A 43,160-nucleotide genomic window follows, 5' to 3' on the forward strand; every position below is an offset into this window, starting at 1 on the left:
GATATCCTGTTAATCACAAGGCAGCTCCGCTTAAGTGAACTACGTTGCGGCATCGAGCCGGGCATTTTGTTGTCAATCTTAAACCCCTCCCATGGAGGTGGTGATGTCTGGTGGCTGTTTGGGTGCCCAATTTCAGGGCTGTCAAACTCAGGTGCTTTAATCGTTAATCCTTGACCGCCAGCAGCTCTCTTACTTGGGCGCCGACATCGCGCTGGAATTCATCGGCCTGATCGAATACTCCCAACATCTTGATAAAGCCGTGAATCGTGCCCGGGTAGCGCTGATAGTGTACGGCTACGCCGGAAGTCGCCAACTTGTCGGCGTACAGACGGCTGTCGTCGCACAGGGGATCGCATTCGGCGCAGTAGAGCAAGGTTGCAGGCAGCTTGCTGTGGTCGGTTGCCAGCAAAGGTGAGCAATAGGGATGAATGGCATCGGCCGGGCTGCGCAGATAGTGGTTCCAGTAGTACTTCATGCTGTCCTTGTGCAGCAAAAAACCTGTGGCGTATTTCTCGGCCGAGGCCGTGTGCCAGCCGTACTGCACCGGCGGATAAACCAGCACCTGGCAGGCGAGATCTGCCGAGTCTTCATCACGGCACCTCAATGCCACCGCTGCGGCGAGATTGGCACCGGCGCTGTCGCCAAAGATACCGATTCGCTTGGGATCCAGCCCCAGTCTCTCGGCGTGTTTGAACACCCACAGGGTTGCCGCGTAGCTGTCATCCATGGGGATGGGGAACTTGTGCTCCGGCGCCTTTTGATAGTTGACGGCAATCACCACCACGCCGCAATTCTTGGCCAGTGCCCGGCTGAAGGGGTCATTGATCTCAATGTTGGACACCATCCAGCCGCTGCCGTGAAAGTAGATCAGCGCCGGCTGGGGTTGTTCGCTGTGTTTCGGGCGGTAAATCCTAACCGGCAGGTCGGCGGTAGGGCCGGGAATAAATCTGTGTTCAACGGCGGCCATCTCTTCCGGTGGCCTGGCCGGGGGAATATCGCTGTGTTCCTGATGACGACCGGCCTCGGGCGCCAGATCTTCATAGGGGGTAAAGCCTGCGGCATAGGTTTGCTGCAGGAAGGTTTCAACCTGGGGATTGAGTGGCATACGGGTACTCCATTCAGCAAGGGGATCAGGCCTTGTAGGTCACCTCTGTGACCCCTTTGAGCCTGGGACGGTTGGCTTCGGCTTGTGTCAGCGGCCTCACTTCCCGAAGGGAGTTGTGGCAGCGCGGCACCAGCGCCTGATATTCCCGGGTATTGAGGCGTTTCCAGTGTAGATCCTGCTCTGTGACATCGCGGATATATCGGGCGGGAGAGCCTGCCAGTAACTGCCGCGGTTGGCCCTGAAAGCCGGCTTTGATAAAGCTCATGGCGCCGACTATGCTGTCTGGCCCTATCTCGGCGCTATCCATGATCACGCTGTTCATGCCTATCAGGGCATTGCGGCCTATGATGCAGCCGTGCAGCACGGCGCCATGGCCGATATGACCATCTTCGGCGACTATGGTGTCCTGATCGCAATAGCCGTGCATGATGCAGCCATCCTGCAGGTTGCTGCCGGCCTTGAGGATCAGCCGACCATAATCACCGCGAAGGGAAGCGTGAGGGCCAACGTAGACATTGGCGCCGACAATCACATCGCCTATCAGTACGGCACTGGGGTGAACAAAGGCGCTGGGGTCGACAACAGGGATCAGACCTTCAAATGCATAACAGGTCATGGTATTTATCCTGGTGGGTTGCAGGGGTGGGACATCCTTGTCCCGGTTGGCGTGCTTTCCTTAAATTATTTGCCTTTCCAGACAGGATCGCGTTTTTCGGCAAAGGCCTGTGGCCCTTCCAGCGCGTCTTCTGAGTGCAATACGGAAGGATAGTGTTTCAACTGGCCGCTGCGGATAAAGCGATAGGCTTCTTCCACCGGCATTTCGCTGGTGGTGCGATAAACTTCTTTCAGAGCGGCGATGGCCAGAGGAGCACTCTGGGTGATCTCCTGCGCCAACTCTCGGGCGGTTTCCATCAGTTGGCTGTTGTCCACTACCCGGTTGACTATGCCCCAGCGCAGCGCTTCCTGGGCATCCATGCGGCGGCCGGTCATCATCATTTCATTGACAATCGCAGGTGGGATCAGCTTAGGTAGACGCAGCATGCCGCCGCTATCCGGTACTATGCCCAGTTTGGCTTCAGGCAGGGCGAAGCTGGCGTTGTCGCTGCAGACTATCATGTCGGCGGCCAGGGCCAGTTCGAAACCACCACCGAAGGCATAACCGTTGACGGCGGCGATAACAGGCTTGTCCAGATCGAACAGCTCAGTCAGACCGGCAAAACCACCAGGACCAAAGTCGGCATCCGGGGCTTCGCCCTCGGCGGCGGCTTTCAGATCCCAGCCGGCAGAGAAGAAGCGCTCACCGGCCCCGGTGATAATTGCCACCCGCAGTTCCGGATCATCACGAAAAGCGATAAAGGCTTCACCCATGGCAAAACTGGTCTTGGCATCTATGGCGTTGGCCTTGGGGCGATCCAGGGTGATTTCCAGAATATGGCCATTGCGGCGTATGTGTAACGATTCGTTCATGCTAATACTCCATCTGGATTAAAATATCACTGAGTATGTGCGAAATACAGTTAACGCTTATCGCCAGCCTAAGGCCACAATCATCTATGGCTTAAGCAGATATTACCCAGCTATTACATTTATTGGTAATAAGCAACTTACCAAATACTTTTTGGTTTTTACGGTTTGCTTTTAAGCCTTCGATATATTGAAGGCTTAAAATTTTAATTCGGTTTATTTGTTTGGCTGATTGTTAGCAAAGACTCTTCTTTTTTATTTTCCCCGAACAAGTTCTCGGTAGACTCTTTCTGATTTCAAGGAAAGAAGGCACTTTAAATTTAGCCATGTGTTCTTCGCAATATTCGAAGAACTCCTCTTCGGTAATTGTCTGGTTTTCATGCAAGACAATAAAAGCCTTGATGGCTTGATCTCGAATTGAGTCTTTCACCCCAATAATGGCGACATCGGCAATTTTGGGGTGCTCGGAAATAATGTTTTCCAGTTCGACACAGGAGATATTTTCGCCGCAGCGTTTGATCATGTTGCAGCTGCGATCGATAAAATAGAAAAAACCTTCCTCATCGACGTAGCCTGAGTCGCCTGTGTGCAGCCAACCGTCGGCCGAGAGTGTCTTGGCGGTCTCTTCCGGCAATTTGTAGTATTCACGAAACAGTGTCTTACCCGGTTCGCCCTTGATGCAGATCTCCCCGGTCTCGCCGGGAGGTAGTGGGCGCCCTTGTTGATCGCGGATCTCTACCTGATAGCCCATGCCGACCCGGCCGATGGAGGGCCAGCGCCGCTTGTCACCTGGGCGGTCGCCTATGACGCCGACTATGGTTTCTGTCATGCCGTATGAGGTAAACAGGCGCACGTTAAAGCGTTCGACAAAGGCGTCTTTTTCTTGATCCGACAGGTTGAGGTAGAACAATACTTCACGCAGGCAATGCTGTTTCTCCCAGGGCATTTGCGGCTGCATCATCAGGGTGCGGATCATCAGCGGGATACATTCTGTGACCGTGGCACGATACTTACAGATTTGCCCCCAGAAGGCGCGGGCGCTGAATTTTTCCAGCATCACAAAGGTGGCTCCCGCCGAAAAGGCCGCCATGGCTGCGGTGCACTGGCAGTCGATATGATAGGCGGGCATGGGGGTCAGGTAGATATCATCGTCCCTAAGGGCACATTGCCAGGCGGTATAGTAACCGGCGAATCTGAGATTGTAGTGGGTAATTACCACCCCCTTGGGGCGGGAAGTGGTACCCGAGGTAAACAGGATTTCGGCAACATCGCTGCTGCTTAATGGCGCTCTGTGTTGCAGCTCGTCGGGTTGTGCCAGCCTTAGGCGGTGAAAATTGAGAATATTGGCCGGCTCGGTGGCAGGATCATCGGCAATCAGCAGTATCTGCTGTAGTGGAGAGCCGGGATCTTGCTGCAAACAGCTATAGAGTGATTGAAAATCGCTGCTGGTAACCACCAGCGAGATAGCACATTTGTCCAGAATGTAGGCGGTTTCTTCCAGCAGCAGATGAGTATTTATCGGCACCATGATGGCACCTATCTTGGCCAGACCGAACCAGCAGAAGATGAACTCGGCACAGTTGTTGATATGCAGAGCCACCTTTTCACCTTTGGTGACGCCCAGCGAATGAAACAGGTTGGCGGTGCGGTTGATCTCTTTATTGAGTCCGGCATAACTGTATTCCTGGGCCAGCCCTTGAAGGTTTTCGACGATAAGCGCCGTTTTCTCTCCATAGTTGAGGGCCAGATCATCCCAAGTTTGACGTAAATCTTGTCCAGCTATTATATCCATTTGACACCTTGCTCAATAAAACGTTTTCAGCGGGGTATACTGCGAAGGCTTGAACACAAGCCTTCGCGCGACTTCAGGAGTTATTTGTCTCCTTTGATTTTGGCCAGCCCTTTATTCACCAACTCCTGGATAGCGGCTTCGTCGTAGCCGATATCTTTGAGAATGGCATCGGTATCCATGCCGTGGCTTGGCATGCCGCGCCAGATCTGGCCTGGGTTGTTCTTGAATTTGGGCATCACATTGGGGCCCTTGCAGGTGCGGCCGTCCATAGTTTGCCACTCGGTGATCGACTCACGCGCAATGTACTGAGGGTTGGACTCCAGGTCTTCGGCGCTGAGTACCTTGGCACAGGCAATTTTCAGTTCAGCGAAGCGTTCGCGCACCTGTTCAATGGTGCGTTGGCCTATGTAACGTTCCAGCGCATCTTCAATTTCCTGTCCATGTGGGCATTCGATACGGTGGATAAGCTGAGTGCCTTCCGGTATGGCTTCTGTGTGCAGCAGGTGGCCAAGACCTATGTCTTTGAACAGCTCTTCAATCTGGGTGACGCCGACCATTTCCATCACTATGTAGCCGTCTTCACACTTGTACAGGCCACAACCGGCATAGTAAGGGTCACGGCCTTTGTACTGGCGTGGTGCCATCTTGCCGCCGTTGAAGTAGTCCATCATGAAATATTGGCCCATGCGTAACATAACTTCATACATGGCCACATCGATGCTTTCGCCAACACCTGTTTGCTGCGCCTTATACAGGGCTGCCAGTGCAGATGTGGTTACTGTCATACCTGAAAAATAATCAGCTGTATAAGGGAAGGATGCCATGGGTTGGTCGACATCGCCGTTTTGCATCAGATAGCCGCTGAAGGCCTGGGCAATGGTGTTATAGGCGGCCAGGTGAGTGTATTCCTCGGTGCCGTATTGACCAAACCCAGATAAGTGAGCGATAACTAACTTTTTGTTGCGTTCCCATAAGACTTCATCAGTGATACCGCGACGGGCAAAGGCCGGGCCCTTACTGGCTTCGATAAAGATGTCTGTGGTTTCCATCAGCTTGAGGAAGGCTTCGCGTCCTTCATCCTTGAAGATATTCAGCGACAAGGCGTGCAGGTTGCGGCGAGACAGTTCTGGATAGTTGGGTTGTACTCGGATAGTGTCTGTGTAAGCCACGTTTTCAATCCAGATGACCTCGGCACCCCATTCCGCAAACAGTTGCCCGGCAAATGGGCCGGCAATCTCGATACCGGAAAACACCACTTTGAGACCGGAGAGCGGACCGAATGTAGGCATAGATAAGTGTTGTGACATGATCTGTTCCTTCTAGCAATTCTTGGCATAGATGGCGCTGTGTGCAGCGTCATATCGACCAGCCGGTTTCACCGGGAGCAGGGAGATTGGCAAGCCCGGCCGGTACTCAAGGGCAACTATTTGTTGCGGTACTCTTTCAGCACTGCGCGACCCAGTGTCAGGATCTGCATTTCGTCTGAACCACCAGAGACTCTGTCTACCCGCAGATCGCGCCAGAAGCGGCTGATGCGGTGTTCACCGGCGATGGCGTAGCCACCGAAGACCTGCATGGCATGGTCGACTACCCGGAAGGCGGCGTTGGCGCAGTAGTACTTACACATGGCCGCGTCACCAGAGGTCATCATGCCGTTGTCGGCTTTCCAGGCAGTGTGATAGATCATGTTGCGCATGTTGTTCAGCTCGATGGCCATATGGGCAAACTTCTCCTGGATCAGCTGAGTGCGGCCAATGGTTTCACCGAACTGTACCCTTTGGTTGGCATACTTGGCGGCGTCTTCGAAGGCGCAGTAAGCCGTACCATAGTTGGTGCAGGCCACCAGGAAGCGTTCGTCATCGAACTCTTCTTTTACCCGCAGGAAGCCGTTACCTTCAGTGCCGAAGAAGTCTTTCTCTTCCAGCTCCACATCGATGAACTGCACTTCACAGCAGCTGTCCATCTTCAGACCGAGTTTGGGGAGCTTGCTGACTTTGATACCTGGTTTGGTCATGTCGACGAAGAACTCGGAGAACACAGGTTTCTCAGAGGCTGAGTCTTTGGCCATCACAACCAGGAATGGGCAACCGGCGGCACTGGTGATAAAGCACTTGGTGCCATTGAGGTAAATCTTGCCATCGCGGCGAGTATAGGTAGTCAGCAGACTACCAACATCGGAACCGGCAGACGGCTCGGTGATGGCGGAGTTCCACATCTGTTTACCTGTACCCAGGAAGGCCATGATCTTGTCGATCTGTTCTTGGGTGCCGTGTTTCAGTACCGTGGTAAAGCCGGCCAACTGGAACAGGACATAGGTGGGGGCACCGAGGCGGCCCAACTCTTCCCAGATAACCGCCAAGGTCATCAGTCCGGCTTCCATGCCGCCGAAATCTTCCGGCAGTAACAGGCTATCTATGCCCATATCAGCCAGTTCTTTTACAAATCTTTCTGGATATTGACTATTTTCATCGCACTCAGAGAAATATTGTTCCCAATTTTCTCTTTCCATTAAGTCACGAACACCTTTAACGAATAGTTCCTGCTCATCTGTTAAACGATAATCCATGAAAACTCCCCTATATAAATATATTTAATCAAGTTAAGGTGTGAGGTGAATCTATAATTAGATTAACTCTTCCAATTATTTTTTCGTGAATCTTTCAAGAATGAGATAATGATCATTATGTTCACGAAAATGAGAGGCGCACCGCCGGCAATAATCGCTGTTTGCAATGGTTTTAATCCACCAAGTGCCAACAAAACAATACCGATAACACCGACCAATACAGACCAACCTACACGAACCCAAACCGGTGGTTCATTATCCGCATCGACGCCTTTACAGGTTGACATGGCCAAGGTGTAAGAACAGGCGTTAATTAATGTCACTGTTGCCAAGAAACACAGAATAAAGAACATCCACATGGTGATGGTGCTCATTGGCAAAGCGGCCCAGGTTTCAATAATGGCCCTGGCGGCACCATATTGTTCAATCAAGGCAGGCATATTGACGATATTTTCATTCATCAGATTAAGTGTATTACTGCCTAGAATGGTCCACAGCAACCAGGTAGAAGCTGTCAGGCCGCCCACCATCGCCAGACACAGCTGACGCACGGTTCTGCCGCGGGAGATCTTGGCCAGGAAGATACACATCTGGATGCCGTAAACTACCCACCAGGCCCAGTAGAACACTGTCCAGTCTTGAGGGAAGCTGCTGTCGCTGACGGAAGCTGTGTAGAACAGCATGCGGCCCATGTTCATCAGCAATACCCCGATGGAATCGGTAAAGTAGTTTACTGTGAAGGTGGTGGCGCCAATGATGAGTACCCAGGCGAGGATGATGATGCTCAGGTAGCTGCGCAGGTCACTGGCAATCTTGATCCCTTTTTGTAGACCAAAGGCCACACAAATAGCATTGAAGATGATCCAGGCTGAGATGATGGTGGCATCCACTTCAATGGTGCGCGGAATACCGAACAGATATTGAATACACTCGGTAACCAGAGGCGTTGCCAGACCCAGGCTGGTACCCATGGCCAGGATTAGCGCTACGACATAGATGTTATCTATGATGGTGCCTATGATGCCTTCACACTTCTTGCCCATGATGGGATAAAGCGTACCGCTGGGGCGTACCACGTCCATTTTCTTTACGAACAGGAAGTAACCCAGAGCGACAGAGAAGAAGGCATAACCGGCCCATGGCAGTGGTCCCCAGTGGAACAAACTATAGGCCAGACCAAATTCTTTGGCTTGGACTGTCAGAGGTTCCATTTCAAATGGGGGATAACTGACATAGTAGTAGATCTCCAATGAACCCCAGAACAGCACGGCGGCTGAGGTACAGGAGGCAAACATCAGGAAGATCCAGCTTCCGGTACTGAATTCAGGTTCTTCATTACCGAGACGGTTATTGGCATAAGGACCGAATAGTAACCAGAGCCAGCCGGCCAGCATGACTATCATGTACCATTCAAATGCCCAGCCCCAGCTATGGGTTAAGTAATGGAAGACTGCACTGATAACTTCATTGGCTGCATCAAGGTCTCTCACGGTAAAGTAGGAGAGAAGGATCACCACCAATAATGAAGGGAAAAATATTTTCGCTTCAATACCGGCCTTTTTGATCTTTTTATTTTCACTCATCAAAATTCTCCATGCCCAAAAAGTCTTTAACTGATTTTCAGGAAAGGTGAGCCCGTAAGGTTTAATAAAAAACCTCAGATTAATATAAAATGATTTGGGTTTGAGCTACTGGTTAAATAGCTCAGTTATTAAAACCAATATTGCAGGTGAATGTTGAATCGACCATTCCACTCCTTATCGCTGTCCTCTAGACCCAGACTATTGTCACCTAGCCAGAGAACATTTTTGGCATGATAATAGTCGACATATACAAAGAATTGTTTGTATGAAAGAGATACCCCAGTACTGTTAAGTACAGAGTCATCAAAGTGTGATTCGTCAGGGGTTAAAATACTGAAGTCGTTATAGAAGGTGAATTGACCACCCCATTGGGTATCAAAAACTTTTGACAGGTTGAAGGTCATGATGTCGCCTTTGGCGGCTACTTCATAGAAACCATTTACTGCACCAACACCAATTTTTGAAGTATCTATTTGACCATCATCATATTGATCAAAGTCATATTTCAAATACTGGAGCTGTACACCCCAGCCACGATATTTTGCATCCAGGTGTACGGCATAGTTCAGGTTATCTCCTGATTCATCGGCAACCGGATTATAAAGTTGGCCGTATTCAACAGAGGCTCCCAAGAGCACTTGCCAGTTATCGTTTTCCCATCTGTAGGTCTCGCGCAGACTGGCGGTATTGTATTCCTTGTTATTGTAGGTAGTGCCATTGACTGTGCCTGAACCTATAGTACCGGCGAAATTACGATAGTCGCTGCCCTTATAAAGAGAACTCTGGATGAAAGAGAAGTCTGTTTCTAAGTTATTGAATTTGTGGTTGATATTGAATCCAACACCATAATCATCTTCGAAACCAAGGTAGTAGTTGAGGCTATACCACCAGTTGTGGGAAGCAAAGTTCTTATTACCAAATGCCTTGTTGACCACCCCTAGCTGTAGAGTTAAATCTTCATTGGCATTCCAATAGGCATAACCATTTTTCAGGTAGTCATAGCCATCGGCAAAGCGGTATTCAGCGACAAATCCATAGTCTTCAAAATCCTGGGAGAGTTTTATTCCCAAGGTGTTGAAATCAAAGTCGCCACCCGTAGCTTTTGAAGCATCACTAAAATCTTTAATACTGTAGTTAGCTCTTATTGAACCACTGATGTCTACTGCCAAACTTGGCATGCTAAGCGTTAGTCCTAATAACATTAAGCTTATGTTTTTTAGCTTAAACTTATTCATTCATCACTCTCCGTTTTTAATTTGAACCGATTATGGTTTCGGTAATAAATAAAAAAACATTCCCGCATCACACTTTTGGTCAATGGATTGTTATCTTGCTCGAAAATGTGTGATGTAAATCAATAAAAACGGTGAAAATGAACCATTGAAGGTCGTTATGTAATCAGGTTTTGTTTAATTTGGTTGAAAAGTTGGATATTGCTCACAAAAAGTGGCTCAACAAACGAATTTGTTTGGTCTTAATTGAAAATAGCTTGTATTAATAAAATGACGCTGATGGATTGTGAGAGGTTTATTTAATTAATCTGATAATCAATTAAGCAACTCTAAATTTGGTTAAGGTGAACTAATCTATTATCCATATTGATATCTAAATGGGTGTGGACTTTTATTCCCTTTCGTTACCCAGGAGGGTGCGACTTTGTGTGATGCAAGCCTGAAATTTTATTGATTATGGGTTTCCGATCACCAATGTTGAGGAATGTAAACCAGTAGAGACGAATGTTTATAGTGATACTTAGACTGGAGATAAGATGAAGATCATTGCATGTTATAAGCTTGTCCCGGAAGAGCAGGATATCAAAGTCATTCCCAACCTTCCTGTAGATACAAGTAATGTAAACAAAAAGATAGGCCAATTCGATCTGTGTGCCGTTGAAGCTGCGGTACAAATCAAGGCAACCCAGAGCGATTGCAGCATTACGGCGTTGAGTATAGGCGCAGATGCACTGGCCGCCCCCAAAGCCTGCAAAGATATCCTCTCAAGAGGCCCGGACGCGCTGACCCTGGTTTGCGATCCCAAGCTGGAGCAGGCGCTGCCCCATCAAACTGCCCGAGTCTTGGCTGCTGCTGCCAAGCAGGAAGGGTTTGAGCTGATCCTCTGCGGTGACGGTTCGGGTGACATCTACGCCCAGCAGGTAGGTTTGCTGCTTGGTGAATTGCTGCAAGTACCTTGCATCAATGGTGTCAGCAAGATTTTGGAAGTCGCCAATGGTGTGGTCCGGGTCGAGCGCGAGCTGGACGATGAAGTTGAAGAACTGGAGTTGTCGCTTCCTGCCGTGTTGGCGGTTTCTGCCGATATCAACGAACCTCAAATCCCTTCAATGAAAGCCATTCTGGCCGCAGGTAAAAAGCCGGTCAACAAGTTGGCTTATGCCGATCTGGCGCTGGAAGAGATCCCACAACTGGTTGAGCTGGTGTCTATTACTGCGCCTGAGCAGAAGGCTCGCAAACAGATCATCATCGAGGGTGATGACGATGGCCAGGTTGCCGAGTTTGTCGGTCATATTGGCAACGTATTGAATTGAGGGGGATGAAATGAGCAAGCTAGCAAATGTTTGGGTTTTCAGCAGTGAGGCCGCTCGTCTGCCCGAAGTAATGGCCGCCGGTCTGCAACTGGGTAACAGTGTTTCTGTATTTGTCTTGGGGGGTGCCGATGAAGTCGCCAGGGCTGCGGCACTGGGCGCAAACAAGGTGTATCACCTGGGTGAGAAGGATTCTAGCCGCATAGTTGAAGATTATGCTCTGACCATGGCCAAGGCGATTGAAGCCCAAGCGCAGCAATCTTTGGTCTTGCTGCCTGCCAGCCGTCGTGGCAAGGCGTTGGCTGCCAAGCTGGGTGTGCGCCTGAGTGCCGGGGTTTTCAATGATGCCGCCGAACTCACAGTCGATGGTGAAGGCCATGTGGGTGCCAAGCACCTGGTCTACGGTGGCCTGGCCATAGGTGAAGAGAAGATCAGCTCTCAAATTGCCGTAGTGACTCTGGCTGCCGGTGCCTTCAAGGAATTGCCTGCCGAAGAAGCGGGTCGCAGCGCCGAAACTATCGCTCTGGAATTTGTTGCCCCCGCCAATGGGATTCGTTGCCTGGCTCGTCGGCCAAAAGAAAAGTCCAATGTGGATTTGGGTAAGGCTAAGCGCGTTATCGGTGTAGGTAACGGTATCGGTTCTCTCGACAACCTGAAGTTGCTTGAACAGCTGGCCGACAATGTGGGAGCCGAACTGGGTTGTAGTCGCCCGATCGCCGAAACCGAAAAATGGATGGAGCGTGAGCGCTACATTGGGGTTTCAGGTGTGATGATCAAGCCAGATGTCTATGTGGCTGTCGGTATTTCAGGTCAGATCCAGCACATGGTCGGTGTTAATGATTCCCAAACCATTATCGCCGTCAACAAAGATAAGAATGCCCCCATTTTCCAGTATGCGGACTACGGCATTGTCGGTGATATCAACAAGATAGTTCCAGCCTTACTGAACAGTTTCAAAGGTTAACTGTCTGGCCCGACTACCGGCTCAAGGGGCCGGTAGTCTCGAATTCAAGAGAGGATCAGCATGTCAGAAGATGCATTTGACGCAATCATAGTGGGAGGCGGACTCGCCGGCTGCGTTGCTGCCTATGTCCTGGCCAGTCAGGGCGCCGATGTTCTGGTGATTGAACGCGGCAACTATGCCGGGGCCAAGAATATGACTGGCGGTAGACTCTATGCTCACAGCCTGGAAAAGATCATGCCTGACTTTGCCAAGCGGGCACCGCTGGAGCGTAAGGTCACCAAAGAAAAAGTATCGTTTCTCACTGATGATACGGCAGTAACTCTGGACTATCACAACGGCCGTGGTCAGGAGCCGGTAGAGGAATCTTATACTCTGCTCAGGGGCACTTTCGACCAGTGGTTGGCCGAGCAAGCCGAGGAAGCCGGGGCTCAGTTTATTACCGGTATTCGGGTCGAAAAAATTCTCAAGGAAGACGGTAAGGTTGTTGGTGTAGAAGCCGATGGCGATTCACTGCTGGCCAAGACAGTGATTCTGGCTGAAGGAGTCAATCCACTTCTGGGTGAGCAGATCGGCATGGTGAAGCCCAAGGTGCAAGCCAGTGCCATGGCGGTCGGTGCCAAGGAGCTGATTGCCCTGTCCGAGCAGCAGATTAAGGATCGTTTTAATGTCAGTGGTGACGAAGGGGTTGCCTGGTTGTTTGCCGGTTCACCTTCCAATGGTCTCTTGGGTGGGGGCTTCCTCTACACCAATAAAGACACAGTCTCTCTGGGCGTAGTGTGTGGTTTGCACCATATCGAAACCTCCACCAAGACAGTGCCGCAGATGCTGGAAGACTTCAAGAATCATCCGGCGATCAAGCCTTTGATTGAAGGCGGCAAGCTACTCGAGTACTCAGGCCACGTGGTTCCCGAAGCCGGACTGAACATGGTGCCCAAGCTGGTGGATGATGGTGTCTTGATTGCCGGTGATGCCGCAGGTTTCTGTATCAACGTGGGCTATACGGTCCGCGGAATGGACTTGGCTATCGCATCTGGTGAGGCTGCAGCCAGAGCCGTGCTCGCAGCCAAGGCCAAGAATGATTTCAGTGCCGCTGGACTCAGTGCCTATCAAACACTGTTGGACAACAGCTTTATCATGAAAGATCTCAAGCTGTACCAGAAATTACCCGCCTTTATGGAGAACCCAAGGATCTTCAATCAGTATCCCAAGCTGGTCGCCGATCTCATGCAGGAGATGTTCACCATAGATGGCAGCGCCTCGCAGCCTCTGCGCAAGACCCTGATGAAGCATGCCAAAGAAGTGGGTTATATGAATCTGATCAAAGATGGTATTAAGGGGATGACAGCGATATGAGCGAGCCAGTTAATGTTGATGTGAAATTGGGGGTGAATAAGTTCTATGTTGATGAAGGGCATCCACATATTGAGCTTGTTGAAAACCCGGATATTAATGAATTTCGTAAATTGGTCAATGCTTGCCCTGCAGGACTTTATAAAATTCAGGACGACGGCAGCTTAAAATTTGACTCTGCCGGTTGCTTGGAATGTGGCACTTGTAAAATGCTTTGCGGCGAGACCATTATCAAGAAGTGGGAATACCCCAGAGGTACATTCGGTATTGAATATCGTTATGGTTAGTGCCGCTCGAAAACCTTAAATCTGAATTTAAGTTAGTTTTCTAACGAGCTCGATTGTGCAAAGTGAGAGCATACACTTTCAAGGTTGTCCACTCTTTTTAGTCAACAGGGTGAAATAACTATTTGTTTTAAGCGCTATGCTCTTATCCATTATTCAGCCTATTTAAGTTTTACATGCTATTTATGTAGTTTGCTAATTGTAACCGTTTTCTCACTTTTGAGCTTCAGATTTGTTTTAATTCCATTTTTTATTCAGTATTTCTCGGTTGAGAAATCAGACTGAAGATTAATGGCACATTTTTGTGAACGAATAAATCAAATGAATTTATTGGTTTAAAATAAGAGATTAGCATATGAAAGCTAAAAAGTTCGATGAAATGGAGTTTACGCCATTACATAAGAAAATCATGTTTTGGGGCAGTGGTGGTCCCTTCCTCGACGGTTATATTCTGGTCATTATTGGCCTGGCGCTTGAGCAGCTGATCCCTGAAATGCAGTTGGATGCCAACTGGATTGGTTTGGTTGGGGCGTCTACCCTGGTTGGCCTGTTTGTCGGTACTGCACTCTTTGGTTACATCGCCGACCTGTTCGGTCGTAAGTTAATGTTTCTAATAGATATCATAGCGATAGCCGTGCTTTCTGTCGCCACTATGTTTGTCTCCTCCCCAATAGAATTAGTGGTGATGCGCTTCCTTATCGGGGTGGTGATCGGCGCCGATTACCCCATAGCCACCTCCATGGTGGCCGAGTTTTCCCCAACCAAGAAGCGGGCCTTTACCATGGGCTTCATTGCCTTGATGTGGTATGTGGGTGCTACTGCGGCCAATGCGGTCGGTTACCTGCTTTATGATCTCGAGGGTGGCTGGCGTTGGATGCTTGGCAGCGGCCTGATCCCTTGTCTGGTAATCCTGTTTGGGCGTTTCCATCTACCCGAGTCGCCACGTTGGCTGCTGCGCAAGGGCCGTATCGCCGAGTACAAACAAGTTATGCAACAGTATTTTGGCGGCAATATTCATATTGAAGCGGAAGAGAAGATCGATACCCAGTATTGTAAGCTGTTCGAAAAACGCAACTTCACCATGATCATCTTTATCGGCACTATCTGGACCTGCCAAATTATCCCCATGTTTGCCATCTACACCTTTGGGCCGCAGATAGTCGGGGCTTTGGGCTTCTACGATGGCAAAGACTCGGCACTTGGTAACATCATCATTAGCGCCTTCTTTATCATAGGCTGTATCCCGGCCATGTATTGGCTGGATTCCATGGGCCGCCGGCCACTGCTTATCATCAGCTTTGCCATGATGACCTTGTCACTGGCGATGCTGGGGCTGGTGTCCTCGCCCGGTATCTGGGTGGTGATTGCGGCCTTTGGTATGTACGCCTTCTGCTCAGGTGGTCCGGGGATCTTGCAGTGGCTCTATCCCAATGAGTTGTTCCCTACCGATATCCGGGCTTCGGCCGTGGGGGCCGTGATGTCTTTCAGTCGCATAGGCACCATACTCTCGACCTATGCCTTGCCTGTATTTATGAACGCTTATGGGGTTTCCTGGACCATGATGGCCGGCGCCGGTATTTCACTGCTGGGCCTGGTGGTCTCCATTTTGCTGGCACCGGAAACCCGTGGTATGACCTTGGCGGATACCAGTGTCGCTGGATTTGTAAAACACTGATTATCAGATACTAACTATACAAACGCTGCTTATCAAAAATATCGAAAATCGCCGCCTCCAAGGAGGCGGCAACGGCTTCAACGGACGGCGACATAAGGATTGTGGTGCCGCTCTTCAGCAAAAGTTGACATGGGGCCATGGCCGGGAATAAAACTCACATCTTCACCCAGCGGCCAGAGTTTGTGCTTGATGGAATCCAGCAGCGCCGCATGATTACCGCCGGGGAAATCGCAGCGGCCTATGGAGTGTTTGAACAGCACATCGCCAACCCAGGCCAGCTTGGCTGCCGGGGCAAAGAATACCAGGTGGCCTGGTGTATGGCCCGGACAATGAATCACCTGAAGTTGTAACTCGCCGACCCAAATAGTGTCATCCTGCTCAAGAAAGCGGTCTGGATAAAAAACATCACAGTGGGGAAATTGATACAGACGACATTCCTCCGGCAACATATCAAACAGAAAAGTATCGTCCTTATGAGGACCAAGTACTTCGGCCGATGAACTCTCGGCCAATAATCTGGCTGCGCCGATATGATCTATATGACCATGGGTCAGGAGTATCTTATCCAGCTCCAGTTCATTGTCTTTAATAAAACTTGTTATCTTCTCTACTTCACCACCTGGATCTATTATAGCAGCCTTGTTGCAGCCATCTTGCCAAACAATACAGGTATTTTGTTTATAATGAGTTACGGGAATAATTTTGAAGTTTACATTTTTAGTCATTTATATCTCCACGATTATATAATTATAAATTGATTTTACTGGCGGGTGGATTCTATTGGTTGATATTGCTCAATAAATCATAAGTTACTTTCTGTGATTTTATTTTTTAATTAATTAAATGGATTGTTTCAGGATTTAAATTTATACCCTATTGTTCAATAATCTATTTCACTTGGATTATTGTGAAATAGCTCAAAGGGATGGCGGGCTAATTTCTATAGTATTGACCATGTTCCAGCATTTCTATCTGGATTGACTCGAATATGCCTGGAGTTATACTGCCGTAGGTGCCTGTCGCAGAGTTTAGGCAGGCATCCTGCTTACTGATGAAAACTTGCTGAGGTATCGATGAACTATCGACTGACAAACGAACAAGAAGCATTTATTGCAGGAGTAAGAGACCTGATGTCACAGGAGGACTGGGAATGCTATTTCTCCGCCTGCGACGACAACAATGAATATCCTGAGCGTTTTGTCAGAGAGCTGGCCAAGCTGGGGTTGGATAGTTTGCTGCTTCCGGAAGAATACGGCGGCAGCGATGCCGGTCTGGTGACATTGGCCTTGATCTGGGAAGAACTGGGTCGCCTCGGTGCGCCAACTTATGTGCTTTATCAGATGGCGGGATACCCTACTATTTTGCAGGAAGGTACCCAGGAGCAGATCGATAAGATCATGGCCTATATAGGTACCGGCAAACAGGTGTGGAACTCGGCGGTCACCGAACCGGATGCCGGCTCGGATGTGCGCAGCCTGCAGACCACTTATACCCGAAAAAAGGGCAAGGTCTACCTCAATGGCACCAAATGTTATATCACCAGTGCCGCCGAGACCCCTTATCTGGTGGTGATGGCCAAAGATTCCGCCAGCTTCGAACCGATTTTCTCCGAGTTTTTTGTTGACATGAGTAAACCGGGGATCTCTGTCAGTCACTTGCCCAAGTTGGGACTGAAGATGGACAGTTGCTGTGTGGTGGAGTTCGACAACGTAGAGCTGGAGGAAAAGGACTTCTTCGGCACCGAAGGCAACGGGTTTGCCAGGGTGAAGAAGGAGTTTGATCTGGAGCGTTTCCTTATTGCCTGCAGTAACTATGGTTGTGCCTATTGCGCCTTCGAAGATGCCGCCCGTTACGCCAACAAGCGGGTACAGTTTGACTTGCCGATCGCCAAGACGCAGCTGATCCAGGAAAAGTTTGCCTATATGTCGGTGCAGCTCACCAACATGAAGAACATGATTTATCACACCGCCTGGAAGGCCGACAACGGCCAGATGACCCCGGGCGATGCCGCCAAGTGTAAGCTCTACTGCTCCAAGGCGGCCTTTAATGTGGTCGACAATGCCATGCAGGTGTTTGGCGGTCAGGGGATCACTGGCGAGCATCGCATTAGCCGCTTCTGGCGCGATCTGCGGGTCGACAGAGTTTCCGGCGGCTCGGAAGAGATGCAGGTGCTGACGCTGGGCCGGGAAGTGCTCAGGGAGTATGTGTAACAGGCGCTGCTTCGTAGCGTTATTTCATTGAAAAGGCCCGCGAATGCGGGCCTTTGACTGCAATGGTTTTAGAAGTCGTATCTTAAACCTATGCTGGTGATAGTGTCGTCAAAGTCACTGTAACCCTTGGCATCGAACTGGCCGATTTCGGTGTGGACTCTGGTGGACTTGGACAGCTGATACTCGGCGCCTATGCCCCATTGGCTGACCTCAGGCACTGTCTGGGCTGCTTGTCCCAGGGCTTCGTAAATTCGCGTGGCTATGAGTCCGGTTCCCGAATCATCTCGGCCGTACTGGGCCTTGAGCATTAACTTGTCCAGTTGATAGGAGGCACTGACAAAAAATCCTGTGCCCTCCCGCGCCTGCCATTGCGGCTTGGCCGGATTGACCAATTCCGAGTGTTGGATCAGGGTTCCCAGCTTGAGCTGCTGCAGCTTCCAGTGCCCCACCAGGCGCCAGGCCTTGATATCTTCCACTCCGTCTGAGTAGGCGGCGGCCAGATACAGATCGCCTTGCTTGAGACGCTTATCACCCCAGCTCAATGCCAACTGGAAGTTGCCGTTGTCACGACGGGCATCGTCCGTGTCAAAGTGGTTGTCTTCCAGCAGGTAGCTGACCCCCAGTTGCCAGCCGCGCCAGTTTGGCGTGCGATATTCCAGTGAGTCGCCCCAACGTTTATCCCCGGCCATCAAGCGATCGTGTTTCATGCTGTAGTTATCGAACACATCGACAAAGCCTTTGGTCATCTTGAACACAGGCTCCATGCGTCCGGCCGCCAGCGAGCCCCATTCTTGATGCCGTAGTCCGAGAAAGGTCGATCTCGCCGATACGGGTTTATCGCCAGCGTCCTGTGCAGCGGCGTTGACTCCAAGCTCAATCTGGTAGAATACTTGCCAGTCGCTGCCAAGATCGTTCTGCCCCCGGACGCCCAGGCGAGTGAAGTTGTTTTCCAGCACTGTGCCTGACTTGGCTTTATGGGTGGCGCTGCCCGAGTCTGAGTGGGTGACCGAATAATCCAAGCGGCCATAGAGAGTCGGGGCGGCGCTGACGGCTCCGGAAAAGGCAGCGAGGGCTGTGATAGCCAGTGGTAATTTTTTCATCTTGACCTCTGAATTCAGTGGCTGAAATTGGAGAATGTGAACTGGTGGCAGTCGTTACATAACACCTTTGCCGGCTTATGCTCGCTGTGGCACACGGTGCAGGGCACATCGGCTCCCCAGTGGGGGGCATCGTGTGGGTTGGGCTTACTGTCACGGGTTTGCTCGGCAATTTGCTGGTAATCGCCATGGCATTCGAGACAGGCGATTTCTGTTGCCGGGCCTTTGGGGGCGCCTAAGTGGCAGGTCTTACAGTCCTTTTCTTGATACATGAAGGCGTGGTTGCTGCGGCCTTCGCGGGAGCCGGATATCTTGGTCAGTTCGCCGGCCCAGGCTTGGCTCGCCAGCAAGGTGCCCATCAACAGGGCTGAGATCAGTGAAGTTTTCATGGGCGACTCCTTAAGCTTTGGCAACTTGTTCACCGGCAATCACCCCAAAGGCGAAGGCATCCGGGCAGGAACAGGCGGTAAGACGAATACGGCCGAACAAGCCACCCGTGGCTTCGCCGCAGGCATACAGCCCCTTGATGGCTCGCCCTGTGGTTAGCGAGATGACCTGGGCTTGTTCATTGATTAGCACGCCACCTTGGGTGTAATTGAACTTGGGACGGGCCTTGATGGCATAGAAGGGGGCGCGTTTGACACTGACCTGCTTCAGGGCCTTGAAGTCTTTACCGAACTGGCTGTCGGTGCCGATTTGGGCATCGGCGTTGTACTGCTTGAGTGTCGCCTTCAGGCCAGGTAGATCTATGCCTTCGCCCTGGGCCAGGGCTTCGAGCGTGTCGTAGCGCTGCATCATGCCTTCTTCCAATGCCAGCTGCAGGCGCTGCTTGTCGTGGAAGTTGTCTATGCCGTCCTGGTCATAGATGTTCAGCGGGAAGCGACCATTGTTGCGATCCATTATGTTGCAGATGGCTTCAGCCACTACTTGGCGGTTATTTCGCTCGCTGATAAAACGTTTGCCGCTGGCCGGGTCGACCAAGGCGCCCCACTGCAGATCTTCGGTGGGAATATCGAAGGCAAAACGCATCAGCGACAGGTGCACGGTTTGCGCGCCGGCGGCCACCAGAGCCTTGAGTGCACCGGCCGTGGCGCCTCTGTGGGTGGTGGTGGGAATGTATTCGCGGATATTGGGAAACTCGGCCGAGCGGAATTCCACATCGCGGCTGTAGCCTCCCACGGCCATGACCACACCTTTACGCACTCGATAATGCTTGATAACACCACTGCGGTTGTCGCGATCATCGTTGGCCAGGGTGGGATCGAAGTGGTATTGCTCCCGGACCTGCAACCCCAGCACATCGCCGTTTTCGTTCTGGATCAGTCGCTCGAACTTGACCCGGCGGCGGATCTCACCCTGCAGCTCCTGGGTGTAAAAGGCTCGCAGTGGTCTTAGGATCCCCTTGCCGCCGCCATTGACCGGATACAGGGTTCTGGGCACTGAATGGCCACCCAGGCTCTTGAGCTTGTCGTGGAAGCGGCAACCGCGCTCTATTGCCCAAGGCAGCACCCGGGTCGTGGTTTCGGCCATGGTCAGCGTAAGATTTCTGTGGTTCTGGAAACCACCGGCGCGACTGATATCTTCGGCAAACAGTTCGGCCGAGTCCTGGATACCGTCTCGCTGTTGCAGATGACTGTTGACCACGGAGAAGTTGAGTCCGGAAATCGCAGATGTTCCGCCGAGCACCGGCATTTTCTCGATGATGATGGTGTCGGCGGCACCTTGCTCTTTGGCGCGAATGGCGGCGCAGGTACCGGCCAGGCCGCTGCCGACCACCACGACATCGAAAGTTTCATCCCATTGGATTTGGGGTTTGCTGCTCTTGCCGGCAGCCAGAGCCACAGGTGCCAGTCCCAGGGCGGAAACGGCCAGCCCTCCCTTGAGAAAAGCCCGCCGGCTTTGCGTCACTTTAGCGTTCATATCAGCCTCACTTTTTGTTTGCATGGCACCATGGAATCAAAATCATCGGTGCCGCTATATAGCGGTTTTCCGAAAGCGAATCTCAGATGTGAAGCCGATCAATTCCCGCGCTTAAAGCCGCTTGTCGCGGCATGAAATAACGCATAATGGCGAGGTGTTTAATGCTTAACTAATTTGCCATGTGCCGTTATTTGCCAAGCGTGTTGTTGCTGTTTTGCCTGTGTCTGCCTCAGGCCTGGGCCGATATCCGTATCGGTATCCTCACTTTTGGTGAGCCGGCCGATACGCTCTTGGCCTGGCAGGACACGGCGACAGCAATAAGCGAGCATACCGGCCAGAGGGTGACTCTGTTGCCTCTGACTCCGGCTGAGCTGGATCAACAGGTGAGCCAAGGCGCTCTGGATTTTATTCTCGCCAATCAATACGCCACTGTGGGTTATAAGAAAGACTATGGTGTCAGCCAGTTACTGACGCTTATACCCAGAGATGGCCGGGATCCGGAACTGGCGATGGGGTCGACGCTGGTGGCCCGCCCCGAGGTGCAACTGACCAGTTGGCAGCAGTTGTCACAACTGAGGATCATCTCTACCGATCCCAAGGCTTTCGGCGGTTTTCTGATCTTCAGCGGTGAACTGGCACTGCGGGGGATCAACCCTGCCACCGAGCTCAAGGCGTTGCAGTTTGTCGGCTTTCCGCAGACCGCTTTGTTGGATAGGCTGCTGAGTGGCGAGGCCGAACTGGCGGTATTACCGGCCTGTGTGCTGGAGCAGGCCATTGCCTCCGGGCGTTACCCCAAAGAGGCGTTTAAGGTGTTGCTGGCGGAAAAGCACCCTGGGTTTCAGTGCCAGGTATCGAGCCGGTTATATCCCTATACCGCCCTGTCCAAGCCGGGTCACACAGATAATGCCCTGGCAACCGAAGTGGCCAGAGCACTGCTGGCGCTGACTGAAGATTCAACCGCGGCCAAGGCGGGCGGGTATGCGGGTTGGTCTGTGCCGGTGAACGACAGCAGCGTGTTTGCGCTGCGGCGCACTTTGCAGCAATGGCCGTTTCAAACCAACTGGCACAGGGTGGTTTCAGGTGTGGCTCCCTGGGTGGGGGCCATCTTGCTGTGCCTGCTGTTGGGGTATCTGCATCACTTACGGATAAAACGTCTGGTGGTGCAGCGCACCGGGGCACTGCGCAGCGAAATGGAACAGCACAGCCGAACCCAAAAGGCTTTGCTTGAGCAGCGGAATCAGTTTTATCGGGCGCAAAGGGTACTGCTGACTGGCGAAATGGCCTCAGGTATCTCTCACGAACTCAAGCAGCCTCTGGCCGGGATCCGCTATCTGGCCCAGGGGTGTCTGTATCGTCTGGGAGACGAGCAGCAGGAGATCAAAGACGCCCTCGGCAAGCTTATTAGCCAGGTGGACAGGGCCCAGGATACGATTCGCCGATTACGGGAGTTTTGTCAGCAGCCCTGTGAGCATCGCTGTTTTCGTCTGGACGAGCTCATTCGCGATACTCTGGCGCTGACGGCGCCCGAGCTCAAGCGTCTGGGGGTTGTCCCTGTGTGTGAGTTGCAAGCCGTGACCATAGATGGGGATGCCAACTTGTTGCAACAGGTGTTGGTCAATCTGTTGCTCAATGCCTTGGATGCCATGGAGCAGAGTGAGGAACCTTGGTTAAGACTCAGCCTTGAGTGCAGCGCCAAGCAATGTCGATTTACCTTGTCTGATGCGGGCACAGGCTTGAGTGAGGCTCAGCTTGAACGGCTGTTTTTCCCGTTTGAAACCAATAAGAGCAACGGCCTGGGGCTCGGGATGATTATTTGCAAACGTATTGTGGAAGAACATGGTGGCAGCATCAGTGCCCACAACAGCGAGCGCGGCTTGGACATGGTGGTGGTACTGCCGAGGAGAATCGATGATGACCCCTGTATATCTGGTTGATGATGATCAGGATGTGCTTGAATCACTGCAGTGGATGCTCAAGGGCCAAGGCATAGATGCAGTTGGTTTTGACTGTGCGGCAAGCTTCCTGGATGGTGCGGCCTGGCAACAGCCCGGGGTACTGGTACTCGATGTGCAGATGCCCGGCATGGATGGGATCAGCCTACATCAACAATTGCTGCAAGCGTCCAGTCCATTGGCGGTCATCATACTGACAGGTCATGGCAATATCGCCATGGCAGTAAAGGCGATGCAGCAAGGGGCGATGGATTTTCTTGAGAAGCCAGTCGATGGTGATCGGCTGCTTGAACTGCTAAGCAAGGGCGCAGCCCTGACGGCGCAGCGTTTTGCTGCCGGCAGTGAACAGGCGGAGATCCGCTCCCGTCTGGCAACCTTGACGCCGCGAGAGCAAGAGGTGATGCAAAGAGTGTTGGCGGGCAAGCTCAACAAGGTGATTGCCGCCGAGCTCTATGTCACCCAGAGAACGGTGGAGCTGCATCGAAAGAAAGTACTGGAGAAGATGGCCGTCCACAATGTGGCCGAGTTGGCCTTTCTGTTGGCCAAGCTGCAACCGTTACCTAGCTGAAGCCTCACTGTAGTTGGTACTGGATAACTCCGTCCTGGGTCAGGCGGAAGATCCACAGGGAGTCGCCTTCGCGGTAATACCAGCTGTTGGCCAGACCTTCTTCGGCTTTTAACTGAGAAGTGAACTCGCTCATTGCCGCGGCGGGTAGACGGAAACTGCCGCTGGAGCTGTTGTTGTCCAGATCATTGTTGACCTTTATCTCCGTGGCCGAGGGCGGCAATATCGGTGGCAGCCAGCCTCGCTCGAATACTCCTTCAGCCCGTGCTTCGGCCTCGGTGGGGTATTGTTCGCTGATGACATCGCTGCAACCCCAGAGTAAGGCGGTTAATGTCAGCATGGAGCTGATGGAAAGGGAACGCATCAGTGGTTTCATCTTGGGCTCCTTGTCAGTGAAATGGCGTTTTACTGTAACAAAGGCGGCCTGTACCTAGTCTGAAGCCAAGGTGCTTTCAGCTGTTTTGCTTTTTCTGGACGCTTGGCCTATGGCCATAGGCCCCTTTGTTGACTCGCCTAACATGCTGGCATCAATCTAGATGGGTCATTAAAGCTGTTGCAGGCTGGCCAGCAAACGGTCCATCGCCCGATAACCCAGGGCCTGGGCCAGATGGCGCCGCTCGACCATGGGGCTGAGCTGCAGATCGGCTATGGTGCGTGCCACTCGTTGCAGCCGATGAAAGCTGCGCACCGATAATCCCAGCTGATTGACACTCTGTTCGAGAAACGCCAGATCGCCGGGTTTGAAACCTGCCTGCTTCAATGCCTTACCGCCCAACTGACTATTGAGTACGCCGGCGCGGCTGAGTTGCAGCTCCCGCGCTGCCGCTACTCTGGCGGCTATCTGCTCACTGGTTTCACCTTGCGCCGTATCTGAGGTCAAGGCGCCTGGCGGGAGTTTGGGCACCTCAATGGTGAGGTCGAATCTGTCAATGAAAGGGCCTGACAGCCGGGCCAGATAACGGCGGATCTGCTCTGGGCTGGCGCGGCTTCCCGGGCCAGCATCACCACAGGGGCTGGGGTTCATGGCGGCGATGAGTTGAAAGCGGGCATCGAAGCGCAGTTTGGCTGCGGCGCGGGAGATGATGACATGGCCGGTTTCCATGGGTTCACGCAGGCAGTCGAGTACCTTGCGGGGAAACTCGGCAATTTCATCGAGAAACAGCACTCCCAGGTGAGCCAGTGAAATCTCGCCGGGTTTGGGAATCGCGCCGCCACCCACCAAAGAGATGGCCGAGCTGGTGTGGTGCGGAGCGCGAAACGGGCGGCGATAAAACTCCCCCGGCTCAGTGGCCATGCCGGCCACTGAATGAATCGCAGCCACTTCCAGCGCCTCTTCATAACTCATGGGGGGCAGGAGTGAGATTATCCGGCTGGCCAGCATGGTTTTGCCTGTGCCAGGTGGCCCCAGCATCAGCAGGTTATGCCCGCCGGCGGCAGCGATTTCCAGTGCTTGTTTGGCTTGATATTGGCCTATGACCTCCGACAGGCAATCACTCGAGTGCGGCTTGGACTGTTCCAGCCATTCGGTTCCCGGGACTATCCCCGGCAGAGTTTGCTGTCCGTGCAGATAGGCGGCGATATGTTGCAGGTGCTGGGCCAGGCAACATTGCCGGTAGCCCACCAAATCCGCTTCACTGCGGTTATCCTGTGGCAATACCAGTTTGATGCCTCTTTGACGGGCGGCGATGATCACCGGCAGGATCCCAGTGCAGTGCCTGACCTCACCGGACAGCCCAAGCTCACCGACAAATTCATGCTCGTCCAGAGATTTCAGTGGCAGTTGTCCGGATGCTGCCAGAATGCCAATGGCAATAGGAAGGTCGTAACGTCCACCCTGCTTGGGCAGATCGGCCGGTGCCAGATTGATGGTTATCCTGCGCATGGGGAACTCAAAACCTGCATTGATTATGGCGCTGCGGACTCTTTCTCTGGCTTCCTTGACCGAAGCTTCCGGCAACCCCACCAGATTGAAGGCCGGCAAGCCGTTGGAGAGGTGAGCTTCGACCAGTACCTGAGGCGCCTCCACACCTTTGGCGGCTCGGGTGGCAACTCTGGCTATGGGCATAACAGTTCCTTTGTTGTGCGCTTCCCTATTCTGTAGAGTGTAGCAGTTGCCTGGATTTACAGTGGCTTGAGGGAATAGCGGTTTTGTCCTTATCGAAAGAGGTTGCCAGTACGCGGGAATGGTCTGCATCACTAACAATTTTGAGATTAGATGACTTTCTGCATACATCTGAGGCTGTCATCTGCTTCGTTGGAGAAACAAAATACGCTGTCGACCAAGGTATAGTGCCATACCACTTTATAATCAGTTGCCAGCAACAGCTTTAATAGTGACAGCGCGGGATTGTCAAACAAGGCTTCCAGGGAATAGGTTGAGACAGGGTAGACTTTAACTTGTTCGACTTGCACAGAATTATCATGTAATGCCAGCCTGGAGATTTTGCCGGAAAAGAGTATCTTACCCTCAAATTTATCTTTGTTATCACCAAGTTGTAACCAACCCCAGAAGCTTTCTGACTCCATGTCGATATAAAGGGAAAAGCTAACGCGCCTTATCTGATTATCAGGCCCTTCAACATTTTTTATCACTCGGTACATGCCATCAATATCTTGAACATCGTGATAGTCATAAATTAAGTTGACTATGATAGAAGCCAGCAAAAATGCGAGTGGAATAATAAATGGCACCATTCTTTCTAGCTTTGACATGCTGTTCCATCCTTGATTTTATTGTATATGGAAGCTTCCTTGTGGCTGACATAAGTTCTGACTTTATTGTTTGACTTGTTAATGCAGTCAATTGAAAAAACTCCTGTTCCATAACTGAGAATTATTGTATCTTTATCATCGTTTATTTCCGACTTGAGATCGTGAAAATCAATAGTTGCAAGTAACTTATAATTAAGCTTGTGAATGAGTGATTTTATTTCTTTTTGATCATCCATGTTTTTTATTTCTGTTAGGGTTATTATTTTTGTTTTTCCATCAGTGTAAATGTCTACTTTAGGGAGGTTTTCTGTAACTGATATTTTTATAGTGAATGGTAGGAGGAATAGTGCAATTGATATTGTTATTATTGAAATTATCTTGATTGAAGAAGGTTGGTTTTCTTTTGGGGTTGTTGTCAATTTATTGCTTTTGACTTTTTGTTCTTTCTCAAAGATGGAATTTTCTTGATTGTCTAATATGAAGTCTATTGTTAGATGATCTTGCATTATGTCTAAGCCATATCCAACCCCTTTGACTGTGAAGATTAACTCATTGCCTAGTATTTCTCTGAATACACGCCTTAGATTGGCGATGGCCACTGGAATAGAGTTCGGAGATACGACTCTACCATACCAGCCCACTGATAATAATTTATCTCTGCTTACAGCTTGCCCTTTGTTGTTATACATTTCTTTTAATATATAAAACTCCGGAGTCGAACACTTATATCTTCTGGTGTTTGTGCTTATGGTTGGATTGCCGTTGTTTTGGCGAACAGTGATGTGTTCCCTTCCTTTGGTGGTGTCCATCTTGGATCCTACTGATTTTTGGCTTCAACCTAGCCGCCTACATGTTTTCATTCTAATAATAAGTGATAAAAAATCCAGCGTTTCAGTTTATAATTTGTTAATCAACGAAATGTTAATGTTGCAACCTGTTGTTTTGTTGTGACAATTATTGGTTTCTGTGTCCTTGTCCATTTTGGTTTATTTATTAGATTTTATAACTGTATAAACAATGGCTTTGGTGAGAGCCTCCTGATTACCGGGCTAATGTTATTGATCTTACAGGGTGTCATCTTGTTTGTGGGAGTTGATTCCTGTTGTCTAAGGAGGGTGTATGTTAATGCAGCAGAGAAGCAGCAATATCCATGTGAGTAATGACGGTTTTTCTAAAGAAGAATCTCTCTTTCAAGCGGATTTTAAACCTTTGACACAGGCTCATTTACAAGAAATAGTTGCCAGAGAGGTTAATGGATGTATAAAGAGTGTTGCATATGAAGTTTTATTTAGGCCAGGAATGCAGCACAAGAATGTTGAATTTTTTTATCAAAACTTAAAGCGTAAAGAACTATTGGATTTATCATTGGAGCAGTTGCACCAGTTAGCTGTGATTGATTATAGGAATCTTGATGTATTGGCTTTGACAGGGCGTAAAATAAAACGTTTGTTTATTAATGTTGAAGCCAGGGTGATAATGGCATTGGAAGCTGAACTGGTTTGGCTAAATGATACATTGAAGCAACAAGATATTGAATTGGTTATTGAGATAACTGAACGTTTGAATTCGGATTGCGCTCACCCGGCTTTTATTAGTGTGGCAAAGCTGCATGATAGAGGACTAAAAATAGCTTTGGATGATTTTGAGCCTGAAGGAGATCTAAGACAGGGTTGGATAGGTACTGGCTGTGTTGATTATATTAAATTGATCTTGCCTAATGGTTTTGAGTGCTCTGAGAAGATAAGAGCCGATTTTATTGAGCATGTCTATCAGTTGAAGGATAAAGCCTTACTGAAAGTGATTGTTGAAAAGGTCGAGAGCTTGGACCAGTTTTTGGCGATGGAGTTTGTGCCTTATGACGGTTTACAGGGATACTTCTTTTCAGTACCAACTGAGCTCCTTCCAATACGTCTAAAGACACATGCTTTATTGCGATGACTAGAGATAGAAGACTTAGGGAAAAGTGCGAATAAGTCCTTCAGGGGCTTGTTTTCATCTTTCCTGGTTGTCGATTGGATAAAAAAGGTCACTGTCACGGCAAAAATTTCTCGTTATCTGAATGTAAAATCTACTGATAGATTGTGTGAGACTTCTCTGTGCCGTTCCGCGAAACGACACTTTACTCACACAAGGAAACCAGATGAAAAGCTTAACTTTACTGTTGGCCGGTATGTTACTCAGTGGTGCTGTTTTGGCTGTCGATGAAGAAAAAGCATTGCCTCAAGCCAGTGAAACCGACGTTCAACAATTGCTGCAAGCCTGTTTGCAGATGGCTGATGAAGACGCGGTTCCAGTCGAAGAGCGTCAGGAGTATCTGCTGACTTGCGTTAATGATCAACTCAATGAAATGGGTTATCAGCCTTTGGAAAGTTTGCCACAGGTTAATTAATCTCCACAAAAGTAGCTCATTTGTGTTTTAATTCCCCGGTATACGAGATGTGTTGTTTGCCTGGGGGATGGATACCTTGCTGTTGAATCTACTTAATACGTCGTGGTGGGATAGCTTCATACCACGACGTAAACTTCTTTTGTTTATCCTACCTTGGCTAACTGTTTTTCTGGTTTATCCTGCCAAGCCTTTGGCTCAATCTCATCCGATACGGGTGAGCTTTATTAATCCAGGATCTGCTCAGGAAAGTTTCTGGGGCGATATAGACAGCCTTATGTTGACAGCAGCTACCGAGCTAAATATTGAGTTGGAAATATTGCATGCCAACAGGGATCATTTTCGGATGATAGCTTTGGCACAAGAATTGGCTACCCGTAAACAGTTACCTCAATACATTATTTTGGTTAATGAAAAAAATGTTGCCGTAAAAATGTTGGCTGCCTTTGAAGGTTTGCCTGTTAAGACTCTTTTGTTGCTCAATGATGTGGCTCCCGAGGTGCGTCATTTGTTGCAACAACAGCCTTACTGGCGACAGCATCTGTTGCCGCCTTTGATCCCTGACAATGAACGGATAGGCTTTCTTACTGCGCAGGCCTTGTTGCAGCAGGTGGGGCCAGGGACGCAACAAGTGCTGCTGATTTCCGGCGATAAGGGAACGCCAGCATCTATAGCCCGGACTCAAGGGGCAATAAATGGCTTCAGAGAAAGAGGGGTAGAGCCATTACAAGTCGTCTACGGTCATTGGCAAGAGCAAAGAGCCAAGACGCAAACAGAAATTCTGCTGAAACGTTACCCGGAGCTGAAAGGGATCTGGACCGCCAATGATCACATGGCCTTTGGTGCTATTGCGTCGCTGGAGGAAAAGGGACTCAGGCCAGGAGAGGATATATTCATTGCCAGTATCAATACTTCCTCCAAGGTGCTTGATTGGCGTAGCCAGGGGCGAGTCAGTGTCCTGGGCGGCGGTCATTTGCTGGCAGGAGCCGAGGCGCTCAGGCGCATTCGCGACGACAGTGAGGCTAAGCCTTGGAATGAGGAGGTCTCCTCAATGTTCAGGCTGTTGGTTCCGGGCACAGAACCTTTCAATCTGCTCGAGCAACGAAACTGGCGGGCACTGCTCGCTTGGTACCAACAGACATCGGAAGTAACGCATTGAAGCAAAGTTCTGTCATCAGTCACAAGATGACCTTGGTTATCATAGGTGTCAGTTCATTCTTTGCCTTGATGACCATGGTGGCCCAGTTGTTCTGGAACTATCAGGATGGTGTTGAGGGCGGTAATCGTAGGCTAAATGAATATGTCGAAGCCAATCTGCCCGGTATGGCACAGGCCATTTGGGATGTGGACCATAAGTTGCTGCGGGACATACTGATTGGCATAGGCATGCAGCCTTATGTCTCCGGCGCGTCTTTGTCCAGTGTCGATGGGATTACCCTGCAAGTGGGAAATAATCAGGCCCAGGATAATGAAACCTTTCTGTTTCCAATAATCTACCGTCAGCAACAGATAGGTGAGCTTAAGGTTCAACGCAGCCGCAACCAGCTCTATTATGAGTTGTGGCGGCAGATGATCCTGATAGTCGTGGGTAATGGCTTGAAAACCCTGCTGATGATCTACGTGATTCTGACTCTGGTGCGCAGTCTGGTTACCGGAAGATTGGCGGCGCTGGCCGCATACGTCAATCGTATCGATTTGGGACAACCGCGAAAAGTGCCCTTACCTAATGAGGTAGGGGCGGCAAATCAAGATGAAATTGGCAGCGTGGCCCGCGCCATAGAGCAGATGTACCGACGTATTAGAACCGACTTTGCTCGCAAACGCTGGCAGCAGAGGCATTTGACTCGAGGGCAAAGGCAATTGTCCGAGCAGGTGGAATTTAGCCATAAAGAACTGGCTTGGCAGGCCAGAGCCAATGAGTTATTGGCGGATCTATCATTGCAGTTTCTGAAGGTACAGCCAGGGGACGTCGATCAGGCTTTGGCCGATGTAGGTCGTCAGATTGCTGAGTTGTTTGCCGTCGAGCGGGTTACCTTGCTGGAGATCAAAGAACAACAACTCTGTTATCGTAGCGTCTGGAGTCGTCGGGGGAAGCCTCATTCTTCAAGTTACATAGATATCAGTGAGTTGAATCGCTTTGCTGAGCAACTCAACACCAGACATATGATTATCGTGGAGGATGTGGAAAATCTACAATCTGACGATAGCGCCGAATATAGGTTACTCAAACAGTTGCAGTTACGTTCCCTGGCGCTGTTTGCCATCACAGATGGGCAAGACTTGCTGGGGATTTTGTCGCTAAGCAATAGTCAATCTCCAAAACTTTGGCCTCAATCCCGCCGTGCCATGTTGACTCAGTTTGCCGCTGCGCTCAACGAGCTCCTGGTCAGGGAGCGCAGGGATTTACAGATGTTGGGGCTGCAACGTGAGCTGTTGGGGCTGAATCACAAACTTAAACAGCTTTCGGAAACAGATGAGCTAACTGGATTGGCCAACCGACGTCCCTTTACCGAATCTCTGGCGTGCTTGCTGGCTTCGGAAGAGGGGGGCGCCTTGATAATGCTGGATGTCGATCACTTTAAAGCTTTTAACGATTGTTTTGGCCATCCGGCCGGTGACCGGGTATTGCAGCGTTTGGCGCAGGCCATGCGTAAAGCTCTTCCTGAACGCGCCTTGCTGGCCAGAGTCGGCGGCGAAGAATTTGCCTTGGTGTTGCCGGGAGTCGACCGCAGGCAAGCTGAGGGTGTTGCCGAAACCTTGTTGACTCAGGTTCGGGAATTGCAAATTACTCATGGCTCAGCACCCGCAGGTATAGTCACTATCAGTCTTGGATTGGCACTCCTGACCCCGAATACACGGGATTTGAGTGAGGTTATTCGGCTGGCAGACAAGGCGCTCTATCAGGCTAAACATCAAGGACGTAATACTTGGTGTATTGCGCAATAGCCTGGAATTCAGTGGTCTGTGAAGGCTTGCAGTAACAGTTGCAACTCGCCGCTTTTTTCCAGTAGGGTGACGCCGCTATTGAACTCTTCAAGCAGTGCCATCTTGTGTGGGCTTTGTCTGGATACCAGCATATAGAAGGGTTCTGGCCGGGTGTGGGGAACCGCTTGCGTTGCTAACCCAAAGTCCTGGGGATTGCGCTTCATCAGCTTTAAGGTGCCGCTGAAAACCTCCAGCCGTGCCAGAAAGAAGTCACATCTACCCCGTTGCAGTAACTCGGGGATCAACGGCAGATCTTTGCTCAAAGACAGTGGCAGAGAGTTGTTCCAACCGAAGTGGTGGTAATTGAAGCCGCGAATGCCACAAACTGTGCCTATCCGCGTTAGCTCCGTCAGCGAGTTGAATCTTAGACCCTTTGGGAAGCGCTGTTTGAGAAACACCACCCCAGGGGTGAGGTGGTAATAGGAGCGCGATAGCAGGAATTTACGCCGTCGCTCTGGGTTGGCTGAGGCGCTCATGGCGGCATCTATCTTGCCCAATTCCACTTCCAACATGCACCTTGGCCAGGGAAGGGCGATGATGTGTAACTGCCAACGCGGTGGCGTAAACAGTCGATAAAGCAGCTGAATATCATAGCCGTCACTGTTATGGGACTTACGGCCATCTATTCTGGAAAAGTAATTGAAGGGTGGAAATTCGGACTCTTCGACACATATTTTTAATGGTATGCCGTTAAGCTCATCTTTTGCGTTGGAGACCGGTGAGATAAGCATCACTGTCAAAAATGCGGCAAACGGATATAATGTGAACTTCATTCCGGTAGAAGAAGCCTGCAATGGGTTTCTTGGAGTATAGCAAAGCCACTCAATTCGCCAGTTTAGTACCCGTACCGGTAACCAGTTCGCCTTTAGACCTCCCAGTCACTCCACATTCAGGCCTGGATATAAGGGCACGGCATAGAAGCGCTTTGTAACTAACCTAAGGTGTTGTATGAGTTTATTCGATAATTTGGTGATTATCTTTTGCCTGATCGGAACCAGCTGCTTTTTTTCCATGTCTGAAATTGCCCTGGCCGCTTCCCGTAAAATCCGTTTGCGACAGATGGCCGATGAGGGAGATTTGCGCGCCGAAAAAGTGTTGGCGCTGCAAACCACTCCGGGCAGTTTTTTCACCGTAGTGCAGATTGGTCTCAATGCCGTTGCCATCATGGGTGGTATTGTCGGTGAGTCTGCTTTTACCCCTTATTTTGCGGCAGCTTTGGCCCATGTGGTTCCGCCGCCCTGGGTAGGACAGGTAAGCTTTGTGTTGTCTTTCGTATTGGTGACCAGTCTGTTTATTCTGATCGCCGACCTGATGCCCAAACGGGTTGCCATGGCCTTACCGGAGAAAGTGGCCGTTAACTTGGTAAACCCCATGCTTATCTGTATTGCCTTGCTGCGCCCCTTTGTATGGGTATTCAATGGCATGGCCAACGGTATCTTCAAACTGCTGCAGATACCTACTGCCCGCAATGATGAAATCACCCCTGATGATATCTACGCCATTATGGATGCCGGTGCCGAGGCCGGTGTGCTGGATAAGGGCGAGCAGCAGATGATCGAGAATGTATTTGAGATGCAATCTGTCAGCGTCACCTCGGCGATGACCGCCCGTGAGAGCCTGGTGTATTTCCTGTTGCAGGATGATGAAGACGCTATCAAGAAAAAAATCGCCGAGGATCCGCACAACAAGTTTTTGGTGTGTGATGGTCAGCTGGACAATATCAAAGGTGTGGTGGACGCCAAGGAACTGCTGCTGCGGGTGATCAACGGCCGCAAGATAGATTTGAAAGATACCTCGTTAGTGCGCAACTGCCTGATTATTCCCGATACCCTGAGTCTGTCGGAGGCCATGGAATATTTCCGTCATCACAGGGCCGACTTTGCGGTGGTGATGAATGAATACGCTTTGGTGGTGGGGATTGTGACCACTGACGATCTGCAAAGTGCGGTAATGGGCGCCTGGTCGCTGCATGAAAGTGAAGAACAGATAGTGCCCCGTGACGCCAATTCCTGGCTGGTGGACGGGGTGACGCCGATAACCGACGTGATGCGTGCCTTTGGTATTGAGGAGTTTCCGCAAAACCAAAACTATGAAACCATAGCCGGTTTTATGATGTATACGTTACGCAAGATCCCCAAGCGTACCGACTCGGTTAACTACGCAGGTTATAAGTTTGAGGTGGTGGACATAGATGCTTACAAGGTTGACCAGTTGCTGGTCACCCGCCTCTTGCCTCAGGAAGATCAACTGCCCAAGGATGAAGAGTCACTCGATATTTAAGGCAAGCTTAAAGGGCGTGGCATAAAGACCATCGACTGAGTTAAGCATTTTGCATAGGGCTCAGTTACAAGTGGTAAAGCCCGCCCGACTTTCCAAGCTTAGCTAAATCACTTCCAGAAACGCACTTACCAAGGGATCCTGGCGCCGCTTGGCCTTGCAGCAGCACCCCAGCTCAAAAGGGGCTATCTCGGCCGGTGAGGCCAGGGTTTTTATCCTCTCGCCCAGTGGACTGTTGGCTACCACTACATCCGGAGTGATGCTGACACCGCAGCCCAGAGCCACCATGGGCACTATCGCCTCGTGGCCCGATACCTGGGCATAGATATTGGCTTTGATCCCCATCGCCTTGAACCAGCGCTCGGCCCGTAAACGCCCGGGGCCGTGGTCGGGCACGATAAAGGGCAGTTGTTCCCAGGGAATAGGATTTTGCGCCAGCAGCGACTGCAACTGACAGTTGATGGTGGGCGCGATAATCGACAGCGGCACTTCACCTATGGGGGCAAAGTGCAGACTCGGCGGAAAGTCCTGCGGCAGGGCAGCGATGGCGATATCTGCCCTCTGCTGCTGAATTTCCTGCACCGCATCGGCAGCATCACCCGTGGTGAGTTTGATGTCGACCAGAGGCTGCTGGTGGCGAAACTTATCCAATAGAGCCGGCAGGTGGCTGTAGGCGGCCGTGACCGAACAATAGAGTTGCAGCGTGCCCCTCAGCAGCTTTTGCTGCGGATCCAGCTCGCGGCGCAGTTCCTGCCACTGAGTCAATGTCTGGCTGGCGAAGCGGCGAAAGGCTTCGCCTGCGTGGGTCAGGGTGACGCTGCGGTTGTCCCGCTCCAGCAGCTTGCTGCCCACTTCATCTTCCAGCCTTTGCAGGGTGCGACTTAAGGTTGAAGGGCTGACATGCATCCGGGTGGCGGTGCGGGAAAAATGCAGGGTGTCGCAGAGATCCAGATAGAGTTTTATCGCCCGAATATCCATGCCGTTTTGCCTCTTTTGTTGTTGCGTTTTGTGCAACATGACATGCCGAATATATCATTTCAAGCAATTTAAACCATGGGCTATAGTGATTTGCATCACTGAGCCGTTTCGGCTTGGTCCCAGGAATTTGGTTAAACAGGTGGCTAAGATGGCAAATTACTTCAATACCCTGAATCTGCGGCAGCAATTGGCACAGCTGAGCCAGTGCCGTTTTATGGAGCGCAGCGAGTTTGAAAACGGCTGTGACTATATCAAGGACTGGAATATTGTCATCCTTGGCTGTGGTGCCCAGGGGCTCAATCAGGGGTTGAACATGCGTGACTCAGGGCTGAACATCGCCTATGCCCTGCGCAGTGAAGCCATAGCCGAGAAACGTGCTTCCTGGCAGCGGGCCACCGAAAACGGTTTCAAGGTGGGCACCTTCGAAGAGCTGATCCCCACAGCCGATCTGGTACTGAACCTGACACCGGACAAGCAGCACACTCCTGTGGTCAATGCGGTAATGCCCTTGATGAAACAAGGTGCGACCCTGTCCTATTCCCACGGTTTCAACATAGTGGAAGAGGGGATGCAGGTGCGGCCGGACATCACTGTCATCATGGTGGCGCCCAAGTGCCCAGGCACCGAAGTGCGTGAGGAATACAAGCGTGGCTTTGGGGTACCGACACTGATCGCCGTGCATCCTGAGAACGATCCCAATGGCGACGGTCTGGAGATCGCCAAGGCCTATGCCAGTGCTACCGGCGGCGATCGTGCCGGCGTGCTGCACTCCTCGTTTATCGCCGAGGTGAAGTCTGATCTGATGGGCGAGCAGACCATTCTCTGCGGCATGCTGCAGACAGGGGCGATTTTGGGTTACGACAAGATGGTGGCCGATGGCGTTGAGCCGGGTTATGCCGCCAAGCTTATCCAGCAGGGCTGGGAAACCATCACAGAGGCGCTCAAGCATGGCGGTATCACCAATATGATGGATCGCCTGTCCAACCCGGCCAAGATCAAGGCGTTTGAAATTGCCGAAGAGCTTAAGGTGTTGCTGACCCCGCTGTTTGAAAAACATATGGACGACATCATCAGCGGCGAGTTTTCCGCCACCATGATGGCCGATTGGGCCAATGACGACGCCAATTTGCTGCGCTGGCGTGAAGAGACCAATAACACAGGTTTTGAAAAGGCGCCGACCTGCGCCGAGCAGATAGATGAGCAGACCTATTTCGACAAGGGGATCTTGCTGGTGGCCATGATCAAGGCCGGGGTGGAACTGGCGTTCGATACCATGGTGGATGCCGGGATCATCGAAGAGTCGGCCTATTACGAGTCGCTGCATGAGACGCCGCTGATTGCCAACACCATAGCCCGTAAACGCCTCTATGAGATGAACGTAGTGATCTCGGATACCGCCGAATATGGCTGTTACCTGTTTAACCATGCCGCCGTGCCGCTGTTGCGTGACTATGTCAACGCCCTCTCTCCCGAGGTCCTGGGCGCCGGTCTCAAGGATTCGGGCAATGGGGTCGATAATCTGCGTCTGATCGAGGTCAACGAAGCGATTCGTCATACGGCCGTCGAGTATGTCGGTGCCGAACTTCGCGGTTACATGACTGAAATGAAAAGGATAAACCTGCAAGGTTGACGTAAACGTCAGCTTGATTGCCGCCGGCGGCAATCAAGCTGTTTAGGCGAGCCATTGGCGAGGGTGCCATAGCCAGGCCAAGTTGGAAGATTTTCAGGTTGTGAATTTTTTTGTTGTGTTCTGAAAACACTTTATGGTAATGGTTAATAAGTGCGCCGCCAAAGGGCTCGCCAAGCAGATAAATTGAATACAGGAAACTGTCTGAGAAATGTTTAACTTAAGCGCCAAGCTCCTCCTCGTGATTATTACCGTCGTGATTATTCCATCACAGCGGGGGCGGCTCGTGGCGCGACGACAGACCAGATAGGGTCAGAAATTGCAAACAAACCCCCCGCTCCGAAAGGACCGGGGGGTTTGTCGTTTCAGGGCCATTGAAAACTTAAACAGCAGCAAAAATAGGCGAGATAACAAGATGGAACAAGGGCAGAAGATCAGCGGCAGTGAAGCAGTTATCAAGGTATTGGCCGCCCATGGGGTGAACACGGTTTTTGGTTATCCCGGCGGAGCCATCATGCCTATCTACGATGCTCTCTACGACAGCCAGATCGAACATCTGCTCTCCCGTCATGAACAGGGCGCCGCCTTCGCCGCCGTCGGTTATGCCCGCTCAAGCGGCAAGACGGGCGTCTGCCTGGCTACCTCGGGCCCGGGGGCGACCAATCTGATCACCGCCTTGGCCGATGCGCTGCTGGACTCAGTGCCGCTGGTGGCCATCACGGGCCAGGTTTCCACCTCTGTGATAGGCACAGATGCCTTTCAGGAGATGGACGTGCTGGGCATGAGCCTGTCATGTACCAAACACAGTTTTATGGTGACCCGCGCCGAGGAACTGGTTGCTACCCTGTACCGCGCCTTCGAAATCGCCGCCTCCGGCCGTCCCGGTCCTGTGTTGGTGGATATCCCCAAAGACATCCAGCTTGCTCAAGTGGAATACAAGGCGCCGCTGCAGGCGGTGCCCGATGAGCCTGAGCTGGACCAGGCGGCTTTGGCAGAAGCCAACGCCTTGCTGGCGGCCGCGCGCCAACCCATGTTGTACGTCGGTGGCGGCGTCGGTATGGCGGGCGCAGTAGAGCCGCTGCGGGCCTTTATTCAGCGCAGCGGTATTCCTTCGGTGGCAACGCTTAAGGGGCTGGGCGCCATAGCCCACGGCACTCAAGGTTACCTGGGCATGCTGGGGATGCACGGCAACAAGGCCGCCAATCTGGCGGTGCAGCAGTGCGATCTGCTACTGGTGATCGGTGCCCGTTTCGATGACAGGGTCACGGGTAGGCTGGAGAGCTTTGCCAGCAAGGCCAAGGTGATCCACCTGGATATCGATGCCGCCGAACTTGGCAAACTGCGCCAGCCGGATGTGGCCATGGATGGGGACTTAAGAAGCATATTGACGCAACTGGCGCCGCAAGCGCTGCAGATAGCACCCTGGCAGGCGGAAGTCGAGCACCTGCGGGCGCTGCACCAGTGGGATTACGCCCACCCAGGCTCACTCATCTATGCGCCGGCCATGTTGCGCCGTCTGGCCAACAAGCTGCCGAGTGACTCTGTGGTGAGCTGTGATGTCGGCCAGCACCAGATGTGGGTTGCCCAGCATATGCACTTTCGCCGCCCGGAAGATCATCTTTCCAGTGCCGGGCTTGGCACCATGGGCTTTGGCTTGCCGGCGGCCATAGGCGCGCAGATGGCAAGGCCGGATGCCACTGTGGTCACGGTTTCCGGCGATGGTTCTTTCATGATGAATGTGCAGGAGCTGACCACCATCAAGCGTCGTAAACTGCCGGTGAAGATACTTTTGATAGATAACCAGAAGTTGGGCATGGTGAAACAGTGGCAACAGCTGTTTTTTGAAGAGAGATACAGCGAAACCGACCTGTCCGATAACCCCGACTTTGTTACCCTGGCGTCCTCCTTCGATATCCCCGGACGCACCATCTACTCGGCCGATGAGGTTGAGCAGGCACTGGATGAGATGCTCAGTGCCAAAGGCCCCTTCCTGCTGCACGTCGCTATAGACGATGCATTTAATGTCTGGCCGCTGGTTCCCCCCGGCGCCTCCAACTGTGAAATGATGGAACAAACGGAGAAGCGATCATGATCCATAATCTGGAATTGACCCTGGAACAACGCCCCGAAGTGCTGGAACGTGTATTGCGGGTAACCCGTCACCGCGGCTTTACCGTCCGCGATATGCATATGACACTGGCCGAGGATCAGCGCCTGCAGCTGGCAATGGCGGTCGACAGTGACAGAGCCATAGAGCTGCTGAGCCGTCAGTTGACTAAGCTGGTAGACGTGGCCCGCTGCACTGTGCGGCCCGCAAGCAGCCTCTCCCGTACCGTCAACGGCTAACCAAGAATCATCAGAATAAGCGTAAGGAATTGAGCAATGCCCAAACTCAGATCAGCAACCAGTACCGAAGGCCGCAACATGGCCGGAGCCCGAGCCCTTTGGCGTGCCACAGGGGTCAAGGAAGGCGACTTCGGTAAGCCCATTATCGCCATTGCCAATTCCTTCACTCAGTTTGTTCCCGGTCATGTACACCTGAAAGACATGGGCTCTCTGGTGGCATCGGCCATCGAAGAGGCCGGTGGCATCGCCAAAGAGTTCAACACCATAGCGGTCGATGACGGCATCGCCATGGGTCATGGCGGCATGCTCTATTCCCTGCCTTCCCGTGAACTGATTGCCGACAGCGTCGAGTATATGGTCAATGCTCACTGCGCCGATGCTCTGGTGTGTATCTCCAACTGCGACAAGATCACCCCCGGCATGTTGATGGCGGCGCTGCGGCTCAATATCCCTGTGGTATTTGTCTCCGGCGGGCCTATGGAAGCGGGCAAGACCAAACTGTCCGATAAGCTTATCAAGCTGGATCTGGTGGATGCCATGGTGGCGGCGGCCGATGACAGGGTATCCGATGCCGACAGCGAGAAAATCGAACGCAGCGCCTGCCCAACCTGTGGCAGCTGCTCCGGCATGTTTACCGCTAACTCGATGAACTGCCTGACCGAGGCGTTGGGGCTGTCGCTGCCGGGCAACGGCTCCATGTTGGCGACCCACAGCGACCGGCGCGAACTGTTTTTGGAGGCGGGCAGAAGAGTGATGGCGCTGGCCAAGCGTTACTACTTGGATGATGATGCCTCGGTATTGCCGCGCAATATCGCCAACTCCAAGGCATTCGAGAATGCCATGACTTTGGATATCGCCATGGGCGGTTCTTCCAACACTGTGCTGCACCTGTTGGCGGCGGCTCAGGAAGCCGAAGTGGATTTCACCATGGCGGATATCGACCGCCTCAGCCGCAAGGTGCCGCACCTTTGCAAGGTGGCACCTTCGACCCCTAAATACCATATGGAAGATGTCCACAGAGCCGGTGGCGTAATGGGGATCTTGGGTGAGCTGGAACGCGCCGGTTTATTGCACACGGATGTTAACCATGTGGCTTCCGATGATGGCTCGCTTGAGTCTGTGTTGGCCAATTATGATGTGATGCGCACCGAGTCTGCGAAAGTAAAAGACTTCTTCAGCGCCGGTCCCGCGGGGATCCCTACTACCCAGGCCTTCAGCCAGGATTGCCGCTGGCCATCGCTGGATACAGATCGCCGTGAAGGTTGTATCCGCAGCCGCGAGTTTGCCTTCAGTCAGGAAGGGGGCTTGGCGGTACTGTCCGGTAATCTGGCCGAGCATGGCTGCATAGTGAAAACCGCCGGGGTGGATGAATCCAACCTGAGGTTCAAGGGCGTGGCCAGGGTATATGAGAGCCAGGACGAGGCCGTTGCCGGGATCCTCGGCGGTGAAGTGGTCGCCGGGGATGTGGTGGTTATTCGCTACGAAGGCCCCAAAGGTGGCCCTGGCATGCAGGAGATGCTTTATCCCACCAGTTACCTCAAGTCCCGCGGTTTGGGCAAGGCCTGCGCCTTAATCACAGATGGCCGCTTCTCCGGCGGTACCTCTGGGCTATCCATAGGCCATGTGTCACCGGAAGCCGCCTCAGGGGGCACTATCGCCTTGATTGAAAATGGTGATGCCATTGAAATCGATATCCCGGCCCGCAGCATCACGCTTAAGTTGAGTGATGCAGAGCTTGCCCGGCGCCGTGAGGCGATGCAGGCCAAGGGGCCTTTGGCCTGGAAGCCGTTGGCGCGGGTACGCCCTGTGTCGCTGGCGCTCAAGGCTTATGCCATGTTGGCCACCAGTGCCGACAAGGGCGCCGTGCGCGATCGCACTAAGTTGGAGGGCTAGTATGTTGGCGCTGGCATCCAAGAGTCAGCTGTCGCTGGCCAACTATTATCTGCAGAAGATCCTCTTGTCCCATGTCTATGATGTGGCGCGGGTTACCCCGCTGTCGAGTCTGAACAAGTTGTCGGCCCGTTTGGGCTGCCAGGTGTTTCTCAAACGCGAGGATATGCAACCGGTACACTCGTTCAAGCTGCGCGGCGCCTATAACCGCATCGCCGCCTTGAGCCCCGCTGAGTGCGAAAACGGAGTGGTATGTGCCTCGGCCGGTAATCATGCCCAGGGTGTGGCCATGTCGGCTTCGAGTCGCGGGGTCGACGCCGTGATAGTGATGCCAACCACCACTCCGGACATCAAGATAGATGCGGTGCGCCGCCTCGGCGGCAATGTGGTGCTTCATGGGCAGTCGTTCGATCAGGCCAATCAGTATGCCATGTCACTGGCCCAGGATGAGGGGCGGGTGTTTATTCCCCCCTTTGATGATGAGGCGGTAATCGCCGGGCAGGGCACGGTTGCCCAGGAGATGCTGCAGCAGCAAAGAGATCTTGAAGTGGTGTTTGTGCCAGTGGGTGGCGGTGGCTTAATCGCCGGCATTGCCGCCTACTACAAAGCAGTGATGCCCGAGGTGAAGATCATCGGCGTCGAGCCGGAAGATGCCGCCTGTCTCAAGGCAGCGCTGGAAGCGGATGAACCTGTGACGCTGGAGCAGGTGGGTTTGTTTGCCGATGGGGTGGCGGTTAAGCGTATAGGTCAGGAGCCTTTTCGATTGGCGCGGGAATATGTCGATGAGGTGGTGACTGTCAGCTCGGATGAAATCTGCGCTGCGGTCAAGGATATCTTTGAGGATACCCGCGCCATTGCCGAACCTGCCGGTGCTTTGTCGCTGGCCGGGCTGAAAAAGTATGTCGGTGACAAGGGCAAGGGCGAGAAACTGGCGGCGATTCTCAGCGGAGCCAATGTCAATTTTCATAGCCTGAGATATGTGTCCGAGCGCTGCGAGCTGGGCGAGCATAAAGAGGCGGTACTGGCAGTGACCATTCCGGAAAGGCCTGGTTCCTTCCTGCATTTTTGTGAACTGCTGGAGCGGCGGGTGATGACAGAGTTCAACTATCGTTTCAGCGGGCGCGATCGCGCCGTGGTGTTTGCCGGGATCCGTCTTAGCGAAGGTGTCAGCGAGCTGCAGGCGATTGTCTCCCGCCTGGAGAGTGCCGGTTTTGCGGTGCAGGATCTATCTGCCGATGAGGCGGCCAAACTGCATGTGCGTTATATGGTGGGCGGCTTGCCACCCGAGCCTTTGGAAGAAAAACTGCTCAGCTTTGAATTCCCGGAGCATCCCGGAGCCTTGCTGCAGTTTCTCACGACATTAAAGAGTAAGTGGAACATCAGTTTGTTTCACTATCGCAACCATGGCGCCGCCTTTGGGCGGGTGCTGGCCGGCTTTGAAGTGCCCAAGGCCGATGAAGCCGCCTTTGATCAGTTTCTGGATGAGTTGGGGTTTGTCTGTCAGGACGAAACGGATAACCCCGCTTACCGGCTGTTTCTGGCGCGCCCAGGCCAGTGAGATCCTGAAAGGATTAAGGTCGACTGTCTTCGCCAAAAGCAGGGGCAGTCCGGCGGTCAGTTTTATGCTATGGTCTTGAGTTATTATTCTAATCCGTACCCTGAAACCTCTTGTAAGGAGAGCCAAGATGTTTGCTGCACCCTCGGTTAGCGCTTTTAACCCTCCCCGCCGGATCCTGATGGGCCCCGGCCCTTCGGATGTCTATCCTCAGGTATTGGCGGCGCAGTCGCGGCCGACGATCGGGCATCTGGATCCTCTGTTTGTGGCCATGATGGATGAGCTCAAGAGTCTCATTCAATATGCGTTTCAAACCCGCAACGAGATGACTATAGCGGTATCTGCCCCGGGCAGCGCCGGTATGGAGACCTGTTTCGTTAACCTGGTGGAGCCGGGCGAAAAGGTGATTGTCTGCCGTAACGGGGTGTTTGGCGACAGAATGCGCCAGAACGTCGAGCGGATTGGCGCCGAGGCGGTGATGCTGGATTTCGAATGGGGCACAGCGGTTGACCCAGAAGTGGTGGAAGCTGCGCTGAAGGCGCATCCCGATGCCGCCTTCCTGGCCTTTGTGCACGCCGAAACCTCCACCGGCGCGCTTTCCGACGCCAAAACGCTGTGCGCCCTGGCGCGTGAGCATGGCTGTCTGTCGATTGTCGATGCCGTAACTTCCCTCGGAGGCGTCGAGCTCAGAGTCGATGATTGGGGCATAGATGCCATCTATTCCGGCAGTCAGAAGTGCCTCTCCTGTGTGCCGGGTTTGTCCCCCGTGTCTTTCTCTCCGGCCGCCGTCGCTAAACTCAAGGCGCGCAAGAGCCCGGTGCAGAGCTGGTTCCTGGATCAGTCTCTGGTGATGGGGTATTGGAGCGGTGATGGCAAGCGCAGTTATCACCACACAGCGCCGGTTAATGCCCTGTACTCGCTGCACGAAGCGCTCAGGTTACTGGCCGAAGAGGGGCTGGAAAATGCCTGGCAGCGCCACCGGGAGATGCACCTTTTGCTGCGTCAGGGGCTTGAGTCCATGGGGCTAGAATTTGTGGTGGCCGAGCAGAGCCGCTTGCCGCAGCTCAACGCAGTTTATATCCCGCAAGGTGTCGACGATGGCGCCGTGAGAAAGCAGCTGTTGGATAATTATAATCTGGAGATAGGTGCCGGCCTCGGCGCCTTGGCCGGAAAGGCTTGGCGTATCGGCCTGATGGGTTACGGTGCCAGACGGGAAAATGTTGCCCTTTGCCTGCGGGCTCTGGCCGAAGTGCTTAACTGATCTTTAGATAAACGCCCCGCCTAATGACGGCAACGTAGTTCACTTAAGCGGAGCTGCCTTGTGATTAACAGGATATC

Annotated in this window: 37 protein-coding genes; 19 read left to right on the plus strand and 18 right to left on the minus strand. The window is 52.1% G+C overall.

Features of this window, described 5'->3' with window-relative positions:
* Nucleotides 1-163 precede the first annotated feature (163 nt).
* The 8 genes from RC73_RS16865 to RC73_RS16900 form a co-directional block, all read right to left on the minus strand.
* Nucleotides 164-1,105 (minus strand): alpha/beta hydrolase, encoded by a 942-nt coding sequence (locus RC73_RS16865; RefSeq protein WP_039035750.1) that lies wholly within the window; start codon nucleotides 1,103-1,105, stop codon nucleotides 164-166.
* Between the two features lie 25 nt (nucleotides 1,106-1,130).
* Nucleotides 1,131-1,721, minus strand: coding sequence for a carnitine operon protein CaiE (caiE, locus tag RC73_RS16870; RefSeq protein ID WP_039035751.1), 591 nt, complete (start codon nucleotides 1,719-1,721; stop codon nucleotides 1,131-1,133).
* Nucleotides 1,722-1,786: 65 nt separating this feature from the next.
* Nucleotides 1,787-2,572, minus strand: coding sequence for a crotonobetainyl-CoA hydratase (gene caiD, locus RC73_RS16875; protein WP_025010097.1), 786 nt, complete (start codon nucleotides 2,570-2,572; stop codon nucleotides 1,787-1,789).
* A gap of 232 nt (nucleotides 2,573-2,804) precedes the next feature.
* The gene (caiC, locus tag RC73_RS16880; RefSeq protein ID WP_039035752.1) at nucleotides 2,805-4,361 is read right to left on the minus strand and encodes a crotonobetaine/carnitine-CoA ligase; all 1,557 of its coding nucleotides are present in this window, start codon (nucleotides 4,359-4,361) and stop codon (nucleotides 2,805-2,807) included.
* A gap of 80 nt (nucleotides 4,362-4,441) precedes the next feature.
* Nucleotides 4,442-5,668, minus strand: a complete 1,227-nt coding sequence (gene caiB, locus RC73_RS16885; RefSeq protein ID WP_039035753.1) for an L-carnitine CoA-transferase — start codon at nucleotides 5,666-5,668, stop codon at nucleotides 4,442-4,444.
* A gap of 116 nt (nucleotides 5,669-5,784) precedes the next feature.
* A complete protein-coding gene (caiA, locus tag RC73_RS16890; protein ID WP_039035754.1) occupies nucleotides 5,785-6,927 on the minus strand; it encodes a crotonobetainyl-CoA dehydrogenase in 1,143 nt (380 codons plus the stop codon).
* Nucleotides 6,928-6,989: 62 nt separating this feature from the next.
* Nucleotides 6,990-8,510 carry an L-carnitine/gamma-butyrobetaine antiporter gene (gene caiT / locus RC73_RS16895; protein ID WP_039035755.1) on the minus strand — a complete coding sequence of 507 codons (1,521 nt, stop codon included), beginning with the start codon at nucleotides 8,508-8,510 and terminating at the stop codon, nucleotides 6,990-6,992.
* Nucleotides 8,511-8,638: 128 nt separating this feature from the next.
* A complete protein-coding gene (locus RC73_RS16900) occupies nucleotides 8,639-9,745 on the minus strand; it encodes a hypothetical protein (RefSeq protein WP_143078393.1) in 1,107 nt (368 codons plus the stop codon).
* A 533-nt stretch (nucleotides 9,746-10,278) separates the two neighbouring features.
* Here RC73_RS16900 and fixA point away from each other — a divergent pair.
* The 5 genes from fixA to RC73_RS16925 all read left to right on the plus strand — a co-directional run bounded on the left by fixA (nucleotide 10,279) and on the right by RC73_RS16925 (nucleotide 15,322).
* Nucleotides 10,279-11,052: a putative electron transfer flavoprotein FixA gene (gene fixA, locus RC73_RS16905; RefSeq protein WP_039035757.1), complete on the plus strand. Its 774-nt coding sequence runs from the start codon at nucleotides 10,279-10,281 to the stop codon at nucleotides 11,050-11,052.
* A 10-nt stretch (nucleotides 11,053-11,062) separates the two neighbouring features.
* On the plus strand, nucleotides 11,063-12,013 hold the full coding sequence (locus tag RC73_RS16910; protein ID WP_039035758.1) for an FAD-binding protein: 951 nt from the start codon (nucleotides 11,063-11,065) through the stop codon (nucleotides 12,011-12,013).
* A gap of 60 nt (nucleotides 12,014-12,073) precedes the next feature.
* Nucleotides 12,074-13,366 carry an FAD-dependent oxidoreductase gene (locus RC73_RS16915; RefSeq protein WP_039035759.1) on the plus strand — a complete coding sequence of 431 codons (1,293 nt, stop codon included), beginning with the start codon at nucleotides 12,074-12,076 and terminating at the stop codon, nucleotides 13,364-13,366.
* Nucleotides 13,363-13,650, plus strand: a complete 288-nt coding sequence (locus RC73_RS16920) for a 4Fe-4S dicluster domain-containing protein (protein ID WP_025010089.1) — start codon at nucleotides 13,363-13,365, stop codon at nucleotides 13,648-13,650. Before RC73_RS16915 ends, RC73_RS16920 begins: the two co-directional genes overlap by 4 nt.
* 352 nt (nucleotides 13,651-14,002) lie before the next feature.
* Nucleotides 14,003-15,322 carry an MFS transporter gene (locus RC73_RS16925; protein ID WP_039035760.1) on the plus strand — a complete coding sequence of 440 codons (1,320 nt, stop codon included), beginning with the start codon at nucleotides 14,003-14,005 and terminating at the stop codon, nucleotides 15,320-15,322.
* A 77-nt stretch (nucleotides 15,323-15,399) separates the two neighbouring features.
* Here the strand turns inward: RC73_RS16925 and RC73_RS16930 are convergent, their stop codons facing one another.
* Entirely contained in the window at nucleotides 15,400-16,047 is a 648-nt protein-coding gene (locus tag RC73_RS16930) for an MBL fold metallo-hydrolase (protein WP_039035761.1), read from the minus strand.
* A gap of 348 nt (nucleotides 16,048-16,395) precedes the next feature.
* On the opposite strand from RC73_RS16930, the gene caiA (RC73_RS16935) reads away from it, so the two are divergent.
* Complete coding sequence (gene caiA / locus RC73_RS16935) at nucleotides 16,396-17,532, plus strand: crotonobetainyl-CoA dehydrogenase (RefSeq protein ID WP_039035762.1); 1,137 nt, start codon at nucleotides 16,396-16,398, stop codon at nucleotides 17,530-17,532.
* Between the two features lie 68 nt (nucleotides 17,533-17,600).
* On the opposite strand, the gene RC73_RS16940 is transcribed toward caiA (RC73_RS16935), so the two are convergent.
* From RC73_RS16940 to RC73_RS16950, 3 genes are read right to left on the minus strand one after another with little or no spacing between them, the layout of a single operon-like run.
* Nucleotides 17,601-18,632, minus strand: a complete 1,032-nt coding sequence (locus RC73_RS16940) for a porin (protein ID WP_039035763.1) — start codon at nucleotides 18,630-18,632, stop codon at nucleotides 17,601-17,603.
* Between the two features lie 14 nt (nucleotides 18,633-18,646).
* Complete coding sequence (locus RC73_RS16945; protein WP_039035764.1) at nucleotides 18,647-19,018, minus strand: cytochrome c3 family protein; 372 nt, start codon at nucleotides 19,016-19,018, stop codon at nucleotides 18,647-18,649.
* Nucleotides 19,019-19,028: 10 nt separating this feature from the next.
* Complete coding sequence (locus tag RC73_RS16950; protein ID WP_039035765.1) at nucleotides 19,029-20,549, minus strand: FAD-dependent oxidoreductase; 1,521 nt, start codon at nucleotides 20,547-20,549, stop codon at nucleotides 19,029-19,031.
* 179 nt (nucleotides 20,550-20,728) lie between these two features.
* Here RC73_RS16950 and RC73_RS16955 point away from each other — a divergent pair, with 179 nt between their 5' ends.
* A complete protein-coding gene (locus RC73_RS16955; protein ID WP_082014361.1) occupies nucleotides 20,729-22,483 on the plus strand; it encodes a sensor histidine kinase in 1,755 nt (584 codons plus the stop codon).
* The gene (locus RC73_RS16960; RefSeq protein WP_319619150.1) at nucleotides 22,458-23,069 is read left to right on the plus strand and encodes a response regulator transcription factor; all 612 of its coding nucleotides are present in this window, start codon (nucleotides 22,458-22,460) and stop codon (nucleotides 23,067-23,069) included. The genes RC73_RS16955 and RC73_RS16960 overlap by 26 nt, the downstream gene beginning before the upstream one ends.
* Before the next feature lie 4 nt (nucleotides 23,070-23,073).
* On the opposite strand, the gene RC73_RS16965 is transcribed toward RC73_RS16960, so the two are convergent.
* The 4 genes from RC73_RS16965 to RC73_RS19955 form a co-directional block, all read right to left on the minus strand.
* A complete protein-coding gene (locus RC73_RS16965; protein WP_051541835.1) occupies nucleotides 23,074-23,442 on the minus strand; it encodes a hypothetical protein in 369 nt (122 codons plus the stop codon).
* Nucleotides 23,443-23,610: 168 nt separating this feature from the next.
* Nucleotides 23,611-25,131 (minus strand): YifB family Mg chelatase-like AAA ATPase, encoded by a 1,521-nt coding sequence (locus RC73_RS16970; RefSeq protein WP_039035766.1) that lies wholly within the window; start codon nucleotides 25,129-25,131, stop codon nucleotides 23,611-23,613.
* A gap of 146 nt (nucleotides 25,132-25,277) precedes the next feature.
* Nucleotides 25,278-25,778 carry a hypothetical protein gene (locus RC73_RS16975; RefSeq protein ID WP_039035767.1) on the minus strand — a complete coding sequence of 167 codons (501 nt, stop codon included), beginning with the start codon at nucleotides 25,776-25,778 and terminating at the stop codon, nucleotides 25,278-25,280.
* Entirely contained in the window at nucleotides 25,766-26,587 is an 822-nt protein-coding gene (locus RC73_RS19955) for a winged helix-turn-helix domain-containing protein (RefSeq protein ID WP_052248258.1), read from the minus strand. Before RC73_RS19955 ends, RC73_RS16975 begins: the two co-directional genes overlap by 13 nt.
* A gap of 310 nt (nucleotides 26,588-26,897) precedes the next feature.
* On the opposite strand from RC73_RS19955, the gene RC73_RS16985 reads away from it, so the two are divergent.
* From RC73_RS16985 to RC73_RS17000, 4 genes are all read left to right on the plus strand, one after another.
* Nucleotides 26,898-27,716: an EAL domain-containing protein gene (locus RC73_RS16985; protein ID WP_039035768.1), complete on the plus strand. Its 819-nt coding sequence runs from the start codon at nucleotides 26,898-26,900 to the stop codon at nucleotides 27,714-27,716.
* Between the two features lie 202 nt (nucleotides 27,717-27,918).
* Nucleotides 27,919-28,167, plus strand: coding sequence for a hypothetical protein (locus RC73_RS16990; protein WP_039035769.1), 249 nt, complete (start codon nucleotides 27,919-27,921; stop codon nucleotides 28,165-28,167).
* 67 nt (nucleotides 28,168-28,234) lie between these two features.
* A complete protein-coding gene (locus RC73_RS16995) occupies nucleotides 28,235-29,323 on the plus strand; it encodes an ABC transporter substrate-binding protein (protein WP_083399807.1) in 1,089 nt (362 codons plus the stop codon).
* Nucleotides 29,320-31,110: a sensor domain-containing diguanylate cyclase gene (locus RC73_RS17000; RefSeq protein WP_052248260.1), complete on the plus strand. Its 1,791-nt coding sequence runs from the start codon at nucleotides 29,320-29,322 to the stop codon at nucleotides 31,108-31,110. The genes RC73_RS16995 and RC73_RS17000 overlap by 4 nt, the downstream gene beginning before the upstream one ends.
* An 8-nt stretch (nucleotides 31,111-31,118) precedes the next feature.
* Here RC73_RS17000 and RC73_RS17005 read toward each other — a convergent pair whose 3' ends face one another.
* Nucleotides 31,119-31,922 (minus strand): substrate-binding periplasmic protein, encoded by an 804-nt coding sequence (locus tag RC73_RS17005; RefSeq protein WP_052248261.1) that lies wholly within the window; start codon nucleotides 31,920-31,922, stop codon nucleotides 31,119-31,121.
* Between the two features lie 175 nt (nucleotides 31,923-32,097).
* Here RC73_RS17005 and RC73_RS17010 point away from each other — a divergent pair, with 175 nt between their 5' ends.
* Nucleotides 32,098-33,429: a hemolysin family protein gene (locus RC73_RS17010; RefSeq protein WP_039035770.1), complete on the plus strand. Its 1,332-nt coding sequence runs from the start codon at nucleotides 32,098-32,100 to the stop codon at nucleotides 33,427-33,429.
* A gap of 102 nt (nucleotides 33,430-33,531) precedes the next feature.
* On the opposite strand, the gene ilvY is transcribed toward RC73_RS17010, so the two are convergent.
* Entirely contained in the window at nucleotides 33,532-34,404 is an 873-nt protein-coding gene (ilvY, locus tag RC73_RS17015) for an HTH-type transcriptional activator IlvY (RefSeq protein ID WP_039035771.1), read from the minus strand.
* A 148-nt stretch (nucleotides 34,405-34,552) separates the two neighbouring features.
* Between ilvY and ilvC the strand changes: the two genes are divergently transcribed.
* The 6 genes from ilvC to RC73_RS17045 all read left to right on the plus strand — a co-directional run bounded on the left by ilvC (nucleotide 34,553) and on the right by RC73_RS17045 (nucleotide 43,083).
* A complete protein-coding gene (gene ilvC, locus RC73_RS17020; protein WP_039035772.1) occupies nucleotides 34,553-36,034 on the plus strand; it encodes a ketol-acid reductoisomerase in 1,482 nt (493 codons plus the stop codon).
* A 412-nt stretch (nucleotides 36,035-36,446) separates the two neighbouring features.
* Nucleotides 36,447-38,123, plus strand: coding sequence for an acetolactate synthase 2 catalytic subunit (gene ilvG, locus RC73_RS17025; protein ID WP_039035773.1), 1,677 nt, complete (start codon nucleotides 36,447-36,449; stop codon nucleotides 38,121-38,123).
* The gene (ilvM, locus tag RC73_RS17030) at nucleotides 38,120-38,377 is read left to right on the plus strand and encodes an acetolactate synthase 2 small subunit (RefSeq protein WP_025010070.1); all 258 of its coding nucleotides are present in this window, start codon (nucleotides 38,120-38,122) and stop codon (nucleotides 38,375-38,377) included. Before ilvG ends, ilvM begins: the two co-directional genes overlap by 4 nt.
* A 36-nt stretch (nucleotides 38,378-38,413) precedes the next feature.
* Nucleotides 38,414-40,270 carry a dihydroxy-acid dehydratase gene (gene ilvD, locus RC73_RS17035; protein ID WP_039035774.1) on the plus strand — a complete coding sequence of 619 codons (1,857 nt, stop codon included), beginning with the start codon at nucleotides 38,414-38,416 and terminating at the stop codon, nucleotides 40,268-40,270.
* Nucleotide 40,271: 1 nt separating this feature from the next.
* Nucleotides 40,272-41,825, plus strand: a complete 1,554-nt coding sequence (gene ilvA / locus RC73_RS17040; RefSeq protein WP_039035775.1) for a threonine ammonia-lyase, biosynthetic — start codon at nucleotides 40,272-40,274, stop codon at nucleotides 41,823-41,825.
* 127 nt (nucleotides 41,826-41,952) lie between these two features.
* Nucleotides 41,953-43,083 (plus strand): pyridoxal-phosphate-dependent aminotransferase family protein, encoded by a 1,131-nt coding sequence (locus RC73_RS17045; protein ID WP_039035776.1) that lies wholly within the window; start codon nucleotides 41,953-41,955, stop codon nucleotides 43,081-43,083.
* Nucleotides 43,084-43,160: the final 77 nt, after the last annotated feature.

Source organism: Shewanella sp. ECSMB14102, from assembly GCF_000813075.1.
Classification (GTDB): Bacteria; Pseudomonadota; Gammaproteobacteria; order Enterobacterales; family Shewanellaceae; genus Shewanella; species Shewanella indica.

Bases quoted from the DNA above. Each gene is read 5' to 3' on its own strand.
- RC73_RS16865 (WP_039035750.1), bottom strand. From the start codon at position 1,105: ATGCCACTCAATCCCCAGGTTGAAACCTTCCTGCAGCAAACCTATGCC.
- caiE (WP_039035751.1), bottom strand. From the start codon at position 1,721: ATGACCTGTTATGCATTTGAAGGTCTGATCCCTGTTGTCGACCCCAGC.
- caiD (WP_025010097.1), bottom strand. From the start codon at position 2,572: ATGAACGAATCGTTACACATACGCCGCAATGGCCATATTCTGGAAATC.
- caiC (WP_039035752.1), bottom strand. From the start codon at position 4,361: ATGGATATAATAGCTGGACAAGATTTACGTCAAACTTGGGATGATCTG.
- caiB (WP_039035753.1), bottom strand. From the start codon at position 5,668: ATGTCACAACACTTATCTATGCCTACATTCGGTCCGCTCTCCGGTCTC.
- caiA (WP_039035754.1), bottom strand. From the start codon at position 6,927: ATGGATTATCGTTTAACAGATGAGCAGGAACTATTCGTTAAAGGTGTT.
- caiT (WP_039035755.1), bottom strand. From the start codon at position 8,510: ATGAGTGAAAATAAAAAGATCAAAAAGGCCGGTATTGAAGCGAAAATA.
- RC73_RS16900 (WP_143078393.1), bottom strand. From the start codon at position 9,745: ATGAATAAGTTTAAGCTAAAAAACATAAGCTTAATGTTATTAGGACTA.
- fixA (WP_039035757.1), top strand. From the start codon at position 10,279: ATGAAGATCATTGCATGTTATAAGCTTGTCCCGGAAGAGCAGGATATC.
- RC73_RS16910 (WP_039035758.1), top strand. From the start codon at position 11,063: ATGAGCAAGCTAGCAAATGTTTGGGTTTTCAGCAGTGAGGCCGCTCGT.
- RC73_RS16915 (WP_039035759.1), top strand. From the start codon at position 12,074: ATGTCAGAAGATGCATTTGACGCAATCATAGTGGGAGGCGGACTCGCC.
- RC73_RS16920 (WP_025010089.1), top strand. From the start codon at position 13,363: ATGAGCGAGCCAGTTAATGTTGATGTGAAATTGGGGGTGAATAAGTTC.
- RC73_RS16925 (WP_039035760.1), top strand. From the start codon at position 14,003: ATGAAAGCTAAAAAGTTCGATGAAATGGAGTTTACGCCATTACATAAG.
- RC73_RS16930 (WP_039035761.1), bottom strand. From the start codon at position 16,047: ATGACTAAAAATGTAAACTTCAAAATTATTCCCGTAACTCATTATAAA.
- caiA (WP_039035762.1), top strand. From the start codon at position 16,396: ATGAACTATCGACTGACAAACGAACAAGAAGCATTTATTGCAGGAGTA.
- RC73_RS16940 (WP_039035763.1), bottom strand. From the start codon at position 18,632: ATGAAAAAATTACCACTGGCTATCACAGCCCTCGCTGCCTTTTCCGGA.
- RC73_RS16945 (WP_039035764.1), bottom strand. From the start codon at position 19,018: ATGAAAACTTCACTGATCTCAGCCCTGTTGATGGGCACCTTGCTGGCG.
- RC73_RS16950 (WP_039035765.1), bottom strand. From the start codon at position 20,549: ATGAACGCTAAAGTGACGCAAAGCCGGCGGGCTTTTCTCAAGGGAGGG.
- RC73_RS16955 (WP_082014361.1), top strand. From the start codon at position 20,729: ATGTGCCGTTATTTGCCAAGCGTGTTGTTGCTGTTTTGCCTGTGTCTG.
- RC73_RS16960 (WP_319619150.1), top strand. From the start codon at position 22,458: ATGATGACCCCTGTATATCTGGTTGATGATGATCAGGATGTGCTTGAA.
- RC73_RS16965 (WP_051541835.1), bottom strand. From the start codon at position 23,442: ATGAAACCACTGATGCGTTCCCTTTCCATCAGCTCCATGCTGACATTA.
- RC73_RS16970 (WP_039035766.1), bottom strand. From the start codon at position 25,131: ATGCCCATAGCCAGAGTTGCCACCCGAGCCGCCAAAGGTGTGGAGGCG.
- RC73_RS16975 (WP_039035767.1), bottom strand. From the start codon at position 25,778: ATGTCAAAGCTAGAAAGAATGGTGCCATTTATTATTCCACTCGCATTT.
- RC73_RS19955 (WP_052248258.1), bottom strand. From the start codon at position 26,587: ATGGACACCACCAAAGGAAGGGAACACATCACTGTTCGCCAAAACAAC.
- RC73_RS16985 (WP_039035768.1), top strand. From the start codon at position 26,898: ATGTTAATGCAGCAGAGAAGCAGCAATATCCATGTGAGTAATGACGGT.
- RC73_RS16990 (WP_039035769.1), top strand. From the start codon at position 27,919: ATGAAAAGCTTAACTTTACTGTTGGCCGGTATGTTACTCAGTGGTGCT.
- RC73_RS16995 (WP_083399807.1), top strand. From the start codon at position 28,235: ATGGATACCTTGCTGTTGAATCTACTTAATACGTCGTGGTGGGATAGC.
- RC73_RS17005 (WP_052248261.1), bottom strand. From the start codon at position 31,922: ATGAAGTTCACATTATATCCGTTTGCCGCATTTTTGACAGTGATGCTT.
- RC73_RS17010 (WP_039035770.1), top strand. From the start codon at position 32,098: ATGAGTTTATTCGATAATTTGGTGATTATCTTTTGCCTGATCGGAACC.
- ilvY (WP_039035771.1), bottom strand. From the start codon at position 34,404: ATGGATATTCGGGCGATAAAACTCTATCTGGATCTCTGCGACACCCTG.
- ilvC (WP_039035772.1), top strand. From the start codon at position 34,553: ATGGCAAATTACTTCAATACCCTGAATCTGCGGCAGCAATTGGCACAG.
- ilvG (WP_039035773.1), top strand. From the start codon at position 36,447: ATGGAACAAGGGCAGAAGATCAGCGGCAGTGAAGCAGTTATCAAGGTA.
- ilvM (WP_025010070.1), top strand. From the start codon at position 38,120: ATGATCCATAATCTGGAATTGACCCTGGAACAACGCCCCGAAGTGCTG.
- ilvD (WP_039035774.1), top strand. From the start codon at position 38,414: ATGCCCAAACTCAGATCAGCAACCAGTACCGAAGGCCGCAACATGGCC.
- ilvA (WP_039035775.1), top strand. From the start codon at position 40,272: ATGTTGGCGCTGGCATCCAAGAGTCAGCTGTCGCTGGCCAACTATTAT.
- RC73_RS17045 (WP_039035776.1), top strand. From the start codon at position 41,953: ATGTTTGCTGCACCCTCGGTTAGCGCTTTTAACCCTCCCCGCCGGATC.